At 72.2% G+C, this 54,130-nt stretch carries 57 protein-coding genes (2 of these 57 running past the window's edge); 15 read left to right on the top strand and 42 right to left on the bottom strand.

From position 1 onward, the window contains the following. The 7 genes from ASF49_RS10195 to ASF49_RS10165 form a co-directional block, all read right to left on the bottom strand. Positions 1 to 174, bottom strand: partial view of a Zn-dependent hydrolase gene (locus ASF49_RS10195; protein WP_056471675.1) — the 5' end (the start) only. The gene continues 1,074 nt to the left of window position 1, outside the view; the window shows 174 of its 1,248 coding nt (coding positions 1-174); its start codon is at positions 172 to 174; its stop codon lies off the left edge, out of view. Positions 175 to 197: 23 nt separating this feature from the next. Continuing rightward, on the bottom strand, positions 198 to 911 hold the full coding sequence (locus ASF49_RS10190; RefSeq protein WP_056471672.1) for an ABC transporter ATP-binding protein: 714 nt from the start codon (positions 909 to 911) through the stop codon (positions 198 to 200). Next, positions 908 to 1,696: an ABC transporter ATP-binding protein gene (locus tag ASF49_RS10185; protein ID WP_056471669.1), complete on the bottom strand. Its 789-nt coding sequence runs from the start codon at positions 1,694 to 1,696 to the stop codon at positions 908 to 910. The genes ASF49_RS10190 and ASF49_RS10185 overlap by 4 nt, the downstream gene beginning before the upstream one ends. Next, on the bottom strand, positions 1,693 to 2,748 hold the full coding sequence (locus ASF49_RS10180; protein WP_056471666.1) for a branched-chain amino acid ABC transporter permease: 1,056 nt from the start codon (positions 2,746 to 2,748) through the stop codon (positions 1,693 to 1,695). Before ASF49_RS10180 ends, ASF49_RS10185 begins: the two co-directional genes overlap by 4 nt. Before the next feature lie 13 nt (positions 2,749 to 2,761). Beyond that, positions 2,762 to 3,616: a branched-chain amino acid ABC transporter permease gene (locus ASF49_RS10175; protein ID WP_082511105.1), complete on the bottom strand. Its 855-nt coding sequence runs from the start codon at positions 3,614 to 3,616 to the stop codon at positions 2,762 to 2,764. A gap of 107 nt (positions 3,617 to 3,723) precedes the next feature. Then, positions 3,724 to 4,941: an ABC transporter substrate-binding protein gene (locus ASF49_RS10170; protein WP_056471661.1), complete on the bottom strand. Its 1,218-nt coding sequence runs from the start codon at positions 4,939 to 4,941 to the stop codon at positions 3,724 to 3,726. Positions 4,942 to 5,244: 303 nt separating this feature from the next. Next, a complete protein-coding gene (locus ASF49_RS10165; protein ID WP_082511102.1) occupies positions 5,245 to 6,318 on the bottom strand; it encodes a glycosyltransferase in 1,074 nt (357 codons plus the stop codon). A 199-nt stretch (positions 6,319 to 6,517) separates the two neighbouring features. On the opposite strand from ASF49_RS10165, the gene ASF49_RS10160 reads away from it, so the two are divergent. Then, entirely contained in the window at positions 6,518 to 6,991 is a 474-nt protein-coding gene (locus tag ASF49_RS10160; protein WP_056471656.1) for a serine O-acetyltransferase, read from the top strand. Between the two features lie 65 nt (positions 6,992 to 7,056). On the opposite strand, the gene ASF49_RS10155 is transcribed toward ASF49_RS10160, so the two are convergent. From ASF49_RS10155 to ASF49_RS10145, 3 genes are read right to left on the bottom strand one after another with little or no spacing between them, the layout of a single operon-like run. Continuing rightward, complete coding sequence (locus ASF49_RS10155) at positions 7,057 to 8,232, bottom strand: glycosyltransferase (RefSeq protein WP_056471654.1); 1,176 nt, start codon at positions 8,230 to 8,232, stop codon at positions 7,057 to 7,059. 32 nt (positions 8,233 to 8,264) lie between these two features. Further along, the gene (locus ASF49_RS10150) at positions 8,265 to 9,230 is read right to left on the bottom strand and encodes a hypothetical protein (RefSeq protein ID WP_056471651.1); all 966 of its coding nucleotides are present in this window, start codon (positions 9,228 to 9,230) and stop codon (positions 8,265 to 8,267) included. A gap of 11 nt (positions 9,231 to 9,241) precedes the next feature. After that, positions 9,242 to 10,312 (bottom strand): glycosyltransferase, encoded by a 1,071-nt coding sequence (locus ASF49_RS10145; RefSeq protein WP_056471647.1) that lies wholly within the window; start codon positions 10,310 to 10,312, stop codon positions 9,242 to 9,244. On the opposite strand from ASF49_RS10145, the gene ASF49_RS24065 reads away from it, so the two are divergent. Continuing rightward, the gene (locus tag ASF49_RS24065) at positions 10,274 to 10,555 is read left to right on the top strand and encodes a hypothetical protein (RefSeq protein WP_162240966.1); all 282 of its coding nucleotides are present in this window, start codon (positions 10,274 to 10,276) and stop codon (positions 10,553 to 10,555) included. The genes ASF49_RS10145 and ASF49_RS24065 overlap by 39 nt on opposite strands. A 709-nt stretch (positions 10,556 to 11,264) precedes the next feature. Here the strand turns inward: ASF49_RS24065 and ASF49_RS10140 are convergent. Then, positions 11,265 to 12,449: a polysaccharide biosynthesis/export family protein gene (locus tag ASF49_RS10140; protein WP_082511098.1), complete on the bottom strand. Its 1,185-nt coding sequence runs from the start codon at positions 12,447 to 12,449 to the stop codon at positions 11,265 to 11,267. Positions 12,450 to 12,828: 379 nt separating this feature from the next. Here ASF49_RS10140 and ASF49_RS24060 point away from each other — a divergent pair, with 379 nt between their 5' ends. Next, entirely contained in the window at positions 12,829 to 13,011 is a 183-nt protein-coding gene (locus ASF49_RS24060) for a hypothetical protein (protein ID WP_162240968.1), read from the top strand. Positions 13,012 to 13,247: 236 nt separating this feature from the next. Here the strand turns inward: ASF49_RS24060 and ASF49_RS10130 are convergent, their stop codons facing one another. The 9 genes from ASF49_RS10130 to ASF49_RS10090 all read right to left on the bottom strand — a co-directional run bounded on the left by ASF49_RS10130 (position 13,248) and on the right by ASF49_RS10090 (position 23,425). Then, positions 13,248 to 15,206, bottom strand: coding sequence for a heparinase II/III family protein (locus ASF49_RS10130; RefSeq protein ID WP_056471638.1), 1,959 nt, complete (start codon positions 15,204 to 15,206; stop codon positions 13,248 to 13,250). A 90-nt stretch (positions 15,207 to 15,296) separates the two neighbouring features. Beyond that, positions 15,297 to 16,418, bottom strand: coding sequence for a glycosyltransferase family 4 protein (locus ASF49_RS10125; protein WP_056471636.1), 1,122 nt, complete (start codon positions 16,416 to 16,418; stop codon positions 15,297 to 15,299). Between the two features lie 330 nt (positions 16,419 to 16,748). Further along, complete coding sequence (locus ASF49_RS10120) at positions 16,749 to 17,753, bottom strand: MBL fold metallo-hydrolase (protein WP_056471633.1); 1,005 nt, start codon at positions 17,751 to 17,753, stop codon at positions 16,749 to 16,751. A 60-nt stretch (positions 17,754 to 17,813) separates the two neighbouring features. Beyond that, the gene (locus ASF49_RS10115) at positions 17,814 to 18,467 is read right to left on the bottom strand and encodes a DsbA family oxidoreductase (RefSeq protein ID WP_056471630.1); all 654 of its coding nucleotides are present in this window, start codon (positions 18,465 to 18,467) and stop codon (positions 17,814 to 17,816) included. 23 nt (positions 18,468 to 18,490) lie between these two features. Further along, the gene (locus ASF49_RS10110) at positions 18,491 to 19,678 is read right to left on the bottom strand and encodes an MFS transporter (RefSeq protein WP_200930040.1); all 1,188 of its coding nucleotides are present in this window, start codon (positions 19,676 to 19,678) and stop codon (positions 18,491 to 18,493) included. 102 nt (positions 19,679 to 19,780) lie between these two features. Further along, positions 19,781 to 21,247 (bottom strand): MmgE/PrpD family protein, encoded by a 1,467-nt coding sequence (locus ASF49_RS10105; protein WP_056471618.1) that lies wholly within the window; start codon positions 21,245 to 21,247, stop codon positions 19,781 to 19,783. A gap of 354 nt (positions 21,248 to 21,601) precedes the next feature. Continuing rightward, positions 21,602 to 22,183, bottom strand: a complete 582-nt coding sequence (locus tag ASF49_RS10100) for a YceI family protein (RefSeq protein WP_056471615.1) — start codon at positions 22,181 to 22,183, stop codon at positions 21,602 to 21,604. Further along, complete coding sequence (locus ASF49_RS10095; protein WP_056471609.1) at positions 22,180 to 22,782, bottom strand: cytochrome b; 603 nt, start codon at positions 22,780 to 22,782, stop codon at positions 22,180 to 22,182. Before ASF49_RS10095 ends, ASF49_RS10100 begins: the two co-directional genes overlap by 4 nt. Positions 22,783 to 22,816: 34 nt before the next feature. Next, on the bottom strand, positions 22,817 to 23,425 hold the full coding sequence (locus tag ASF49_RS10090) for a YceI family protein (RefSeq protein ID WP_431739899.1): 609 nt from the start codon (positions 23,423 to 23,425) through the stop codon (positions 22,817 to 22,819). Positions 23,426 to 23,541: 116 nt separating this feature from the next. Between ASF49_RS10090 and ASF49_RS10085 the strand changes: the two genes are divergently transcribed. The 5 genes from ASF49_RS10085 to ASF49_RS10065 all read left to right on the top strand — a co-directional run bounded on the left by ASF49_RS10085 (position 23,542) and on the right by ASF49_RS10065 (position 27,099). Then, positions 23,542 to 24,549 carry a LysR family transcriptional regulator gene (locus ASF49_RS10085; RefSeq protein WP_082511094.1) on the top strand — a complete coding sequence of 336 codons (1,008 nt, stop codon included), beginning with the start codon at positions 23,542 to 23,544 and terminating at the stop codon, positions 24,547 to 24,549. 63 nt (positions 24,550 to 24,612) lie between these two features. Beyond that, a complete protein-coding gene (locus tag ASF49_RS10080) occupies positions 24,613 to 25,656 on the top strand; it encodes a YihY/virulence factor BrkB family protein (RefSeq protein WP_056471604.1) in 1,044 nt (347 codons plus the stop codon). A gap of 141 nt (positions 25,657 to 25,797) precedes the next feature. Further along, positions 25,798 to 26,250, top strand: a complete 453-nt coding sequence (locus ASF49_RS10075) for an RNA polymerase sigma factor region1.1 domain-containing protein (protein ID WP_082511164.1) — start codon at positions 25,798 to 25,800, stop codon at positions 26,248 to 26,250. 23 nt (positions 26,251 to 26,273) lie between these two features. After that, on the top strand, positions 26,274 to 26,453 hold the full coding sequence (locus ASF49_RS10070) for a hypothetical protein (protein ID WP_056471594.1): 180 nt from the start codon (positions 26,274 to 26,276) through the stop codon (positions 26,451 to 26,453). Between the two features lie 76 nt (positions 26,454 to 26,529). After that, the gene (locus tag ASF49_RS10065) at positions 26,530 to 27,099 is read left to right on the top strand and encodes an NUDIX domain-containing protein (protein ID WP_056471591.1); all 570 of its coding nucleotides are present in this window, start codon (positions 26,530 to 26,532) and stop codon (positions 27,097 to 27,099) included. Between the two features lie 10 nt (positions 27,100 to 27,109). Here the strand turns inward: ASF49_RS10065 and fabI are convergent, their stop codons facing one another. From fabI to fabA, 3 genes are all read right to left on the bottom strand, one after another. Beyond that, complete coding sequence (gene fabI, locus ASF49_RS10060; RefSeq protein WP_056471588.1) at positions 27,110 to 27,943, bottom strand: enoyl-ACP reductase FabI; 834 nt, start codon at positions 27,941 to 27,943, stop codon at positions 27,110 to 27,112. Positions 27,944 to 28,362: 419 nt separating this feature from the next. Then, the gene (gene fabB / locus ASF49_RS10055) at positions 28,363 to 29,589 is read right to left on the bottom strand and encodes a beta-ketoacyl-ACP synthase I (RefSeq protein ID WP_056471586.1); all 1,227 of its coding nucleotides are present in this window, start codon (positions 29,587 to 29,589) and stop codon (positions 28,363 to 28,365) included. Between the two features lie 132 nt (positions 29,590 to 29,721). Continuing rightward, a complete protein-coding gene (gene fabA, locus ASF49_RS10050) occupies positions 29,722 to 30,303 on the bottom strand; it encodes a 3-hydroxyacyl-[acyl-carrier-protein] dehydratase FabA (protein WP_056471583.1) in 582 nt (193 codons plus the stop codon). Positions 30,304 to 30,644: 341 nt separating this feature from the next. On the opposite strand from fabA, the gene irr reads away from it, so the two are divergent. Both irr and ASF49_RS10040 read left to right on the top strand, forming a co-directional pair. Further along, positions 30,645 to 31,154 carry a Fur family transcriptional regulator Irr gene (gene irr / locus ASF49_RS10045; RefSeq protein WP_056471580.1) on the top strand — a complete coding sequence of 170 codons (510 nt, stop codon included), beginning with the start codon at positions 30,645 to 30,647 and terminating at the stop codon, positions 31,152 to 31,154. A 149-nt stretch (positions 31,155 to 31,303) separates the two neighbouring features. Continuing rightward, positions 31,304 to 31,888, top strand: a complete 585-nt coding sequence (locus tag ASF49_RS10040) for a histidine phosphatase family protein (RefSeq protein WP_056471579.1) — start codon at positions 31,304 to 31,306, stop codon at positions 31,886 to 31,888. Here ASF49_RS10040 and ASF49_RS10035 read toward each other — a convergent pair. From ASF49_RS10035 to ASF49_RS09970, 14 genes are all read right to left on the bottom strand, one after another. After that, complete coding sequence (locus ASF49_RS10035; protein WP_243214534.1) at positions 31,813 to 32,610, bottom strand: hypothetical protein; 798 nt, start codon at positions 32,608 to 32,610, stop codon at positions 31,813 to 31,815. The genes ASF49_RS10040 and ASF49_RS10035 overlap by 76 nt on opposite strands. A 120-nt stretch (positions 32,611 to 32,730) precedes the next feature. Further along, a complete protein-coding gene (locus tag ASF49_RS10030; protein ID WP_056471575.1) occupies positions 32,731 to 33,735 on the bottom strand; it encodes a nickel/cobalt transporter in 1,005 nt (334 codons plus the stop codon). Next, entirely contained in the window at positions 33,726 to 34,403 is a 678-nt protein-coding gene (locus ASF49_RS10025; protein WP_056471573.1) for a DUF1007 family protein, read from the bottom strand. The genes ASF49_RS10030 and ASF49_RS10025 overlap by 10 nt, the downstream gene beginning before the upstream one ends. Positions 34,404 to 34,589: 186 nt before the next feature. Then, positions 34,590 to 35,063, bottom strand: coding sequence for a cytochrome c-type biogenesis protein (locus ASF49_RS10020; RefSeq protein WP_056471570.1), 474 nt, complete (start codon positions 35,061 to 35,063; stop codon positions 34,590 to 34,592). Continuing rightward, the gene (locus ASF49_RS10015) at positions 35,060 to 37,060 is read right to left on the bottom strand and encodes a heme lyase CcmF/NrfE family subunit (RefSeq protein ID WP_056471567.1); all 2,001 of its coding nucleotides are present in this window, start codon (positions 37,058 to 37,060) and stop codon (positions 35,060 to 35,062) included. The genes ASF49_RS10020 and ASF49_RS10015 overlap by 4 nt, the downstream gene beginning before the upstream one ends. A gap of 58 nt (positions 37,061 to 37,118) precedes the next feature. Further along, positions 37,119 to 37,658, bottom strand: coding sequence for a cytochrome c maturation protein CcmE (ccmE, locus tag ASF49_RS10010; RefSeq protein ID WP_056472642.1), 540 nt, complete (start codon positions 37,656 to 37,658; stop codon positions 37,119 to 37,121). 181 nt (positions 37,659 to 37,839) lie between these two features. Continuing rightward, on the bottom strand, positions 37,840 to 39,378 hold the full coding sequence (ccmI, locus tag ASF49_RS10005; protein WP_056472639.1) for a c-type cytochrome biogenesis protein CcmI: 1,539 nt from the start codon (positions 39,376 to 39,378) through the stop codon (positions 37,840 to 37,842). A gap of 207 nt (positions 39,379 to 39,585) precedes the next feature. After that, entirely contained in the window at positions 39,586 to 41,004 is a 1,419-nt protein-coding gene (locus tag ASF49_RS10000; protein ID WP_056471564.1) for a sensor histidine kinase, read from the bottom strand. Positions 41,005 to 41,245: 241 nt separating this feature from the next. Next, positions 41,246 to 41,923, bottom strand: coding sequence for a response regulator transcription factor (locus ASF49_RS09995; protein ID WP_055946034.1), 678 nt, complete (start codon positions 41,921 to 41,923; stop codon positions 41,246 to 41,248). A gap of 102 nt (positions 41,924 to 42,025) precedes the next feature. Further along, on the bottom strand, positions 42,026 to 42,391 hold the full coding sequence (locus ASF49_RS09990) for a PepSY domain-containing protein (RefSeq protein WP_056471561.1): 366 nt from the start codon (positions 42,389 to 42,391) through the stop codon (positions 42,026 to 42,028). Between the two features lie 99 nt (positions 42,392 to 42,490). Next, positions 42,491 to 42,700 (bottom strand): hypothetical protein, encoded by a 210-nt coding sequence (locus tag ASF49_RS09985; RefSeq protein WP_056471559.1) that lies wholly within the window; start codon positions 42,698 to 42,700, stop codon positions 42,491 to 42,493. Positions 42,701 to 42,710: 10 nt separating this feature from the next. Next, positions 42,711 to 43,058 carry a hypothetical protein gene (locus tag ASF49_RS09980; protein ID WP_056471555.1) on the bottom strand — a complete coding sequence of 116 codons (348 nt, stop codon included), beginning with the start codon at positions 43,056 to 43,058 and terminating at the stop codon, positions 42,711 to 42,713. 61 nt (positions 43,059 to 43,119) lie between these two features. After that, positions 43,120 to 43,620 (bottom strand): hypothetical protein, encoded by a 501-nt coding sequence (locus ASF49_RS09975; protein WP_056472636.1) that lies wholly within the window; start codon positions 43,618 to 43,620, stop codon positions 43,120 to 43,122. 51 nt (positions 43,621 to 43,671) lie between these two features. After that, positions 43,672 to 44,307: a lysozyme gene (locus tag ASF49_RS09970; protein WP_056471552.1), complete on the bottom strand. Its 636-nt coding sequence runs from the start codon at positions 44,305 to 44,307 to the stop codon at positions 43,672 to 43,674. Between the two features lie 75 nt (positions 44,308 to 44,382). On the opposite strand from ASF49_RS09970, the gene ASF49_RS09965 reads away from it, so the two are divergent. After that, entirely contained in the window at positions 44,383 to 44,586 is a 204-nt protein-coding gene (locus ASF49_RS09965) for a hypothetical protein (protein ID WP_056471549.1), read from the top strand. Between the two features lie 30 nt (positions 44,587 to 44,616). Here ASF49_RS09965 and ASF49_RS24450 read toward each other — a convergent pair whose 3' ends face one another. Together ASF49_RS24450 and ASF49_RS09955 are read right to left on the bottom strand one after the other, a co-directional pair. Then, positions 44,617 to 46,134 (bottom strand): DUF2793 domain-containing protein, encoded by a 1,518-nt coding sequence (locus tag ASF49_RS24450; RefSeq protein WP_056471546.1) that lies wholly within the window; start codon positions 46,132 to 46,134, stop codon positions 44,617 to 44,619. Positions 46,135 to 46,176: 42 nt separating this feature from the next. Further along, the gene (locus ASF49_RS09955; protein ID WP_056471543.1) at positions 46,177 to 50,070 is read right to left on the bottom strand and encodes a baseplate multidomain protein megatron; all 3,894 of its coding nucleotides are present in this window, start codon (positions 50,068 to 50,070) and stop codon (positions 46,177 to 46,179) included. 86 nt (positions 50,071 to 50,156) lie between these two features. On the opposite strand from ASF49_RS09955, the gene ASF49_RS09950 reads away from it, so the two are divergent. Further along, entirely contained in the window at positions 50,157 to 50,462 is a 306-nt protein-coding gene (locus ASF49_RS09950) for a type II toxin-antitoxin system RelE family toxin (RefSeq protein ID WP_082511162.1), read from the top strand. Continuing rightward, entirely contained in the window at positions 50,459 to 50,833 is a 375-nt protein-coding gene (locus ASF49_RS09945) for a helix-turn-helix domain-containing protein (protein ID WP_056471540.1), read from the top strand. The genes ASF49_RS09950 and ASF49_RS09945 overlap by 4 nt, the downstream gene beginning before the upstream one ends. On the opposite strand, the gene ASF49_RS09940 is transcribed toward ASF49_RS09945, so the two are convergent. The 3 genes from ASF49_RS09940 to ASF49_RS09930 are packed head-to-tail and all read right to left on the bottom strand — an operon-like array spanning position 50,830 to position 53,116. Continuing rightward, the gene (locus ASF49_RS09940) at positions 50,830 to 51,270 is read right to left on the bottom strand and encodes an NlpC/P60 family protein (RefSeq protein WP_056471537.1); all 441 of its coding nucleotides are present in this window, start codon (positions 51,268 to 51,270) and stop codon (positions 50,830 to 50,832) included. The two genes, ASF49_RS09945 and ASF49_RS09940, sit on opposite strands and share 4 nt — an antisense overlap. Before the next feature lie 7 nt (positions 51,271 to 51,277). Beyond that, complete coding sequence (locus ASF49_RS09935; protein WP_056471534.1) at positions 51,278 to 52,171, bottom strand: DUF2163 domain-containing protein; 894 nt, start codon at positions 52,169 to 52,171, stop codon at positions 51,278 to 51,280. A 36-nt stretch (positions 52,172 to 52,207) separates the two neighbouring features. Beyond that, positions 52,208 to 53,116 (bottom strand): LysR family transcriptional regulator, encoded by a 909-nt coding sequence (locus ASF49_RS09930; protein WP_056471531.1) that lies wholly within the window; start codon positions 53,114 to 53,116, stop codon positions 52,208 to 52,210. A 137-nt stretch (positions 53,117 to 53,253) separates the two neighbouring features. Here ASF49_RS09930 and ASF49_RS09925 point away from each other — a divergent pair, with 137 nt between their 5' ends. Together ASF49_RS09925 and ASF49_RS09920 are read left to right on the top strand one after the other, a co-directional pair. Next, positions 53,254 to 53,868, top strand: coding sequence for a glutathione S-transferase family protein (locus ASF49_RS09925; protein WP_056471528.1), 615 nt, complete (start codon positions 53,254 to 53,256; stop codon positions 53,866 to 53,868). Between the two features lie 28 nt (positions 53,869 to 53,896). Continuing rightward, positions 53,897 to 54,130, top strand: the 5' end (the start) of a protein-coding gene (locus ASF49_RS09920; protein ID WP_056471526.1) for a pyridoxamine 5'-phosphate oxidase family protein. The gene runs 723 nt beyond the window's last position; the window shows 234 of its 957 coding nt (coding positions 1-234); it begins with the start codon at positions 53,897 to 53,899; its stop codon lies beyond the right edge, outside the window.

Here is a 54,130-nt window from a genome sequence, read left to right as displayed (position 1 = left end):
CACCGTGAGGGTGCAGCCCAGAGCCTCGACCTGGCTCCGCAGCCAGTCGCGCACCCGGCGGTCCTCGTCGCTGAGCGTCAGGCGGGCGATGCCGCCGTCGGGGGTGGCGCCGATGGCGGCGGTCTCGGTCAGGCTGTCCCAGAGGCGCTTGGCGTTGATGGTGAGGTTCGACATCTGTGTCCTGGATTCCGTTCTGCTCACGCCGCCTTCACGCCGAGGAAGCGGTCGCGCGCCGCCTCGTCGGCGACGAAGTCGGCATTGCCGGCCGCGTAGGCGACGCGGCCGAGTTCGAGGATGTAGTGGCGGTCTGCAAGGCTCGTGCAGACCGCGAGGTTCTGCTCCACCAGCAGGATCGGGACCCCGGCGTCGCGGATGGCCCGGATCTGAGTGACGATCTCCTCGACGATGACGGGGGCGAGGCCCTCCACCGGCTCGTCGAGCATGAGGAGCTTCGGTCCGGAGAGCAGGGCGCGGGCGATCGACAGCATCTGCTGCTCGCCGCCCGAGAGCTGCGCGCCCCCGTTGCGGCGGCGCTCCTCCAGGCGCGGGAACATCGTGAAGATGTCCCGCAGGCCCCAGGGCGAGCCCTTGCGCACGGCGATGGCCAAGTTCTCCGCGACGCTGAGGAGGCTGAAGATGCCGCGATCCTCCGGCACGAGGGTGAGGCCCGCCCGGGCGATGCGGTGGGCGGGCCAGCCCGCCACGTCGGCGCCGCGGAAGCGCACCCGGCCGCCGCGCGGGGGCAGGAGTCCGCTGATCGCCTTGAGCGTCGAGGTCTTGCCGGCGCCGTTGCGCCCGAGCAGGCAGACGATCTCGCCGTCGCGCACCTCCAGGTCGACGCCCTGGAGGATGTGGCTCTTGCCGTAGAAGCCCTGGACCCCGTCCAGGCTGAGGGCGACGGGGCCGCTCACGAGACGTGCGCCCGGGCAGGGGTCAGGTCGCCCGTGATCATGTTGCCGAGATAGGCCCGCCTCACCTCCGGGTCGTCGCGGACCCGGGCCGGCGGCCCCTCCACCAGGACCCGGCCGGCGCGCATCACCGTCACGGTGTCCGAGATGTTCATGACGATGCCCATGTTGTGCTCGATGAACAGGACGGTGTGGTCGCGGCCGAGATCGCGGATCAGCGCCGTCATCGCGCCGATGTCGTCGATGCCCATGCCGGAGGTCGGCTCGTCGAGGAGGATGACCTTCGGGGCCGCCGCCATGGCCATGCCGACTTCGAGGCGCCGCTGCTGGCCGTGCGAGAGCGCGCCGGCGGCGCGCAGGGCCACCCGGGCGAGGTCGAGGCGCTCCAGCATCGCCTCGGCAACCGCCAGCGCCGGCCGGTTCGCCTCGGCCCGGCGCCAGGGGGCCAGCGCCTGCCAGGGCGTCTTGCCCTGCGCGGCCAGCCGCAGGTTCTCGCGAACGCTCAGCGTCGGGAAGAGGCTGGTGACCTGGAAGGAGCGGGCGAGGCCGAGGCGCACGCGCTCATGGTCGGCGGTGCGGGTGATGTCCCGGCCGGCGAGGGTGATGCGCCCGGCCGAGGGCGCGATCCGGCCTGTCAGCGCATGGAACAGGGTGGTCTTGCCGGCGCCGTTCGGGCCGATGATCGAGTGGACGCTGTTCTCGGCGATGCTCAGGGTCACGTCCTGCAGGGCGACGAAGCTGCCGTAGCGGACGCTCAAGGCGTCGGTGGCGAGGATCGGCGCGCTCATCGGGCGACCTCCGGAGCGCGGCCGGCCTCGACCGCGGGAACCCCCTCCGCCACGGGGGCGACCTCGGGGTTCGCCACCACCGGGCGGTCGGGCGCGGGGTCGTCGGGCGGCGGCGCCCGCGTCACGAGGGCGACGGCGCACTCGATCAGGCCCCAGAGGCCGCGCTGCAGGAACAGCGTGATGACGATGAGGAGGAGCCCGAGCAGCAGGAGCCAGCGCGGCCAGATCGCCGAGAGGGCGTCGGCGGCGAGCAGGTAGGCGCCGGCCCCGAGGAGCGAGGCGAACAGGTTCGCGCTGCCGCCGATGATCGTCATGATCAGCAGGGTCTCGCTGGTGTGGTAGTCGATGTTCGAGAGCGGCGCGACGCCGATCAGCATGGCGTGGAGCGCGCCCGCGAAGGCGGTGACCGCGCCGGAGATCGCGAAGGCCGCGACCTTGAAGGCGCGCACCGGATAGCCGATCGCCCCGGCCCGGCCCTCGTTGTCGCGGATGGCGAGCAGGGTGCGCCCGAAGGTCGAGAGCGCGACCCGCTGCAGGGCGGCGAAGAGCGCGAGGAAGAGCACGGCCACGAAGGCGTAGTAGGTCCAGGGATCGGACAGGACCGTGCCGGCGAGGCGCGGGCGCGGGATGTCGAGGAGGCCGTTGTCGCCGCCGGTGAGGCCGCTGAAGGTGTAGGCCAGGAAGTAGAACATCTGCGAGAAGGCGAGCGTCAGCATCACGAAGTAGACGCCCTGGCGCCGGATCGAGACCCAGCCCACCGCGGCCGCCACCAGGGCGCCGAGCGCCAGCGACAGCAGCAGCATGACGGGGGCCGGCAGGCCGGCCCGGACGAGGCCGAGACCGGCGACGTAGCTGCCCAGGCCGAAGAAGATGCCCTGGCCGAAGGAGAGGAGGCCGGTGTAGCCCAGCAGCAGGTTGCAGGCGGCGACCGCCAGCCCGTAGATCAGGATCTCGCTGGCCAGCGTGCCGGAGCGCATGGCGAGCGGCAGGATCAGCACGGTCGCGACCGCGAGGCCGAACTGCACCAGGGGCCGGTCGAGAAGGGGAATCATCGCCAGTTCCTCCTCAGGCCCGGCCGAACAGGCCGCGCGGCATCGCCATGATGATGCCGGCCATGCCGAGATAGATGACGAGGCGCGCGCCTTCGGGCCACAGGGTGGCCATCAGGCTCTGCGCGATGCCGACGAGGAGGCCGGCGGCGAGCGCCCCGGCATAGCTGCCCATCCCGCCGATCACCACGACCACGAAGGCGATGCCCAGGGCCTCGACGCCCATGAAGGGCTCGACGCCGCGGATGGGGGCGGCCAGCGCCCCGGCCAGGCCCGCCAGCCCGGCCCCGAGGGCGAAGACGGCGGTGTTGATGCGCAGGGTGTCGTAGCCGAGCAGGGCCATGTTGGACGGGGATTCGGAGCCCGCGCGGACGATGGCGCCGAGCCGCGTCCGGTCGAGGAGCCACCACAGGCCTGCCGCCAGGATCGCCGTGAAGCCGATCACGAAGAGCCGGTACTCCGGATAGACGAAGTCGCCGAGGATCATCACGCCGCTGAGTGCGTCCGGCGGCGCGACGTTCCCGCCGAGGGGACCCCAGACGATGATGACGAGTTCCTGCACCACCAGGGCGAGGCCGACGGTGACGAGGATGTGGAAGGTGTGCGGCAGCTTGTAGACCCGGCGCAGGAGCAGCCGCTCGGTCAGGCCCGCCACCCCAGCGACGACCAGGGCGGCGAGCGGCATCGCCACCCAGAAGCTCAGGCCGCGCTCCACGCCCTCGTAGGCGAGGTAGGCGCCGAGGAGGTAGAACGCCCCGTGCGCGAAGTTCACGAATTGCAGCAACCCGAAGATGATGCTCAGGCCCACCGCCAGGAGGAAGTAGAGCATCCCGAGCCCGAGGCCGTTCAGGATCTGGAACAGGTAGGTCACGGGGTCTCCCGTTCAGCCAGGATGTCGTTCGCGTCGCGAGGTTTCGTCCGGGTCGCAAGACGTGGCTCCCTCTCCCCCGCGGAGGGGGGAGGGTTCAGCGGCAGCCCTCACGTCATCTTGCAGCCGGCGGCCTCGGGCGAGAGGAACGACTTGCCGGACTGGATGACCTCGGCGAAATCGTCCTTGTCCTTCATGGCGGACTTCGCCTTGCCCTTGAGCAGGTAGTAATCCTTGATGACCTGGTGGTCGGCGGCCCGGATCTCCTCCTCGCCGGTGAGACCCGCGTAGCGCATCCCTTCGAGCGCCTTGATCACGGCGGGGCCGTCGGCGCTGCCGGCCTTGGTGGCCGCGTCGAGGAGCAGCTTGGTGATCTGGTAGGAGCCGGCGAAGGAGTAGTTCGGCGTCATCTTGGCGGTCTCGCGGACCTTGGCCACCAGGGCCTTGTTCAGGGGCGAGTCGATGCCGTGCCAGTACTGCGCGCCGAAGTAGACGCCCTCGCAGAGGTCGGCGCCCAGGGCCTCGAACTGCTCCAGGCCCGAGGCCCAGGCGAGCACGATGGTCATGCGCTTCTTGAGGCCGAAGCTGACCGCCTGGCGCAGGGCATCCGAGGATTGCGAGCCGAAGTTGAGGAGCAGCAGCACGTCGGGCTTGGCCGCGATCGCGTTGGTCAGGTAGCCGCTGAACTCCTTCTCGGCCAGCGAGTGGTAGCTGTTGCCGACATGCTCGATGCCCTTCTCCTGGAAGACCGCCTTGGCGGCGCTGAGGAGGCCCTCGCCGAACACGTATTGCGGGGTGATCGTGTACCAGCGCTTGGCCTGGGGCATCTGCGCGACGAGCGGGCGCACCGTCTGCGCGATGGCGCCGAAGGTCGGCACCGTCCAGCGGAAGGTGCCGCGGTTGCAGTCCGAGCCGGTGATCTCGTCGGCGCCCGCCGTGGTGATGAAGACGCCCTCGGATTTCGCCGCCTCCTTGCCCATCACCAGCGCCTCGGAGGAGAGGATGCCGCCGGCGAAGAGCCGGGTGCCCTGCGCCATCGCCTCCTGCACCTTGCGGGCGGCCGGGGCCGGCTTGCCCTCCGTGTCGATGTCCGCGACCGTGACGCTGCGGCCGAGGACCTTGCCGGCCTCCTGCGCGGCGAAGGCGGCGCCGAGCGAGGCGTACTTGCCGTTCGCGGCGAACGCCCCGGAGATCGGCAGCGGCGCGCCGACGACGAGGGGGCCATCGGCCGCGCGCGCGCCGCGCAGGATCCCGGACAGCGGGAGCCCGGTAGCGCCCAGGGCGGCCGCCGTCAGCGAGGACTTCAGAAACGCACGACGATCACGCATGGCACCGCTCCTGGCTCTCGCACCGGACGAACTATCCAAACTATACGCATAGAATATGCGCGGTTCGGATCCGTCAAGCCGAGCGGCGATGTTGCACTGCACTTGCGCAGGGACGCTTCGAAAGCCCGGGATGCAGGCAGATGATGATGCGCGCGCAGGCACTCGCGTCTCGCGTTTCGCCCGGACGAGCCGAACCTCCGGGGGCTGCTACCCAGCGGCGCGCGCCGGGGCCGGCCCGCGCCGAAGCCCGGTCCGGCCGATCCCGGCCGGTCGACGCGGGGGGTGAGACCGCGGCGCCGGCCCTCAGCGCTTGGGCGCGACCAGGTCGTCCACGAGGGCGATGTAGGAGGCGAGCATGCGGTCCACGCTGAAGGCCGCCGCGGTCCGGCGGGTCGCCCCGGCCAGGCGCGCACGTTCCTCCGGCTGCGCCACGCGGGCGAGCCGATCGATCAGCTGATCGGTGCGACCGACCTCGAAGAGGTATCCGTTGACGCCGTCCTGCACGATCTCGGAGGCGCCGCCGATATCGGAGAGCACCAGCGGGACTCCGCCGGCGAGGATCTCGAGGGCCGACAGGGAGAGGGTCTCGATCGACGTGCTGCACAGGACGCCGACGTCGAAGCCGGCGATGCTCGGTCGGACGTCGCCCTGTTCGCCCGTGAACACGACGTGCGGCGTCATCCCGGCCGCCTCGACCCCCCGCGTCAGCCGCTCCCGATCGGGACCGTTGCCGACGAAGACGACCTTGGCGGGAGCGCCCCGTTGCCGGAGCGCCACGAGGGCGTCGATCAGCTGCGCGTGGTTCTTCTCGGGCCGCATCGTCGCGACCAGACCCATGACGAAGTCGTCGGGCTGGACGCCCCAGGCGGAGCGGGTGGCCGCACGGTCCGCCGGGCGGGGCGCGAAGTGATCCAGGTCGATCCCGTTGACGATCGCCTCGTCCCGGGCTGACGCGAGCCCGCGCGCGCGCCAGTAGTCTCGCTGGTTGACGCTGACGTAGACGAGGCGGTCGAGGAACCGGGCCGCGATCCGGAACAGCGCCGTGCGGGGACCCTCGCCCGGGCGCGGCACCGTCGTGTGGAAGATGCCGACCACCTTGCCGCGCAGACTCCAGCGAAACGGCAGGGTCATGATGGTCGGGGCTTGGTTGATGACGAAGAGAACGTCGGCGTTCTCCTGCCGCAGCGCTTTCCCGACCCGGAGCCAGGAGCCGATATCGGCGAGGCCGCGGCAGCCCAGCATCCGGGCTCCCTGGGCGCCCGGCAGGGCGACGGTCTGCGCAGACTGGCCGCGACCGAACACGACGACGGAGGTCGGATAGCCTTTTTCCATGAAGCGTGCGCGAAGGTCGAGCGTATGTCGCTCCGCTCCACCCATTGCGAGACCTGGGACGAAAAATGTCAGTTTAGGCTTCACGCTGGTCGCTCGATCTGTCTCATCTGACTATGCATTTGTTTATAGATTGGTGGAAGGACGACATCCACTGGCGATATTATTCCAATCACAAAAACCATTTCCCTGATCTGGAACCAGCCGTATAACGACGTCGCGTTCATCGAATAGACGGAGTGCATGCATGCAGGCTGTGGCTGCCCTCCAGCGGCTTTCCCGGCGCTTTCACCTCGCTGGCCTTCGTCCCCTCTCCCGCATCGTCGACGGCATCGTCCGTGTCGGGTTCGCCGCCTCCATCCCGGGGCGGGCCTCGATCGGGACGGGCGTGATGTTCCATCACAGCGGCATCGGCGTCGTGATCAACGGCGCGTCCGTGATCGAGGATGGTTGCGAGATCGGCGTCCACGTCGTGCTCGGCGGCCGGACCCCGCTGCCGGGGGCCCCGCATCTGGAGCGGGACGTCATCGTCCATGCGGGCGCCAAGATCATCGGCCCCATCACCATCGGCGCCGGATCGGTGGTGGCGGCCAATGCCGTCGTGATCGAGGACATGCCGCCCAATTCGCTGATCGCGGGCATTCCGGCCGTCGCCAAGCGAAATATTGCCGATGTGGATGCCTATCGCCACAATCCCGGCGAGGGGGTGGTCGCGCCCTGAGGGGCGTTCGCGGGAGGGCGGGCATCCGTCCGCCCCGTGGCGTCCGACGGGGGACGGCCCGGCCGTCACCGATCGTCCAGGGCCAGGGTCCGGATCGGGGCTGGGGGAGCGCGGAGCAGGGCGCCGAAGAGCTGCGCGTATTGGTCGACCATGCCCTCCACCGAGAGGCCCCTGACCGACGGCCGGGCCTGCGCGGCGAGGCCGGCCCGGGTCGTCGGGTCGGCGGCGGCGACCAGGCGGTTCACCAGCATATCGGTGTCGCCGCTGGGGAAGAGGTAGCCGTTGACGCCGTCGCGGACGAGTTCCGACGCGCCGCCGATCTCCGACATGATCATCGGCACGCCGCTGGCCAGGAACTCGAGGGCCGACAGGGAAAGGGTCTCGACCGCGTTGCTGCACAGCACGCCCACGTCGCAGGCGGCGATCAGGGGCCGGACGTCGGCCTGCTCGCCGGCGAGGACGATGTGCTCCTCGATCCCGTGCTCGCGGGCCTTGGCGACGATCTCGGCGCGGGCCGGGCCGCCGCCCACGAGCAGGGCGCGGGCCGGAATGCCGTTCCGGCGCAGGACGGCGACCGCCTCGACCAGCTGGCAGTGGTTCTTCTCGGGCCTGAGGGCCGCGACGTTGCCGATGACGTAGTCGGTCGCGGCGAGGCCGAATCGTCGGCGCGTCTCCGGACCTGCGTTCTCGTCCTCGCTGAAGCGGGCGTGATCGACGCCGTTGATGATCACCGCCGTCTTCCGGCACCGGAGATGCCGCTTCGTCCAGTAGGCCCGCTGGTTCGCGCTGACGTAGACGAGGACGTCGGCGAGGCGGATGGCGGCCTGGTACAGGAAGAAGGTTCGTTCCTCGGACTTCCTCAGCACGGTGGTGTGGAAGATGCCCATGACGGGTGCCCGGGACGCCCCGAACATCCGAAGGAGAACGGCGACGATCAGGGGCGCTTGGTTGACGGCGACGATGAGGCCGGGCCGGAGATTCCGCAGGGCCCGCCAGGCGGTCACCCAGCCCCGGAGGCGGGACATCCCGGTGATGTTGAGCTGCAGCACGTCCTCGGCGCCCTCCATGCGGAGGATCGCCTCCGAGCGGCGCGGGCCGTAGACCACGACCTGCGTGTCCCAGCCCCGGCGGCGCAGGCGGGCTCTCAGATCGATCGTATGACGTTCCGCGCCGCCGACATCGAGGCCTGGAAGGAAGAAGACGACGGGTCCCTGATCGGCACGCGATCGCGATTCTATCATATCGACTGCATGCTCCGTTGTCGTATCGTCACTCAGTGGAACACGGATTGATGTTCACACAGCGTTCGCCCTGTAAAACGTCCTCGTGCCGCTTCGAACAGAACCTGCATGTCGTCGTAGAGCTTCTCGATACTTTCGTTCGTACGAAAGGTCGGGCTGCCGTTCGGCATGAACTCCGAGGAGTGGAGCGTGAATTGTACGTAGTCACGCCCCTCCGATTCCGCGATGTCCAGAACTTCGAGCAGATCCTTCAGGTTGCGGCCGTTCGGGCGCAGCCAGAACACCCGGTCCACGGACTTCCCGAGCATTTTCCTTGCCAGCCGCGCCGGAAGCGGACGGCGACGACGGATGATGGTCATCGGAATTTCCAGGAGCCGCGATTCCCCCGGCCTGTCGATCCGCTCGAGGTCGATCCGATAGGCGTGCTCGGGAAACGCCGAGAAGTCGGCCCCGCCCCGGCCGGTCGGCGAGCCGGGATGCGCAGCCCAGGAGACGTTCGGGGTCACCGAGCAGTCGACCAGGTAGCCCAGCGCCTCCAGCGCCCGGGCGGAGACGGCATCGAAGCCGAAGCGACCCGCGCGGTGGCTCAGGATCGGGATCTGGAAGGTATCCTCCAGGCATCGGGTCATGACCTCGATCTTCTGCCTGCGCACCGCCTCCGGGTACTCGAAGAGGTAGGGCTGATGGGTCGCATCGTCGGAGGAGAGCGGGGCGATGGGCGGCGAATCCCATCCGTGGAGGTGCATGCCGATCTCGGCGACGTTTCGGCGGAGGACGTCGCGGCCGAGTTCCTGGAAGGCCGGGCAGTTCGCCATCTCCCAGTTGGTCAGGTAGGTCGGACGCAGGTCATGGCGCTCGCATAGGTGCTGGAAACGCGGGAGCGTCTCGGCATTGCGGGTCTGCACCGGGTTGGGCCTCGACCAGACATCGTCGCCCTCGGTATCGATGGACAGCAGGAAGGACGGGCGCAGCGCGGCGGATCTGGTCTCCGACCTCATAGGGCTTGGCCTCATAGGGCTTGGGATGCCTCGGAGGCGCTGAGGGCCGAATCGCTGCGATTCATGAGTCTCTCTAACAAATGTCTGTAGGCATCCGCCATAGACTCCACGGAAAACCGCGTGGCCGAATGCGTGGCGGCTTCCGCGAAGCGCGCGCGCCGCTCCGGATCCGCCAGGGTCAGAACCGCCCGCGTCAGGCTCTCGTTCGAGCCGGGCTCGAACAGGAGGCCGTTGACCCCGTCCGCGACGATCTCGGATGTTCCGCCGATGGCCGGCATGATCATCGGGACGCCCATGGCGATGAATTCCAGCGCACTCAGGGGAAACGTCTCGGCGTGGGAGCACAGAACCCCGATGTCGGACGCCGCGATCCACGGCCTCACATCGGATTGCGAGCCCGTGAAGGTGACGATCGATCGAAGCCCCAGCGTCGCCGCGAGCGCCTCGATCGCCGGACGTGTGGGTCCGTCGCCGACGAACAGGAGCCGCACCGGCTGACCACGATCCAGCAGACTGCGGGCCGCGTGCAGCAGCTGCTCGTGATTTTTCTCGGGGCGGAAGGCCGCGACGAGGGCGAGGACCAGTTCGTCGTTCCGAAATCCCACCTCGGCCCGGACGCGGGCGCGGGCGGCCGGGTCGGGCTGAAAGCCCGCCAGGTCGACCCCGTTCGGGATGACCTCCATCCGCCGGGCGCTCAATCCGCGCTCCTGCCAGACCCGCTTCTGCGTCGCGCTCACGAAGACGATGGAATCGGCGAGACGCAGGGTCCACTTGAACAGGAAGAACCGCCGCATCTCCTTCTCGAGGAGGTACGTCGTGTGGAAGACGCTGATGACGCGGGCCCGCGTTGCCCCGAGGAGCCGAAGGACGACGGCGACGATCAGCGGCGTCTGGTTCACCCCGACGATGACGTCCGGCCGGAGCTTCTTGAGGGTGAACCAGAGCTTGAGCCAGCCCATGGGATCCGACATGCCGCGCAGGTTGCAGTAGATCGGGTCTTCCGCGCCCTTCGCCTCGGCCATTTCCTGCGACCAGGCCCGGCCATGAACGATGAGCGTGGTAGAAAAACCACGGATCCGCATCAGATTTCGCAGTTGAAGGGTATGACGTTCGGCGCCGCCGAGCGTCAGTGTGGGCAGAAAGAAAACGATCCTTCCCGCCTGACCTCGATCTGTGGCGCCTCTATTCGGGGCCGCTGTCCGGATATTCGGATGCTCGTCAAACATGATGCGCCGCTTGAGACCCGCGATCTACATTACTGGCGATGGATGATGTCGACCGCACTGTTCCAGATCGTAAGGGACGACCTCTTTTTGACTCGCTAACGCATGCAAACCAGCCGTCGGCGACATGGCTACATGACGTCACCATCTCCCAGCTGACGGGCGGCCGGCCAAGCCTCTACTATAGTGAAGCCGATTTGCCCATCGGCCCCTGCGTCGCGCGTAGTCGTCGCGGACGGTATCTCGGAACCCTACGGGACGTCCGAACCGGTGAGGGCGAAGGGGGATCGGGTCTGGAGGGCATCCAGGAATGCTGTCCTGGGCGTTCATACGGGCAGGCGTCCGATTCCGTCGGCGCCCGCGCGGGGATCGACGAAGCGCAGGACCCATCGGGTCGAGCTGCGGCGCCCTGCACCGGAGCGCGGGCCGCGCCCGCATCCACCGGGGGAGCACGGCGGCCGGGGACGGACGAGCGCCGCAGGCATGCGCCCGGTCCTCGACATCCGGGGATCTTGCCGGCGCTGCCCGACGGGCTGCTGGATCGGACACTTTGGCGAAGACTTCGGCGAAGACTTCGGCGAGCGCTTCGAGAAGCGTGCCGCCGGCACGATGGCGCGCGGCGGTGGATGCGCGGCCGGCGCGCCTCGGCCCTGCGGGGGACCTTCACGACATCGTGTTGCTCGGCGCGATCGAACCCGCCCGATCCCTTGCGTGAAACCGGACCGGTTCCGGGCGCCGCCGGGCGTCTCGCCGACGCCCGCCCGTGGCCCGAGGCCGCCCGCCCCGCGGGGCGGGCGGCGCCGCGATCGGATCAGCGTCCGATCAGCGCCGCATCCGAGGCGGGCACCGAGACGCTCCGGAACACCGCGCTGAGCTTGGCGAAGTCCGAAGTCGGGTGCTCGGCGACGTAGATGATGTCCTTGTTCCGGATGTACAGGTCGTTGGTGAGGAAGACGCCGGCGGCCTTGGTCCAGTTCGCCCGGTGGATCGTCGGGATCAGGTCTCCCTGGTAACTGGAGGTGTCGACGCCCATCGCCTGAAGGGCCTCGCGGGATTCGTAGCGGAGCAGGAAGATCGCGCCGGCATCGGCACGCAGACCGTCGAGACCGCCGCTCTTGGAGATGGCCTCGGCGAGGGTCACGTTGTCGTTGTCGAAGGTGAAGCGCCGGTTGTTCGTGCCGCCGATCGCACCGGGCGAGGGCGTCGAGCCGAGCACCATGAAGACCTTCTGCTCCCGCGAGACGTAGATGACGTCGCCGGGCCGGACCGCGACGTTCTGGGAGGCGTCCCGCACGATCGTGCTCAGCGACGATTGTCCGGTGGCGCCCCCGCGCTGGATCGTCACGATGGTCTCGTGGGCCGGATTGCGCGGACCACCGGCGCGCGCGATCGCCCCCAGCACCTTGAGGCCGCCGGGATCGAGCGGGATGCGCGCGGGCAGGTTCACCTCGCCGATCACGCTGATGTCGTTGCCGCGGCGCTCGGCGATGGAGACGACCACCTGCGGTTCGATGGCGCGGTTGCGGAGCTTCTGGACGATCTCGCTGGAGACGTCCTGCGCGGTGCGGCCGCTGACCTTGATGGTCCCGGCATAGGGGACGACGATGTTGCCGGCCGCGTCCACCTGCTGATTCGGAACCTGGACGAAGTTGCCGGCGCGGGACCCGGCTTCGCTCGGGATGAACAGGCCGCCCGACGCGGCCTCGAAGATCGTGATCGCCAGGATGTCGCCGTAGCCGATGAGTCCGGTCCGCGACGACCCGCGATCCATGAAGCCTCGGGAGAAAGCGGGATTCTTGGAGAGCGTGAACCGGTTCGACGCCTGGATCGCCTGTGCGCTGAGATCGACCAGCGCATAGCTGATGGTCGGGGCGGTCTCCTGGACGATCACGTCGGCGCTGTCGATGAAGCTGCTCTTCGTGGGGCCGTCCTTCGCGACGGGCTGGCAGGCTCCGACGCCGAGGCCCATCAGAAGGATTAGAACTACCGACCTCATTCACGAGTCTCCTGAATGCAACATGGAGCGCCGCATCTCATTCTACAAAATGTGGCCTAAAATCAGAAGAGCCCCAATGCGGCTTATCAATCTAGGCTTGACGGAGCTAGGCTGGGATTACAGGTATCCGCCCCACGGTTTCATTTGTCGACGACCGTTACCTTGCCGCAACAGGGAAATCGCGACTCGCGGGTACAATGAATCTGTCGACAGAGTGATTTTTTGATTTGTCTTCGTGGTATCCCGCGCTTAGGAAGTTGGCATGAACAGGATCTGTCTGCTTTTCGCAACCCTCATGGCGTGCTCGGTCGGGCTTCCGATCCATCAGGCGCGGGCTTCGGACCTGCGGGCGGATTACCCCCGCGGGTACGCGCCGCGGTTGCCCGTCCGTGCCGGCGCCATCGCGGTTCCGCCGTGCAAGGACGGCATCGTCCTGCTCCTGCGCTGTACCCCGCATGTCGAGGTTCCCCTGTATCCGGACGATGTCGCGGTCCTGAACCAGGTCGCGACGGCGCCGTTGCTGCGAGCCAAGCCCTACCGGCAACTGTATTCCTGGGATTAAGCAGGAACGGTCGGTGCTGGTGGGATACCGCACGACCCTCGGCGTCCTTCGGGTCGTTCGTTGAGAAGGTCATCATAGGCATTTGCTCTTAAAGAGCAGAAAAGACTTATGGTGAACAATCGTCCGTCCGTTACTGGTCCACGGTTCATTGGGCGTAGTCGTCGACGTCGCACCGGATGATTGCTCATCGGTGCGACGATGTCGGCGACCTCTTGGACAGGGTTCGACGGCGCGCCTCAGCGGCGCGGTTCGATCGTGATGCCGGTGGCGATGCCGCGCGGACCCATGCTGCCGCGCCAAGTCAGGCGCGTCGCCGGAACCTTGAGCCCGAACGCGGGCGAGACCCAGCCTCCCGACACGTTCGATTCCCCTGTGGATGCCGTGACCGTGCCGTGGCTTTCGAAGGTCAGGGCGACGAGCGGCAGGCCGTTCCGGCTCGCCCGCCACGCCCCGTCCGCCAGAATCAGATCGATTCCCGGGGCGAACTGGAACACCAAGTCGGCGGCCAGCGGCTCCGCCGGTGCCGGATCGAGGCGGTCGACGACCTTCAGGCCCGTGGGCGTCGCCGCGACGGTGCGGACATGGTCCGTGCCGAGGCGGCGGCGATAGCCGTCGTGGCTCGCCGTGACCGACCAGTTGTCCCCGGATTGCACATGCTCCACCCGGGCCTTGGCTTTGTGCGACCAGTTGAAGGGGCCGGAAATGGTGCTCTGGTCGAGGCCGGCCAGGGTCAGCGTGCTGTGTGCCGCCGTGCCGCGGAACCAGTCCCGCCACGGTCCGCCCGAATGGTAGAGGTAGGTCCCGGGGTCCACGATGACGGGTTCGCCGTCGAGGGTCAGCATGATGGAATTGGCGTCCGCGTGTCCGTGGGCGGCGATCGTCAGGTAACCGAGCGGGCCGTGGTCGATCACGAGGGTCAGGTCGCGCCCGCAGCGGGCCTCCCGCACCACGGTGAGCCCGCCCGTCGGAAAGGTCTCGAGTCCCAGGGGCCGGATGGTGCCGGCCCGCGGTGCCGCGAAGACCGCGTCCCGCAGTTCCGGATCCGGGGCGACGGGACCGAAGGGGGCCTGCCGGAGATGGCCCGCGATGGCGGCGGCGACCGAGGCGGGATAGGCGGTCTCCGGCGGATGGGTCAGGGTCAGCACGCGGCCCTCGTCGTCGTCGCCGATGGCTGGCACGGCGCCGCCGGGCGTCGCGAGGGTGCCGACGAACCGCGCGAACGCGGCGAGTCGCGTCTCGACGATGGCGCCGAGCGGGCGTCCCGCCGCCCGCCCCGCGGCGCTGGCGAGCATCAGCATCTCGGCGGTGAAGGCCCCGTAGGTCGGCGACTGCTCGGCGGGAACGCCGTCGTCGAGGATCTGGCTGGCGGCCTCCCGCTCCAGCGTCGCGCGGGCCTCGCTCTCGGCCCTGCGCGCTTCGCCGAGCTCCGGCATCGCCAGGGCGATCAGGAATTCCGCCATCGCCTCGGCGACGAGGTGGTTGTTGGCCGAACTGAACCGTGAGGGATAGCGCCGCAGCCAGTGGAGATGGGCCGCCAGCATCACGCGGATCCGCTCGGCGGTCGCGGGCGACAGGGCATCGCCGCAGAGGCTGGCGACGATCAGCAGCGAGACGGCCCGCAGGGCGAGCTCGATGCCCGAGTTCCAGCCCAGGCCCCGGAACGGCGGATTGGCCGCGTGCCAGCTCGCGACGGCCGCCTCGATGGCCGCCAGGGCGGCGCGGTCGCCCTCCAGCGCCACCAGGGCGGCGAGGGGCTGGAGGTGCTGCAGCCGGTTGAACTCCCAGACGTACTTGATGTCGCCCAGGGTCCGCTCGTGCCGGTAGGGGATGTCGAAGCAGAAGCGCTCCGCACCCGGCCAGACGCCGCCCGTCACCGGATCGAGCCGCCAGACCTCCGCCGGGAAGAGCTGCGACGACGACCGCTCCGGCCAGGCGACGCCGAGCGCGCTGAAGCGTCCGGCGAGGAGCGCGCGGCTTGCGGCGCGCACCGCCTCCGTCAGGTCCGGACTGGAATTCTCGAGAAACGCATCCCGCAAGCCCGGGATGACCGGAGCGGGGCCTGCCGTGACCGGGAACGACGTCCAGTCATAGCTGCGACGGCGCGAGAGCGACTTCTTGGCGACTTCGCCGACGCGGTGGGCGATCTCGGCGGGGCTCATCGCGGCGAGGCGGCCGATGTACCATTTGAGCGACATGGCTCGGGTCCCTCTTGAGGCGGCCTCCGGTGGGGAGGCGTGTCGGGGTCGGCGCCGAACGGGGCCGGCGGCGGAGCGGGAGGGCGGGCGTCAGCGCCGGCCGTGTGCGGCCGCCGTCTTCCAGGCGGCGATGAGCCGGCCGGTGTAATCGACGAATTCCAGCCGCTCCTCGAACAGGGCGCGGGCGTGGGTCGCCAGGGACTGGCGCAGGTCCGGCGCGTCGAGGAGGCGGCCCAGGGCAGTGGCGAGACCGGCCGCGTCGCCCGGCTGCACCAGGAGGCCGGTCTTTCCGTCCTCCACGATGTCCGGGACCGCTCCGACCGGCGTGCAGACCACCGGGGTCTCGCGGGCGAAGGCTTCGATCACCGACAGCGGCAGGTTCTCGTCGTAGGAGGGCAGGGTGAGGATGTCGGCCTCGCCCAGGAGCGCCTCGAAGGCCTCGCCCGAGATCCAACCGGGGATCGAGACCCGGTCGGTCAGGCCGAGCGCCGCCACCGCCTGCCGCGTCTTCTCGACGTCGCCGTCGCCCGCGAGGGTGGCCCGCCAGGGGCGGTCCTTCAGGAGGCCGAGGGCCGCGACGAGCTCGACGATGCCCTTCCGCTCGCCCAGGCGCCCGGCGAACAGGATGTGCAGCGGCCGTCCCGCCACGCGCTCCCGGCGGCCGGGGTCGCGGCTCGCGTTCGGCAGGACGAGGATGCGCTCGCACGCCTCGGGCACCTTCCCGCCGACATAGTCCCGCCAGACGCTGCCCAGGACCAGGATCCGCGCGCTGCCGGCGAACATCCGGGCGATGGCCCGGCTCACCGGCTTCGGAGCGCCGTCCCAGAACTGGCGGTAGCGCGATCCGTGCAGGTGGAGGACGTAGGGAAGGCGCAGCAGCCGGCAGAACGCGCCGATGACGAGCTTGCGATAGGTGCTTCCGGTCTGGGACAGGTTGATGTGGACGACATCGACGCGGCCTGTCAGCCGCCGCCGCAGGAGCGCGGCGAGCAGGCGGGCGATGTGGAGCGGCGCCGCGGCCTGGGAGCCCTGGCCCCGGCTCGTCAGGAAGGTCACCTCCGCCTCGGCGAATCGGGGCAGACGCAGCGACACCCGCAGCTCGTCCATCAACCGGTCGATCCCGCCGCGCCCGCCGCGGCCGAGCGGCGTCACGATGACGACCCGCAGGGGCTGCGGCCCGTCCCGTGTCTCCCGTCGTCCAGGTTCATCCATCCGGTCGGCTTCCCTTCGCATGAGCTTGCCACGGGCAGGCGCCGCCGAGGGAGGCAAGGCCGGGCCGTGACGCGGGTTTCGCGTCAGCGTGGCCGGACCCCTCCCGGCCCGGCGGCCGCTATCAACTGTTCTTGGATTTGATGCGCTGAGCCATGTCGGGAAAATCCCGGCCGATCAAGCGCCTCGACCAGATTTCGCTGTGAGCGGTGCGCCGGTGTTACCGGGTCGTGAGCCTGCGCGACGGACCGCGACACGATCCTGAGGTCACCCCGGTAGCGCTCGTGAGCCGGATGTCCCGCTCCCCCGAGCCGCACGAGCGCGGCACCGGCCTCAGCGCAGGACCGGGCTCCAGGGCACGAGCACCTCGCGGTAGCCGTCGGCGGTCCTCTCCAGGTGGGCGGCGGCCGGGAAGGGGTAGTGGAAGCCCTGGAGCAGGGTGCGGTCGGTCGCGATCCGGTCGTAGACCCGGCGCCGGGTGGCCTCGGCCATGGCCGGGTCCTGGTCGTACATCACGTGCCAGCCCGGATGGCGCGCGAACAGGACCGGCACGTTGGTGACGTCGGACTGCACGAACAGGCTGTCGCGCCCCGAGGCGAGCAGGAACGCGGTGTGACCGGGCGTATGCCCGGGCGTGCCCTGCGCCGTGAGGCCGGGAACGACCTCCCGCTCCCAGGCATAGGGCGTCACCTTGCGGCCGAGGCCGTCGAAGACCCGCCGGACGTTGCGGAACCCGTCCTGCATCCGGCCCGCCGGCGCCCGGCTCATGGCGCCGTCATCCATCCAATAGGCCCATTCGGGCTCCGGCACGAGGATCTCGGCGTTCGGGAATGCGGGCTTGCCCTCCGGCGTCAGCAGGCCGTTCACGTGGTCGCCGTGGAAATGGGAGATCACCACGGCGTCGATGGCGGCCCGGTCGAAGCCCGCCGCCTTCAGGTTGGTGTGGAACTGCCCCACGGCGCCTCCACTCGCCAGGAAGGCGGCCTCGCCGTTGCCGGTGTCGATGACGACGCGCCGGCCGGCCGTCTCGATCACCAGGGGGGTGAAGGGCACGGTGAGGGTCGCCCCGTCGCGAAAATCGGCCGTGAGCGCCGCCGATACGTCCGCGCGATCGGCGTTGAGCACGAAGCGCTCCGGGAGCGGCATGGTGTTGGCTCCGTCCGTCACCGCCGTGACGCGGACGTCGCCGACCCGGTAGCGGTAGAAACCGGGCGCCTGCGGCTCGACCGGCGCCGCGCCCGCCGCGGCTGCCGATGGGCCGGAGCCCGCCAGGGCGGCCGCCGCCAGGGTCGAGGCCAAGGTCGAGCCCAGGAGGCCCCGTCGCGTCGCCTCGGTCATCCACAAGCCTCCCCGTCGGCGGTCGTCCGCACCGGAGAACTGGATCCTTCCGGGCGGCCGTCAAGCGGCTGGCATGCCCGAGGCCTCGTCCCTCCGGGCGCGGAGCGCGGCGATCCAGGCCTCGGTGTCCTGGGCGCCCGACACCGCCCAGCGGCGGTCGACGATGAAGAACGGCACGCCACCGATCTGCATCTGTGCGGCCTGAGCCTCCAGGGCCGTGATCCGGGCGTCGAGCCCGCCATCCGTGCGCGCCTGCGCCCAGGCGGCGCCGTCGAGTCCGGCCGCGTCCGCGAGGCGCCGGAGCACCGCCGGATCGCCGACATCTTCGCCGGCCTGGAAATAGGCTCGGAACAGCCCGTCCACCGCGGCGTCTCCGCGGCCCCGGTCCTGCGCCGCCGCGATCAGCCGGTGGGCGTCGCGGGTGTTGGGGGTGACCTGCAGACGCTCGAACGCGAAGGTCAGGCCCTCCGCCCGCCCGAGCTCGGTCATCTGCGCGTCGAGGGCCGCGCTCCGCTCCGGGCCGAACTTGCGCGCCCGGTAGGTGGCACGGGGAAGGCCCTCGGCCGGCATGTCCGGGTTCAGCTCGAAGGGCAGCCATTCGAGGGTGGTGCTCGACCGCAGGTCGAGGGCGTCGAGAGCCCGCTCCAGCCGGTGCTTGCCGAGGAAGCACCAGGGGCAGATCACGTCCGAGAACACCGAGATCGTCAGGGACATCCGTGGTTCCTGGGATTCGGGCGTCACCGCGACGGCGTCGTCGCCAGGCGCCGGGCGGTCACGAAGCCGAGGCCGGCGATGACGGCGGCGCAGAGGCTGAGGGCGGTGAGCTGGCCGAGGCCCTGCAGCGCCCCGCCGAGGATCGCCACGCCGAGCGCCTGCCCGCAGAAGAACGAGAAGGCGTGCAGCGCCACGGCCGAGGCCCGGGCGGTCGGCGCCACCTCGGTCACCTGCACCTGGAAGGTGTTGTGAAGCATGTAAAAGCCGAGCCCCATGGCCACCAGGGCGGCGCAGTCGAGCTGCCAGGTTCCGGCCAGACCGATGGTGACGAGGGCGCCGGCGCAGATGAGGCCGCCGCCGATCAGCATGCGCGACAGGCCGAGGAAGCGCAGGAGCAGGCCGACCGAGAACGAGTAGAGCAGCCCCCCGGCGGCGAAGCCGGCCAGCGCCAGGCCGGCCTCGCGGGCGCCGCCCTCGCCCCGCGCCTCGATCAGCGGCGCGAGGTGGGGAAAGATCCCGAACACCGCGATCGCCTCGACGAACACGGCCCCGAACAGGATGCGGGCGCGCGGATTGCCCACGATCGTGCGGTAGCGCGCCACCGCCGTGCGGAAGTCCGGCCGCCGGGCCGGTGCCGCGGCGCTGCGGTCGAACCCGAAGAGGGCCGCGCCGCAGCCCAGGGCCGCCACCGCCGAGGTGATGGCGAAGACCCCGGCCCAGCCGATCGCTCCCTCGATCAGGCCCGCGAAGGTCGAACCGGAGAGCTGGCCGAGGATCACCGCCACGAGGAAGCGGCCGATGGCGACCTGCCGGCGCTCGATCGGGATGCGGTCGCCCATCAGCGCCAGCGCCAGGGGCACGACGCCGCCGGCGCTGCCCCCGGCGACCATCCGCAGGACGAACAGGGTGTCGAGGCTGGTGGTGAGCGCGCAAGCCGCCAGGGCCAGGGTGAGGATGGCGAGGCAGATCGCGATGATCCGCTCCTTGCCGAGCGCGTCGCCGATCGGGCCGAGGATCGGCTGGATCAGCGCGTAGGGCAGGGCGAAGGCGGTGGACAGTAGCGCCACCGTGTGGGGATCGCTGCGCAGGTCGCGGGCCAGCACGCCGACCAGCGGCTCGATGGAACGGCCCGCGAAGGTGCTGGCGAAGCCGGCGAAGGCCAGGATCACGATCAGGCGCGTGGTCGAGAACTCGGCCTTCAGGTCCGTGATCCTTGATGGCGGCGGGCGGAGGGACGTCGCGCAGGGCAGAGCCCGGGGATGGGCTTCGCCATACGCGGACGGGAGCGGCGCGTCGATCCCGGTTCCGGTGCGTCAGGCCTGGACGCCGGCCCGGGCCACGTCGCCGGCATCGGGCAGCTCGGCAATGCGCCAGCACAGGTCCATGACCCGCCGGACCTGGTCGTCGGGCAGGATGCCGTCCGCGAGGTCGGTGAACTTGGTCTCCAGCGCGGCGTCCGACATCGGTCGCTCGACGCTGCCGATGGCGTGCTCGATGCGCCGGGGCAGGCTGCGGCCGTCCTTCAGCACCACCGTGAGCTCGACCTGCTCGGGCCGGATCGCGGGGTCGACCACCGGCTTCACCCGGGCGCGCAGGGCCACGATGACGGGGTCGGTCACCGCCCGGTCGCTGAACTGCTTCTCGCCGCCGGCTCCCTCCACCAGCGCCACCGCGACGGCGTGGGTGATGCTGAACTTGCCCTCGAGGCCGGTGCGCGGCGCGGTCTTGCCGGTCAACTCGAGAACCAGGGGGTGGACCTTCATGTCGACCCGCTCGATCGCGTCGGCGGTGAGGTGGTTCTCGTTGCGCAGCTGCACCGCCGCGTCGATGGCCGGGTGCATGACGATGCCGCAGGCGAAGGGCTTGTAGGTGTTGAGCGCCGCCTCGTAGCGGGTGCCGAGGCCTTCCGTGATCTCGCGGTAATCCTGCTTCGTCGAGATGGTGTTGGCCCAGCCGCGCTTCGCCTCGATCATCCCGTCCGAGCTCGTGTAGTTCTTCGCGGCGAGGATCGCGGCGAACAGGCCGTTCGAGGCGGCCCGGCCCGGATTGAAGCTCTTGTTCATGGAGCCGAAGGACTCGCGCAGGCCCACCGGCTGCGAGGCGGCGAGCCCGAGCGCCCAGACCATCTGCTGCTCACTCAGGCCCATCAGCTTGCCCGTCGCGGCCGCCGCGCCGAACACCCCGGCGGTGCCGGTGATGTGCCAGCCCACATCGTAATGGTTCGGGTAGACCGCGTTGCCGATCCGGCATTCCGTCTCGACGCCCAGCACCAGGGCGTTGAGGAAATCCGCCCCCGAGACCGGGTTCATCTCGGCATAGGCGAGGATCGCCGAGGCGACCGGGCCGGCCGGGTGGATCACGGTCTTCAGGTGGGTGTCGTCGTAGTCGAAGATGTGGCTGGCGACGCCGTTGAGGAAGGCGGCGTTCATGATGTCGAAGCGCTCGGGGCGCCCGAACAGCCCGGCCTGGGGCGGACCGGAGAACGGCTTCAGGGCCGAGACCGCGACGTCCAGAGTCGCGTGATGCGATCCGCCGATGGCGACGCCGACCCAGTTCAGCAGGGTGCGCGTGCCCTCGCGGCGGACCGCTTCGGGCAGATCCGCGTAGCGCGCGCCGACGACGTAGCGGGCGAGGATCCGGGTGACCTCCGGCGGCACCGGCTTCGGGTCCGGCCTGATCTCGGCTGCCGCCAGCGCGGGAGGCGCGAGGCTGCCGGCCCCCACGAGGGCGAGGCTCGCGGACCCGAGCAGGACACGGCGGTCGATCGTGGGCACGGGCATGGATCTCTCCCTCTCGATTCTTGCGGCCGGCGCCCAAGTGGACGCCGCCGTGCCGGGCGCGCCCGGGGCCGAGGCCGTCGGAGGGACCGGAATCGAGGGATAACCGCATCGCCGCGGCAACGGCTCCCGCCCGATGCGGGCTGCCCACGGCTTTTACGCGCCGGAAACAAGATTTCGCGATTCGGGCGGCGCATCCGGGGAGCGGAGGAGGGAGCACAGCGTGGAACGCGCGGGATCTCGAAAGGATCGAGCGCGGCTAGGTCTTCGTGCTCTGGCGCAGATCTTCGTGCTCCGGGGACGGAGACCTGATCCTTCCGGGACGCTTGGCGCCGGGAACGTCCGGCCTCCCGGTCTTCAGGGCTTGGACGCCGCCTGCGTCGCCGTCAGGTCGATGTCGACGCCGACCTCCAGGGCGACCCATTGGCCCGAGGCCCAGGGTCCCTGGCCGACGCCGAACTGCGTGCGCACGAGGTCGAGATGGCCCACCGCGCGGGCCGTGGCTCGCTCGCGCGTCAGGCGGAAGGGCAGGACCGCGTCGCGGCGGATGCCGCGGATCGTCAGGCTGCCGACGGCCTCGTAGGCGTCCCCGCCCCTGGCGACGAACCGGGTCGCCTCGAACCGGGCCTGCGGCATGGCCTTGACGTCGAACCACTCCGCCTGGGGCAGCGAGGCGTCGCGCTGGGCGTCGCCGGTCTCGGCGCTCGCCAGGTCGATGTCGACCACGGCGTGCCCGGTCTCCGGGGCGGCGGGGTCGAAGTCGATCTGCGCGGAGAATCGCTTGAACCGGCCCTGGAAGGGCGCGCCGACCTGGACGCCCGAGAACCCGATCCGGCTCCTGGCCGCATCGACCGTCCAGGCCGCGGCCTCGGCGCGGGCGGGAAGGGCCAGGGGTGCGACCGCGAGGGCGGTCGCGACGGCGAGACGAACGACGGTCATGGCTGGGCTCCGGACTTGAGCGGGGCGCGGGGCAGCATCCGCCGGAGCGTGTCGTCGCGCAGCACGAGGTGATGGCGCAGGGCGGCGCCGACATGGAGCAACAGAAGGCCGACGAGGAACCAGGCCCCCCAGGCATGGACCTGCTTCAGCAGCGCCTCCACGGCGGCCTTGTTCGTCAGTTCCGGCAGCACCGGCAAGTGCGGCCAGGGCAGGATTCCGTAGAGCACGGTCGGCAGGTTGAAGGGCGAGGCCGAGACCACGGCCCAGCCGGCGAGCGGCAGGCCGAGGAGCAGCCCGTACAGCAGGGCGTGGGCCGCGTGCGCGCCGGCCCGCTCCCGGGCCGGCAGCGTCGCGGGCAGGGCCGGCGGCCGGTGGGCCAGCCGCCAGCCGAGGCGCAGCAGCGTCAGGGCTAGCACCGTGATGCCGACCGACTTGTGCCACTGGTAGAGCTGGAACCGGCGCATCGGCGCCAGATCCGCGTGGGTCATGGCGAGACCGATCGCGATCAGCCCCAGTACCGCCAGCGCGCTGAGCCAGTGCAGCGCGATGGCGATGCGGGTGTAGCGCGGCGGGGGCACGGCGCGGGCGGTCCCGATCATGACGCTCTTCCTTCGGCCGGGTGGACGGCGCGCCCTACTCCTTGCGCTCGAAGGCGCCCGCGATGGTGAGGTGCAGGTCGTCGCCGATCAGCGGCACGTAGGTCTTCACGCCGAACTCCGAGCGCTTGATCGTGCCGGTGGCCTCGAAGCCCACGGTGACCTTCTTGTTCAGCGGGTTCACGCCGGCGCCCACCAGGGTGACGTTCAGCGTCACCGGCTTCGTCACGCCGTGCAGGGTCAGGTCGCCGGTGACCTTCGCCTTGTCCTTGCCCTCGGGGGCGACCTTCGTGGAGACGAAGGTCATCTCGGGAAACTTGCCCGCGTCGAGCCACTGGTCGCCCTTGAGCTCGCCGGTCAGCTTCTCGCTGGTCGTCGTCACGGACGCCACCGGGATCTTGATGGACAGCTTCGAGGCGGCGGGGGTCTTCGGCTGCAGCTCCAGGGTGCCGGACACGTCCGAGAAGCCGCCCGAGTAGTTCGAGAAGCCCATATGCGAGACCGTCCAGCCGACCTGGGTGTGGCCCGGATCGACCGCGTAGGTCCCGGCCTGGATCTGGGCCGGGTCGCGGGTCGGCGGGGTCTGGGCGAGGGCGGGCGCGGCGAGCGCGAGGGTCAGGGCGACGAGAGACGAGGAGAGACGGATCACGGGCTTCACTCCGAGGATGAGGGCGCCGGGGACGGTGACACCCTGGGCGCCGGTTCGGTGCAGCGCAGATAGGCGCCTTCCCGGCGGTGCGATAGCGCGCTAATCGGGGACACATGGTTGCGCATCTGGAAACCTTCGCCGGAAACCTCGACGATGTCCGCGCCTTCTGCGCGGTGGTCGACCTCGGCAGCATGACCCAGGCCGGCGCCTTCCTGCGCGAGACCAAGGGCAGCGTCAGCCGGCGCGTCGCCCGCCTGGAGACGGTGCTGAAGGTGACCTTGCTGGCGCGCACGCCGCGGGCGGTCTCGCCCACCGCCGAGGGGCTCGCCTTCCACGCCCGGGCCCTGGAGAGCCTCGCCCTGCTCGACGAGGCCCTGCAGACGGCGCGGGGCGCCCGCACCCTGCCGCGGGGACACCTGCGCGTGACGGCCTCGATCGATTTCGGCGTCGAGGTGCTGCCGGACCTCGTGGCGAGCTTCCGGGCCAGGCACCCGCAGATCACCCTCGAACTCCTCATCACCGACAGCCGCCTCGATCTCGCCGCCAATCGGGTCGACCTCGCGCTCCGCCTCGGCGGCGGCGACCATCCCGACAGCGGCTACACCGCTCCGATCCTGGCCGACCTGACGATCGGCCTCTACGCGGCCCCGGCCTATCTGGCGCAGCGCCCGGGCCCGGTCGACATCGCCGCGCTGTCGGCACACGACGTGGTGCTCGCCCGCGAGCGCCTCGGCGCCACCCAGATCCTCGTCTCGGACGCCGAGGGACGGGAGGCCGGGATCACCCTGCGCCCGGCCGTGCGGGCCACGGATTTCGCCACGGTGCTGCGCCTGACCCTGGCCGGGGCCGGCATCGGCCATATCCCGAGCCTCGTCGCGGCGCGGTCCCTGGTCCGGGGCGATCTCGTGCGCGTCCTTCCCGACTGGGCGAGCCGGGGCGGGACCCTGCGCGCCGTCACCCTCGCGGGCCGCGAACTTCCCGCGCGGGTGCGCCTGTTCCGCGAGCACGTCCGCACGGAGCTGGCCCGGCAGGCCGCGACCTGCCCCATGGCCGGGCTCGATCGTCCTACACCTGTCCCGGCATCGGTGACGACCTATAACGAGACTTCAGGCAGAGTGTGATCCCGGGAGGGCGAACCCCTCGCGGCGGCGTTCCGGCGACGAGCGGTCCGGCGGGGTCTCGGCATGGTGCGAGAAGAGGAAGAGGGTCAGGACTGGCGCTCGGTCAGCACCCGCGCCCTGAATCCGGAGGAATTGGCGGAGGCGCGCCAGCGCGCGCACGAGCCCGGCCGCGGCCGGGGCGCGACCGACCCCGTCGAGATCCCCAAGGCCGGCTGGCGGGATATCCTCTGGCGGGTGTTCTGGGCCATGCCGCAGGACCGGGTGCTGACCACGGCGGGCGGCGTCGCCTTCTTCGCCCTGCTGGCGGTCTTCCCCGGCCTCGTCGCGGTGGTGTCGATCTACGGGCTGTTCTCGGACCCCCACGTCATCAGCCAGCACGTCAGCCTGCTGGCGGACATCCTGCCGCCGGGCGCCCTCGAGCTGTTCTCGGACCAACTGGTGCGGATCGCGCAGCGCAGCACCGGCTCCTTGAGCACCACGTCGGGCATCAGCCTGCTGATCGCCCTCTGGAGCGCCAATTCCGGGGTGAGCGCGCTCTTCGACGCCCTCAACGTGATCTACAAGGAGCGGGAGAAGCGCACCCTGATCCGCTTCTACGCCACCACCTTCCTGTTCACGATCACCAGCGTGGTGTTCTTCCTCGTCTCCACCAGCGCGGTGGTGCTGCTGCCGGCGATCCTCGACCGCCTCGGCTTCATCACCGCCACCGACACCATCCTGCAGATCGTGCGCTGGCCGGCTCTCCTCGGCGTCGTCACCCTCAGCCTGTCGCTGATCTACCGCTACGGCCCCAGCCGGAACCGGGCGAAGTGGCGCTGGGTGACCTGGGGCAGCAGCCTCGCGGCCCTGCTCTGGGTCACCGCCTCGGGGGTGTTCTCCTGGTACGTGGCGAGCTTCGACAGCTACAACCGCATCTACGGGTCGCTGGGGGCCGGCATCGGGTTCATGACCTGGATGTGGCTGTCCATCGTCATCGTCCTCGTGGGCGCCGAGATCAATTCGGAGATGGAGCGCCAGACCGGCTGCGACAGCACCGAGGGTCGGCCGAAGCCCCTGGGGGTCCGCCAGGCCTTCGCCGCCGACAGCGTGGGGCCGAGCCAGGAGTGAGCTGCGGCACGCCGGCGCCCGGGAACAGCGCCGAGGCCGGGCGGGTTGCCCGACGGCGAAACGTCGGGAGTGGCGAATGGCCGGATCACAACACGCACGACCCTCCCGGCCCGGCGGCGCCGCGCCGGCGCCGCGCCCGTGGTGAGTGCCGCCCCGGTCCTCGCCCGGCAGGACCTCGCCCGGCTGATCGCCCTGGGGCGGCAGAAGGGCGAGCTCTCCCCGGCCGACCTGCAGGCGGCCCTGCCGATCCAGAGCATGAGCGCCGAGGCGATCGCCCAGGTGGTGCTGGACCTCGACGCCGCCGGCATCGCGGTGGAGCTGGAGGACCTGCTGCCCGGGCGGGCGCATCCCGATGGGATAGCGCCGGTGCCCATCGCCCCGGCGCCCGGACTGCCCTCCCACGACGCCGCCTCGGTGGCGCCGCGCCCGGTCCCGCCTCCCGCCCGAGGGGCGGAGGCGACCGTCACCGCCGACGGGGACGCGGCCGGAGCGGCGTCTCCGGCCGAGAGCCGGCGGGTCAGGTCGGCGGTGCTGGTGGCGGGCCTGATCGTGCTGGTGCTGATGGGAGCCGCCCTGATCGCCCTCGGACACTGACACCCGGCACGCGGGAGGCCGACATGGATATCCAGACCACCATCGCGCGGGCGATCATCGCCGAACTCGAGCGCCAGGCCGAGGTGAGCGAGCAGGGCCTGAGCGTCGAGGCCGGCGAACCGGGCTTCCTGACGCTCGACGGCCGGGTCAACCTCGACGAGCTCATCATGGTGATCGAGGGCGCCCTGGCGGGCGGCCCCTGAGGGCGGGGCGCCCACGACCGGAACGCGCCTCCGGGCGATTGGAAACGCGCCCTCGCGCGAGAAGGACCGTGCCGCGATGAAAGCCGAGATCCTCAGCCTGCGGACCCTCCACGAGGGCTGGAGCCGCTTCTCCCTGGCTCGCGTCCGCCTCGCCGACGGCAGCGAGGCCGAGCGCGAGATCGAGGACCACGGCAATTCGGTCGGGGTGCTGCCCTACGATCCCGCCCGCCGGGTCGCGACCCTGGTGCGCGAGCTGCGCGTGCCGGCGCTCTACGTCGCCGGCGAGCAGAGCCAGCTCGAGGCCCCGGCCGGCCTGATCGACGACGGCACGCCCGAGGAGAATGCCCGGCGGGAGGTGCTGGAGGAGGCGGGCCTGCGCCTGGGCGACCTCGACTTCGTCGGCGCCACCTATTCCTGCGGGGGCATCTCGACGGAGCGGATCCACCTGTTCCTGGCCGCCTACGCCGCGGCCGACCGGGTCGAGGGCGGCGGGGGCGCGGACGGCGAGCACGAGAACATCCGGGTCGTCGAGCTGCCGCTGGCCGACCTCGCCCGGATGGCCGATCGCTGCGAATTCACCGACCTCAAGACCCTGACCCTGGTCCTCGCCCTGCGCGCCCGCCGGCCCGACCTGTTCGAGGACTGAGCTTCTCGCCTCAGACCGCGTCGCCGATGACGCCCGCCTCGTCCTGGGCCTGCAGCACGTCGGGACGGGGCATCGAGATGATGTTGTAGCCGGAATCGACGAAGTGGATCTCGCCGGTGACGCCGCCCGAGAGGTCCGAGAGCAGGTACATCGCCGAGCCGCCGACCTCCTCCTGGGTCACCGTGCGGCGCAGGGGGGCATGCGCCTTCTGGTGGTTGAACATCAGGCGGGCGTCGGCGATGCCGGCGCCGGCCAGGGTCCGCATCGGACCCGCCGAGAGGGCGTTGACCCGGATGCCGTCCGGCCCGAGATCCCCGGCGAGGTAGCGCACGGAGGCCTCGAGGGCGGCCTTGGCGACACCCATGACGTTGTAGTTCGGCATGATCCGGGTGGAGCCGCCATAGGTCAGCGTCAGGAGCGAGCCGCCGCGCGGCATCCGCCTGGCCGCGCGCTGGGCGATCTCGGTGAAGGAGAAGCAGGAGATCGTCATCGTCCGCGAAAAATTCTCGCGGGTGGTCACGTCCACGTAGCGGCCCTTGAGCTGTCCCTTGTCGGAGAACCCGATGGCGTGGACGACGAAGTCGAGGCCCTCGGGGAAGCGGGTGTCCAGGGCCGTGAACAGCGCGTCGACGCTGGCGATGTCCTCGACATCGCAGGGCAGGACGATGTCCGAGCCGACGGAGGCCGCCAGCGGCGTCACCCGGCGCCCGAGCGCGTCGCCCTGGTAGGTGAAGGCCAGTTCGGCTCCGTGGCGGTGCAGGACCTTGGCGATGCCCCAGGCGATCGAGTGGTCGTTGGCGACCCCCATGATGAGGCCGCGCTTTCCCGCCATCAAACCCGTCATGCACTTCTCCCGGTCGCGGACCCTGGGCCCCTCGGACCCGTCATCGTTGGCCTGAGGCTTAGCGCGGGGCTCGTGACTCTGTCCAATCCGGGCAGGTCCCTTGGGAGAGGCCCTGTGCGAAACGCGAAGGCCCCGTCCGGGCCATGGGCCGGGACGGGGCCTTGCAGGAATTCCGAGGGAGGCGGCCGGATCCGTCGGCTAGAAGTAGCCGTCCGTGTCGCAGTTGGCGCGGTCGATCATGACCTGCTTGATGTACACGGCCGTGGTTCCGGCAATGGCGAGGCCGCCGACCGTTCCGAGGGTGAACCACAACATGGCGATGCCTTCCAGCAATCCATAGAAACGATGAACCGCGGAAGGCCTCTCCAGTTCCTTAATGCAAAGGTCGATCCCTTAACGCCGAAGCATGATCGGCGCCGTCAGGCGTCGACGTGCTTGAGGACCAGCGTCGCGTTGGTGCCGCCGAAGCCGAAGGAATTCGAGAGGACGTGGCCGAGCTTCGCCCCGTCGCGGCGCTGGCGCAGGATCGGCATGTCGGCGAAGGCCGGGTCGATCTCGTCGATATGCGCGCTCTCGCAGATGAAGTCGTTGTTCATCATCAGGAGCGCGTAGATCGCCTCCTGCACGCCGGTCGCCCCGAGGGAATGGCCGGTGAGCGACTTGGTGGCGGCGATCGGCGGGCAGGCATCGCCGCGCCCGAAGACCTCGCGGATCGCCTCGATCTCCTTGTCGTCGCCGACCGGCGTCGAGGTGGCGTGCGGGTTGATGTAGTCGATCTTGGCGCCCCTGAGGCCCTCAATCGCCTGGCGCATGCAGCGCACCGCACCCTCGCCGGAGGGCGCGACCATGTCGTGCCCGTCCGAGGTGGCGCCGTAGCCGGCGATCTCGCCGTAGATCGTGGCGCCGCGGGCCTTGGCGTGCTCGTATTCCTCCAGCACGAGCACGCCGGCACCGCCCGCGATGACGAAGCCGTCGCGGTTGGCGTCGTAGGCCCGGGAGGCCCGGGCCGGAGTGTCGTTGTACTTCGACGACATGGCGCCCATCGCGTCGAACAGCACCGAGAGGGTCCAGTCGAGATCCTCGCAGCCGCCCGCGAAGATGATGTCCTGGCGCCCGCCCTGGATGACCTCGGCGGCATTGCCGATGCAGTGGTTCGACGTCGCGCAGGCCGAGGAGATCGAGTAGTTCACGCCCTTGATCTTGAACCAGGTCGCCAGGGTCGCCGAGGCGGTGGAGGACATCGCCTTCGGCACGGCGAAGGGGCCGACCCGCTTGGGACCCTTGTCGACCGCGATGGCGGCGGATTCGACGATGACCTTCGTGGACGGACCGCCCGACCCCATGATGATGCCGGTGCGGTCGTTGGAGACGTCGCCCGCCTCCAGCCCGGCGTTCCGGATCGCCTGGTCCATGGCGACGTGGTTCCAGGCGGTGCCGCCGCCGTGGAAGCGCATGGCGCGCCGGTCGACGACGCCCTCGGGGTCGAGGGTGGGACGGCCCTCGACCTGGCTCCGGAAGCCGTGCTCCGCGTAGGAGGCCGAACGCCCGATGCCGGACTTGGCCTCGCGCAGCGAGGCGAGGACTTCCTCGGTGTTGTTGCCGATGGATGAGACGATGCCCATCCCGGTGATCACGACACGCCGCATGGACACGATGCTCTCCGCCGCCGGGGCTTGCTCTTCGCGGTGCTTGTTCTTGAGACGGCACCTGCGCGTGGTTTCAGGTAGGACGCGGACGTCCCGATCTCAACTGCGCCGGCCGACTCGACCGGGCCGGCCTCAGCCGCCGGCGGCGTCGGCCTGCGCCTGGAACAGCGCGACGCGCAGGTCCTTGGCCTCGTAGATCCGGGTGCCGTCGGCCTCCAGCCAGCCGTCGGCGATGCCGAGCACCAGCTTGCCGAGGCGCACGCGCTTGATGTCGATGCCGTAGACGACCTTGGTCACCGTGGGCAGGACCTGGTCGGAGAACTTGACCTCGCCGACGCCCAGCGCCCGGCCGCGGCCGGGAGCCCCGAGCCAGCCGAGGTGGAAGCCGACGAGCTGCCAAAGGGCGTCGAGGCCGAGGCAGCCGGGCATCACCGGGTCGTTCTTGAAGTGGCAGCCGAAGAACCAGAGGTCCGGGCGGATGTCGAACTCGGCGCGCACGTGGCCCTTGCCGTGGGCGCCGCCCTCGGATCCGATCGAGACGATGCGGTCGAACATCAGCATCGGCGGCAGCGGCAGCTGCGCGTTCCCGGCACCGAACAGCTCGCCGCGGCCACAGGCGAGCAGTTCCTCGTAGGAATAGTGCGAGGCCCGCTGGGGCACGGCGGTCGCCGGGGCGGTGCCCGACGGAGCGTTCGGATCGGAAGCGGAAGACATGATGAGCGGATCGGTCCTCAAGGATGGGTCCGGGGCGGAGAAGGCCCCTCGGCCTCGCGCCGCCATCTCCGCGCTGGACCGGCACGGGCCGATCCGGCCGACGACGCGGCGTGAAATCGGCGCTTCGTTAACACAGGGCCTGTGCGCCTCAAAGCTGCGTGCCCGCTCCGGGCGTCCCAATCCGCGGCCGCCACCCGGCCGGACGAGGCCGCAGCCCGGATGGGAGACGGCCCCCGCGCGGCTCAGCGGCTCCGCTTGCGGCTCGGGTTGCGATGCGGCGACGGGTTCCGTATAGATGGAGACTGAGTTTCCAGTTTCCGCGTGGGATGTTTGTACGCCCGATGTCCAACCTTCTGCCCCTGCAGGCCATGCTGAACGCCCGGGCCACCGTTCCCGGCGGCGACGCGACCGCCGGCCGTCGCGGTTGCCCGCTGTCGGATCTGCGCGACCGTCTGCGCCGGGCCGGCCTGCGTCCGACCCGCCAGCGCCTGTCCCTGGGCTGGCTGCTGTTCGGCCGCGGCGATCGCCACCTCACGGCGGAAATGCTCTACGACGAGGCGATGCGCGCCAAGGTTCCGGTGTCGCTGGCCACGGTCTACAACACCCTGCACCAGTTCACCGAGGCCGGCCTGCTGCGCCAGCTCGCCCTCGACGGCTCGAAGGCCTACTTCGACACCAACCCGAGCGAGCATCACCACTTCTTCCTCGAGGACGAGGGCCAGGTGATGGACATGCCCGATTGCGGGATCACCGTGGATTCCCTGCCCGACGCGCCCGAGGGGATGGAGATCGCCGGCGTCGAGGTGATCGTCCGCCTGCGCCGCCGCGGCCCGGTCGCTCGCAAGGCCTGACCGCCCGCCGCTCATTGCGCGCTAATGTCATCGAGGCCCGGGCAACCGGGCCTTTTTCTTTAGGCGCGGTGCCCTGCCGCGCGGCGCAACGATGGCCCGGCTCACGGGGTTATCGCCTGCACGCCACATCCCATCGAAACCGGACCCGTATGGCCCCCTCCCGCATCGTCTGCGTCCGCCATGGCGAATCGACCTTCAACGCCGCCCACCGCCTGACCGGACAGGATCCCGGCCACGTCGATGCCCGCTTGACCGAGCGGGGACAGGGGCAGGTCCGGGCGGCGCGGGCCGCCCTCCACGACATCCCCTTCGACCTCGTGGTGACCTCGCCCCTGACCCGGGCGATCCAGACCACCAAGGGCATCTTCGGCGACCATCCGAGCCGTCCGCGCATCCTCGTCGAGGTCCTGCACCGGGAGTGCCAGGAGAGCAGCTGCGACGTCGGCCGGGCCGCCTCGGTGCTGGCGGCCGAGTTTCCGGACGTCGCCGTCGACCACCTGCCGGAGATCTGGTGGCACGCCGAGGGCGAGCCCGATGCCCGCGGCGTCCATATCGAGCCGCGCCGCCTGTTCGATGCCCGCGTCCTCGGCTTTCGCGACTGGCTCGCGGCCCGGCCCGAACGCAGCATCGCGGTCGTCGGCCACGGCACCTTCTTCTATCACCTGACGGGAGTCTGGCTCGACAACTGCCAGACCGTGACCTTCGACCCGGCCGCGGCGCCCGCTCCGGTCTGACCGAGCGTCTCGGCCGGCTCGGCCCGCGCGGCGTCCAGGCGGCGCTGCACCAGCGCGATCTCGAGGGGAGCCGCCCGGCGCCCGATCCCCAGGGCCTCGTCGAGGATCGCCACGGCACAGGCCCAGGCCTCCGGCACGAAGGGCGCGACGCCCTCCGCGACCTCGGCCGCGCAGCGCGCATCCGCGAAGGCCTTCACGGCGGCGGTGGCGGCCCGGGCGACCGCGGAGGCACGAGCGCCCTGCGCCCAGCCCCCGCGCTGGGAGGCCTCCTGCGCCCGCGCCCCGCCCTGCCAGGCCGCCGCCCGTGCCGCCGCCAGGGCGCCCTCCACATCGGCGGCCCCGTCGCAGGCGGCGGCGAGGGCGGGCAGGCCGGCTCGGTCGAGGAGGGGCGGCAGGAGGCGCCGCACGCTCGCGAGAGCCAGGAAGGCGATGCGCTCGGCCTCCACGGCCGGCGCGTCGGCGGAGCCGGACAGGCGCAGCACGAAGGTCATCAGGCGCGGGCGCTCGGCGTCGGGCATCGCGTCGTTCAGGCCGAGGGCGTAGGCGGTGAGCGGCGGCGAGAAGCAGGGCGGGCAATCGGCCGAGGCGCGGATCGCCCGGTAGGGCAGGCCGGCGGCCACGATGGCCGCCTCGTTGATGCAGGTGCCGCCGTCCGGGCCGGGAAAATCGTGCGAGCCGGCCAGGAGCCGCCAGTTCAGGATCTGCTCGAAGCCCGCCGTCATGCCCGCGCTCCCCCGTCCCTCGGACGCTGAGAGTGCCACGCCCGCACGACCTTGGCGAGGGAGGGCCTTCGGCGGGCGGATGCGCGGGACGGCAGCCCGCCGGAGATTCGCCGCTGCCCGTCAGCCGCCGAGATCGGCCGCGAGCCCCGCCAGCATGGCGAGGCCGAGCACCAGCACGAAGGCGCCGGCCAGGAGTTCGAGGCCGCCGATGGTGAGCGCCCCGGCCCGTCCGCGCCCGCCCGCGAGCCGCAGCGCGAAGGCCTTGGCGAAGACCGCGAGGCTGGCCAGCGTCCCGGTGGTCAGGGCGGTGCCGAGGGCCATGGCGAGGGTCGCGGCGATGCCGGCGGCCAGCAGGCCCTGCGAGGCGGAGAAGACGAGGATCAGCACCGCCCCGGCGCAGGGGCGGGTGCCGGCCGCGAGCACCACGCCGCCCCGCTCGCGCCAGGAATCGAGGCGGGCGATGGCCGCCGCATCGGTCAGGTGGACATGGCCGCAGCCGGGGGCGCAGGCGGGATCGCCGCCCGCCAGCCGCCCGGCCTTGCGCCAAGTCACGGCGAGGCCGAGGAGCGCCACGAGGGCGAAGCTCACGGTCTCGATCACCGTGCCGGCGCGGGTCATGCCCGCGGCGGTGGCGCCGAGCACCAGGGTTCCGATGCCCACGAGGGCGATGGCCACCAGCGCCTGGAGCAGCGCGGCGGCGAAGCTGAGGCTGAAGCCGCGGGTCAGGGCCCGCTCGCCGGCGACGATGTAGCCCGCAATCACCGCCTTGCCGTGGCCCGGTCCGGCGGCGTGGAACACCCCGTAGGCGAAACCGAGGAGCATCATCGGCCCCCAGGCGCCCCCCGCCTTCAGGGATTGCACCGCGCCCTGGAGGCTGCGGGAAAAGCTCGCCTGCAGGGCGAGGATCCAGCCCCCGACGCCGGTGGCGGCGGGGGCGGCCTCGCGGAACCCGATGCCGAACGGCGAGCGCGGCGGCGGCGCGGCGGCGCCCGGGCTCACCAGCCAGGCGAGCCCGGCGACGATCAGGCTCGCGAGGGCGACGGCCGCCAGGGCGAGGAGGACCTGCCGAGCGAGGCGCGACCGCCCGTCCGGCCGGACGGCGTCGAGGGCGCTGCCTACGGACACGCGACGATGATCCGGTTGGCGAACTGGACGCCGTAGTTCGAGGCCGAGGTCAGCGCCTCGAAGAACGCCTCCGACATGCCGGGCTTGGCGTCCGCGGTCCTGGCGTCCGGGGTCTCGGTCTTGGGACGGGTGAGGGTGGCGGCGCAGCCCGCCGGCGCCCCCGCGAGGCGGGCGGCCTCCGCGCCCTCGGCGAGGCTGAAGGCGACGAAGAAGGTCGGGTCGTAGACCTCGAGGGCGGTCACGCCCCGGCCCTGGACGACCGGCGTCTTCAGCGGCAGGAGGAAGCTCAGGGTGAGCTTGTCGCCCTCCATCGCCATGCGGGGCTCGACGGGGTTGGCGAAGGCCTGCTCCTTGCCGCCGACCTTCATCTTCGTGAAGTAGCCGAACTCGGCGAGGTTGGCGGTGTTCTCGGTGGCGAGGCCCGAGAGCTCGTCCGGCGTCAGCTTGCCGTCCTTGTTCGCGTCGAGCCCCTGCGTGACGAAGGCGGAATACGAGGCGTCGAAGGTCCAGGCATGGCGGACGCCGGTGACGCGGCCGCCTTCGCCGTAGGCGATCTCGGCCTTGGTCGTCACCCAGACGTGGGGATGCGCCTGCGCCGGAGGCGCGGCAAGGGCCAAGAGGGCGGCTCCGGCAAGGGCGGCGAGGCGGGAGAGCGAGGCGGTCGGCATGGCACGGGACGCTCGCGAGTCAGGGTAAAGACTTCGTAAAGCCGCGCCGGCCGCGTGGTCCGTCGCCTCGAAACGGTCTCCTGCCTCACTGGGGCGAAAACGAGGCGTCGGCGCCCGGCCGATGGCGCCCCGGTCGCCGTGCCTGTCCGCGGGTCGCGAGGGCGAGCGGGGCCTCCGGCGGCCGGCTCAGTCGCGCCGGGTCAGGGCGGCGATCTCGGCGCGCTCCTCGGCGCTGAGGCCCGCGGCGGCGGTGTCGCCGGAGCGGCGACGGGACAGGCGCCAGAGCCCGAACAGGCCCAGGCCGACCACCGCCACCGGCGTCAGCCACAGGAGCAGGGTGTGCAGGGCGAAGACGGGGCGCAGGAGCACGTACTCGCCGTAGCGCCCGACCACGTAGGCCTGGACCTGCTGGTCGTCGTCCCCGGCGGTGAGCCGCTCGCGCACGATCAGGCGCAGGTCCCGGGCGAGGGGCGCGTCGGAATCGTCGATCGACTGGTTCTGGCAGACGAGGCAGCGCAGGCCCGACGAGATGTCCCGCGCCCGCGCCTCCAGGGCCGGGTCCTTCAGCACCTCGTTCGGCTGGACCGCCCGGGCGCCGCCGGCGGGGACCAGCGCCAGCCCGAGAGCCAGGACGAGGCGCGAGAGCGCGGCCCGGCTCATTCGGCGGGGGCCATGCCGGGCGGGACGGACTTGGCCCGCGCCCGGGCCGGGGCGCCGACGCGCATGCGCCGGTCGGTCAGGGAGATCGCGCCGCCGAGCGCCATCACCACGGCGCCGAGCCAGATCAGCAGCACGAGGGGCTTGTAGTAGAGCCGCAGGCCGATGGCGCCCTCCGGCAGGACCTCGCCGAGGCTGGCATAGACCTGGCTCGCGCCGATGGTCAGCAGGCCGGATTCGGTCACCGTCATCTTGCGGCTCGGATAGAACCGCTTGCCGGTCTCCACCGTACCGACGAAGTCGCCGCCGGCATTGCGGATGGTCAGGAAGGCGGTGGTCTCGGCGTAGTTCTCGCCGCTGCGCGGGCCGACCCGGTCGAGGGTGGCCGCGTAGGGTCCGGAGGCCAGGGATTCGCCGGGCTTGAGGGTCTTCAGCCCTTCCGTCGCCCAGCCCTGGGCCGCGATGCCGAGCACGACGACGCCGACGCCCGCATGGGCCATCGCGGTGCCCCAGGCCGAGCGCGGCAGGCCGGCCGCGCGGCGCCAGATCGCGGCGCCCCGGGCGCGGCTGCCGCCGTAGCCGCGGGCGCGGGACACGATCTCCATCACCGAGCCGATGATGAGGTAGGCGCCGAGGCCGATGCCGACGGGCGCCATCATCGGGCCGCCCCAGGTCAGGGCCATCACGGCGAGGCCCACCACCAGCGCGGCGGCCAGGGCCGCGAACAGGCGCTGCGTCGCCGCGTGCACGTCGCCGCGCTTCCAGGCCAGGGTCTGGCCGAAGGGCACGATCAGGAGGAGCGGGATCGCTAGCGGCACGAAGGTGTAGTTGAAGAAGGGCGGCCCGACCGAGATCTTCTCGGCGGTCAGCATCTCCAGCAGCAGCGGGTAGAGCGTGCCCACGAAGACCGTGGCGCAGCCGGCGGCCAGGAACAGGTTGTTCATCACCAGCGCGCCCTCGCGCGAGATCGGCGCGAAGATGCCGCCCTGGCGCAGCATCGGCGCCCGCCAGGCGAACAGGGTGAACGAGCCGCCGATGAACAGGATCAGGATCGCCAGGATGAACACGCCGCGGGTCGGGTCGGTGGCGAAGGTGTGGACCGAGGTCAGCACGCCCGAGCGGACGATGAAGGTGCCGAGCAGCGACAGCGAGAAGGTGAGGATGGCCAGCAGCACCGTCCAGACCTTCAGGGCGTCGCGCTTCTCCATCACCACAGTGGAGTGGAGGAGGGCGGTGCCGGCGAGCCAGGGCATCAGCGAGGCGTTCTCGACGGGGTCCCAGAACCACCAGCCGCCCCAGCCCAGCTCGTAATAGGCCCAGTACGAGCCCATCGCGATGCCGAGGGTCAGGAAGCTCCAGGCGATCAGGGTCCAGGGGCGCACGGCCCGGGCCCAGACCGCGTCGATCCGCCCGTCGATCAGCGCCGCGATGGCGAAGGCGAAGGTGATCGAGAAGCCGACATAGCCGACGTAGAGGAGCGGCGGATGCACCGCGAGGCCGAAATCCTGCAGCAGCGGATTGAGGTCGTTGCCCTCCGTCGGCGCCGGGCTGACCCGGGTGAACGGATTCGAGGTCGTGATGATGAACAGCACGAACACGAAGGTGATCAGCCCCTGCACCGCCAGGGTGTTCGCCCGCAGGGTCGGCGGCACGGATTCGCGCGCCACCGCCACCAGCGCCCCGAACAGGGCCAGGATGAGGACCCAGAGCAGCATCGAGCCCTCGTGGTTCCCCCAGACGCCGGAGATCTTGTAGAGGAAGGGCTTGGCGGTGTGGGAGTTCTCGATCACGTTGAGGACCGAGAAATCCGACGTGACGTGGGCGTAGGTCAGCGCGCCGAACGAGAACAGGATGCAGGCGAAGGCGCCCAGCGCCGCCGGCGTCGCCACGGCCCGCAGGGCCTGGTCGCCCGAGCGGGCGGCCCAGACCGGCATCACCGCCTGGACCAGGGACAGGGCGAGCGCCAGGGCGAGCGCGAAATGGCCGACCTCGATCAGCAAGGCGGGGTGTCCTTCCGGGGGCTGTGCCGGCGGGGAACCGGCCGACGGATGCGTGGCATCATCGCTCGCTGCGCTGGCCGAGGGTCTTGTCCTCGGCGGCCGTCCTGGTCTCCGGGGCCGTCTTCGTCTCGGAGGCGGCCGCGGCGGGCTTGTCGACCATGCCCTTGCCCTCCTGCCAGCGCCCCTGCGCCTTGAGGGCGTCGGCGACCTCGCGCGGCATGTAGGATTCGTCGTGCTTGGCCAGGACGGTGTCGGCGCGGAAGATGCCGCCCGGCAGCAGGGTGCCCTCGGCGACCACGCCCTGGCCCTCGCGGAACAGGTCGGGCAGCAGGCCGCGATACTGGACCGCGATGGTGGCGTTGGTGTCGGTCACCGCGAAGTCGACGGTCTGGTCCGGGCCGCGCTGGAGCGAGCCGTCCTTCACAAGACCGCCGAGGCGGAAGCGCGTGCCGGGCGCCACGGTCTGCGCGGCGACCTCGGTGGGCGAGCGGAAGAACACGATCGACCCGCTCATGGCCGACAGGATCAGGCCGAGCGCCAGCGCCAGCACGGCGCCGCAGGCGGCGATCAGGATCAGGCGGCGGCTCTTGCGGGTCACGTGGGCAGGGTCCCGGTTGGTGGCACGGACGGTGGGGCGGCGCGCATCCCGCGCCGAGATCTCCGGCAAAGCGAGATTCCCGGCAGGGAATGTCGCGTCCTCCGGTGTCGGCCGGGGCGCCATCCGGGTCAAGGCCCGGGGCCGGGACCGATTGTCAGGGGTGGCGGCTTCGCGCCGCGGATCAGGGCTTCGCCGCTGCTGCGCCCGGCTTCGCGCCGGGCTGGAGGCTCAGCTCGCGCGACAATTCGCCGAGCCGCTCGATGGCCGCCGCGTCGGGGCTCAGGGCCATGCGGGCCCGGTCCAGGGCCTGGAGCGCGCGGTCGCGCTCGCCGAGCACGCTGTAGGAGCGGATGAGGCGCAGCCAGTCGTCGACGCTGCCGCCCTTGGCCGCCAGCCGTCGGTCCAGTCCCGCCACCATGCCGCGGATCGCGGCGTCGCGCTCGGCCGCCGGCATCGCCTTCACGGCGGCGACGGCCGCCTCGGTGCCCGCCCGGTCCGCGTCGTCCGAGGCCGCTCCGGCCGCCGGCGGGACCGACGCGGCGGGCGCGGCCGGAGCGAGGGCCGGGGTGGCGGGCGCCGCCGCCAGGCCCGCCTCGGCGGCGATCGCGTCGAGGCGGGTCTTGGCTTCGGGATCGTCGCCCAGGGCCTTGCGCGCCCGCTCCAGGGCGTCCTTCGCCTTATCGCGATCCTGCAGAACGCCGTAGGAGCGCACGAGGCGCAGCCAATCCTCCAGGCTGCCGCCGCGATCGGCGAGACGCTTGTCGAGGCTGTCGACCATGGCCCGGATGGCCCCGTCGCGGCTCGCCGGCGGCAGCGCCTGGAGGGCGGCCGCGGCGCCGGCCTCGGGCGCCTTCGACGGTCCGGGCGCGGTCTCGCCCGTCAGGCGCGCGAGGTTCTCGCGGACGAGGGGGAGCCAGGGCGCATCGGCGGGGGCGGCGTCGGCCATGGCCCGCAGGCGCCGGACCGCCTGGGGAACGTCGCCGTCGAGCTCGGCCGCCCGCGCGAGGTAGAATTGTGGCTTGGCAACCTGCCCGTCGAGGTCGACCGCACGCTGGAAGATGCCCTTGGCCTGGGGCGTGACCGCGCCGTTGGCCGCCGCCACCAGGGCCTCGCCCCAGTCGGACAGGCGCTGCGGCGTCTCGCCCAGGAGGCGGGTGGCCGCCTCGTAGGCGTGGGCGGCGTCGTCGAAGCGGCCCATCCGCATGTAGACGGGGGCGAGCACCGACCAGCCGCGCCCGTCGGTGGGGTCGGCGGCGAGCCGCGCCTCGATCTGCCCGATCGCCTTGAGCAGATCCTGATCGCCGCTCTGGGCCGCCGCCCGCTCGGCCTGGCCCTGCGCCGGCATGTGCGGCGAGCCGTAGAGGCCGTAGGCGATGAGGGCGACGAGGGGAATGGTCGAGAGGGCGAAGGCCGAGGCCGCCCGGCGCTGGCGTAGGGCCGGCTCGGCGATGTCCTGGGCGGCGGGGACGCCGGCGCGGTTGGCGCGCAGCAGGCGACGGGCCGCCTCGGTGCGCGCGGCCTCCGCCTCCGGCGCCGCGATCAGGCCCCGGGCCTCGTCGCGCTCGATCTCGCGCAGCTGGTCCTCGTAGAAGCCGGTCTCGGTGGCGAGGCCGCCGGCCTCCGGCGCGGCGGCGGGATTGGCCCGGCGCGACATCGGCCAGAGCAGGGCGAACACCGCCGCGCCGGTCATGACCGCCAATATGAACCAAAGTGCCGTCATCACGCCCCAGACGCTGCCCCGCTTGCATGTAGACGCGGGTCCCCGCCGGCACGATGCAGGCCTTGGGCGACACGGTGTCACGCGCAGCACTTCCGGGGGAGGGCGCGACCCTAGAGCATGAGGGCGGGCGGGGAAACCGGGTCCCCACGAGCCCGCCCGCGTGCCCGGCGCCGCCGGGTCGGGCCTCCGGCCGCCACGGGGCGCGATTCAGTGCGGGGCGACGCCGGCCGGCGCGTCCCCCGGCACCTCGATCACCGCCCGCAGGCCCCCCAGCGTCGCCTCCTCCAGGCGGAAGCGCCCGCGATAGAGGGCTGCGAGATCGGCCACGATCGAGAGGCCGAGCCCCGAGCCCGGCTTGGTCTCGTCGAGGCGACGGCCGCGCCCGAGCACCTCCGCCCGGTCCTCCGGGGCGAGCCCCGGCCCGTCGTCCTCGATGGCCACGAGAAGGTGGGGATAATCGTTCTTGCCCACCGCCTCGGCCCGGATCGCCACCCGGCCGTGGGCCCATTTCGAGGCGTTGTCGACGAGGTTGCCGATCATCTCCTCGAAGTCCTGGCGCTCGCCCCGGAACCGCAGGCCGGCCGGCACGTGGACCTCGTAGGCGATGTCCTTGTCGCGGTAGATCTTGCCGAAGGTGCGCACGAGGCCGGCCAGGGCCGGCTCGACCTCCGTGGAGGTGCCGAGGGTGCCGGCCAGCGCCGCCGCCCGGGCGCGGTCGAGGTGGTAGTTCACCTGGTCGCGCATCACGGCGGCCTGCTCGCGGATCTTGGCGGCGAGCTCCTCGGGCGCGTCGGCGGCGCCGACCTCGTTGACGATGATCGAGAGGGGCGTCTTCAGGGCGTGGGCGAGGTTGCCGACCTGGGTGCGCGCCCGCTCCAGGATCTCCCGGTTGGTCTCGATGAGCAGGTTCACCTCGCCCGCCAGGGGAGCGATGTCGCGCGGGTACTCGCCGGTGATGCGGTCCGATTCGCCGCGCCGGATGGCGCCCAGCGCGTTCCGCAGCTTGGCGAGCGGCGCCAGGCCGAAGCGGATCTGCAAGAGGGTCGTGAGGGCGAGCGACAGGCCGAGCAGGCCGAAGGTGACCATCAGCGAGAAGCGGAAGCGGTCGACGTCGTTCTCGATCTCGTCGGCGGGGCCGGCGACCCGCACGGTGTAGCGGCCCTCCTCGCCGAGATCGACGTCGCGCTCGATGACGCGCAGGCGGCGCTCGTCCTGCGCCCGGCCGTAGCCCTGGCGGATCTGGCCGATGCCCGCCTTGGTGTCGGGCGTGCCGGCCGCCTTCAGGGGCACGCCGACGAGGGAGCGCGAGGTGCGCAGGTCGCGCGGCTTCGCGTCGGGACGCCCGATCTGCCAGTACCAGCCCGAGAGCGGCAGGTCGAAGCGCGGATCGCTCAGGGTGAAGGAGCGGCTCTCGGGATCGTTGGGCGAGACGAGGTCGGTGGCGAGGTTGTTGGCGTAGACCAGCAGACGGCTGTCGAAGGCCCGCTCGGTGTTCTCGCGGTACAGGGTCGTGAGGATCCAGGCGGCGATCAGCAGGATCGCCGAGCTCGCCAGCAGGGCCGAGGTGGCGAGGCGCACCGCGATCGAGCGCCGGCGCATCGGGAGCCAGGAGGGGGAGGAGATCATACTGGCCAAGTCTGCGTTTCAGCTGCTGGTCTGCGTTACAGTTGAAAGTCTATGCCACAGCCGCAACTCCACGCCACGTTCACGGGACGATCCCGCCCGCCGATTGCCCAGATTCGGGGTGATCGCCCAGGCGATCTGAATATTACGAACTCGTGCCGCGGCGGTTCTTCGCCCTCGTGCTCGCGTAAAGGCAGACTTTGATCCGGGCGAAGCGCCTCGCGATGAGTCCGCGGCGCTGAGATCACACCCGCGGCGCGGGCTGGTTCGGGTCGACGAGGTAGCCCAGCCCCCGCACGGTCTGGATCAGGTCGACGGCGAGCTTCTTGCGCAGGCGGCCGACGAAGACCTCGATGGTGTTGGAATCGCGGTCGAAATCCTGGTCGTAGAGGTGTTCGGTCAGCTCGGCGCGCGAGACCACCCGGCCGGTATGGTGCATCAGGTAGGAGAGCAGGCGGTACTCGTGGCTCGTGAGCTTGACCGGGTTGCCGTCCACGAAGACCCGGCCGGAGCGGGTGTCGAGCACCACCGGGCCGCAGGCGATCTGGCTGGTGGCGTGGCCGGCCGCGCGCCGCAGCAGGGCGCGCACCCGGGCCATCAGCTCCTCCATGTGGAAGGGCTTGGTGACGTAGTCGTCGGCCCCCGCATCGAAGCCGTCGACCTTGTCGGACCAGCGGTCCCGGGCGGTGAGGATGATGACCGGGGTCTTGATGCCGGCCCGGCGCCACTTCTGCAGCACGCTCACGCCGTCGGTCTTGGGCAGGCCCATGTCGAGGATGATCGCGTCGTAGGGCTCGTTCTCGCCGAGATAGCCGCCCTCCTCGCCGTCGAAGGCCTTGTCGGCGACGTAGCCGGCCTCCTCGAGGGCGTTGACCACCTGCCGGTTGATGTCCCGGTCATCCTCCACGACGAGCAACCGCACGGTCCCGAACTCCTACGATGATGGCCTGGACCCGCGGGTCGGCGCGCCGCGCACGTTAGACGTCTCCGCCGCGGCGCGAAACGGCTTCCGTCCGAAAGCGCTTCACGGTCCGCTGACCTGCCCGGTGGTGGCATCGACGACGACGTGGACGAACTGACCGTCCCGGCGCAGGGCGGTGAGCAGGTAGACGAGGGTCTCGTCGTTCCGGCACAGGCGCGCCCGCTGGATCTCGGCCCGGGGGATCACCTGGCGGGCGGCGCGGATGGCTGCCACAGGCGCGATCACCCGCTTGTCGGCCACGGCCTCGCGCAGGTCCGCCGGGCTGAGGCAGGTCTCGCTGCGCGGGATCGCGGCCAGTGGCGTGGTGACCGTGCCCGCCGTCGTCTCCTCCGCGTAGGTGTCGATCGAGCCCGTCGCGAAACCCGCGACGGTCAGTCCGATCAACAGCAGGGCGAGGAGGATGCGCATGGGCCGACGTTTAGGGAGGAGGCACTGAATGTGCCCTGAATGCCGAGCCAAGCCGAACCTCGGCCATTCGGTTCCCGTCGGCGGCCGGGCCGGGGCCGTTCAGGCCGGTCCGGCGCCCTCGGCGGCGAGGCGCGCGAGGGTCGCCCGCAGCATCGCACCGATCGGGGAGTGGCCGTCGATATGGTCGAGGGCGGCCCGCCGCAGGGCGGCCGAGGAGTGCTCGAAACGCAGGCGGGCGCTGCGCAGGCGCAGGGCCGCCACCCGGCGGCGGTCGCGGCGGCGGTGCAGCAGGAGGGTGATCCGGTCCATGGCGGTCTCCTCAGGGGCGCGTCCGGGCCTCGGCGAGGCGGCGCAGGATGTCGTCCAGCTTCTCCCGCGCCCGCTCGTCGTTGAACTCGACGCTGCGCGCGATCCCGGCCGCCACCCGCGACAGGTCCTCCAGCACGCGGGTGCGGCTCTCCAGGGCGGCGGCCACCGCCGCGTTGGTCTGCGAGGCCCGTTCCAGGGCCGTCGCGGTGGCGCCCACGTCTCCGAGGCGCGCCTCCTGGGCGCGCATCGATTCCCGGTGCAGGTGGACGCAGGCGAGCCCGAGGAGGACGGCGACGATCCAGCCCGCGCCCTCCTGCGACACCAGCAGGTGCGCGGCTTCCTGGGCGATCTTCTCCAAGGCGACCTCCTCCCAAGGCAACCTCGCACTTGGACGTTCCGAACCCGGCAAGGGCGGGTCGTCAGGGGCGATGGCGCGCCCGCTCGGCCCAGGCCGCGCGCAGCGCCGGCGTCAGGGTGTTGGCGACCGTCGCCTCCTCCGCCAGGGGCAGGCTGCGGAACACCTTCTCGCCGAGGCCGTCGATCCCGCCGGCGGCCCGGACGAGCCATCCCGGCGCCGCGTCGAGGCCGCGCTGGACCGCACCCGCGATCACCAGCGACCCCACCGGCACCGTCAGGGTCCGGCCGCGCGCCGCGCCGGCGACCGCGTTGACCGCGTAGTCGGCCACGTTGCGCACGAGGCGCTCCACCAGGCTGGCGGTGATGAGGACGCGCAGGGGGCCGGCGATCCGCGCCAGCGCCGCCGTCAGGGCCGTGACGGCCAGGGGCACCAGCACGCTCCCGGCCGCCTGGAGGGCGGATGCGAGGGCGTCGCCCCACGCGAGGCTGACATCGGCGGTCGCCGCCGCGGCCGGCGCGGCCAGGGCGAGAAGGGCGGCACTGCAGGGGACGAATCGGGTCATCACAAACTCCATCGGCGGGGACACAGAAGCTTCGGCCGTGCGGCGGGGCGCTCAGCGGCTGCCGGACAGGCGGCGGACGACCGACCACAGGCGTTCCAGGACGCCGGGGCGCGGCGCGGCCGGACCGGGCGCGCGGGTCGGCAGCGGCGCCGATACGCGCGGCACCGTCCGGCGCGGCGCGGGCAGGGGCGGCTGCGCGGGACCGGGGACGGAAACCGGATTCGCGTCCCCCCGGCGCGCCCGGGGCAGGGCCCGGTCGTAGGGCGTCAGGAACTGGTCGTGCTCGGCGCCCCGCCGCGGGATCAGCGCGGCGGGGCGGTTCCACATCAGGATCGCGGCGGCGGCGCCGGTCCGGTCGCCGGCCCTCAGGCGCCGGACGACGGTGGAGCGCGCGAAGGCCGCCGGGCCGATGTTGAAGCAGAGGGAGACCAGGGCGTCGACGGCGTGGTCGGGCAGATCGCCGGGCACCGCCTCGGCCACGGCCCGGACGTAGCGGGCGACGTCGCGCCGGAAGAGGGCGTCGCAGGCCGCCTCGGTCAGGCGCAGGCCCGGCGTCACCAGGGGCGGGCCGGCGGCCGAGGTGTGGCCGACGCCGATGGTCCAGATCCCGACGCTGTCGCGGTAGGCGCCGAGGCGCCGTCCCTCGCGCGCGACGAGCACGGCTTCGCCGATGGCACTGAGATTCATGCCCTGTCTCCGGTCGATTGATTGGAGGTTAGACTTGCGCGACACTTGACCCGGCCGCGGCCTGGGGAGGCGGACATGCTGCGAAAGCTCATCTCGACTGCCTTGCGACGCGAATCCGAGGCGGACGACGTCGCCCGGGAGGCACCGCTGCAGCCGCCCGACACGGCCTTCCCGCCGATGCGCCCGCTCGAACCGCCCGCCGCCCAGAACGACAATCCGCTGGCGGCCCTGTGCGAGGCGGTCGAGGCCGACCTGCGGGCGGCGGGGTACCTGCGCTGACCGGGACCGCGCTGACCGGGCCTGCGCGGATCAGGGACCGGCGGCGGCCTCCAGGGCGGCGAGCCGCGCCTCGAAGCCACGGGCGAGGAACAGCAGCAACTGGTCCATGCGGAAGCCGTAGCGCTCGCCGGCCTCGCGGCCCGGAGCCGCGTCCTGCGCCGCCACGGCCGGCACGATCACGGTGCCGTCCGCGCCGATCTCGGCGTCCCTGGCGGCGACGGCCTCCCGCGGGGCCACTGCGGGCCAGGAATCCCGGCAGACGAAGCCGTAGGCGAAGGGATCGAGGCCCTCGTCCGCGAGGATCGCCACCGCCCGCTGGACGGTGAGCCCGACATGGCGGCGGGCCTCGTCCCCCTTCCGCGCCAGGGCCTCGCGGAACCGGAAGGTGCCGATCTCCCCGGCCAGGGCGCGGGCGGCGGCGATCTCGGCCTCGGAGAGCGGCGCGACCGGCGTCTTCTCGCGGGCGTCGGAGGTGCTGATCGCGCCCGTGCCGGCATAGATCACCGATGCGCGCAGCGTCGGCGTGCCGAGGCTCCAGGTGTTGTCGGCGGTGTGGGCGATGATGCCCGCGACCCCGAGCCGGGTCGCCAGGGGGGCACTGGAGCCGAGGCCGAGATTGCCGTCCGGTCCGAAGCGCGCCACCTCGCGCAGGGTCCCGGGGCGGGTCCCGTCCGCCGGCTTGACGAAGATCGCGAGGCCGCCCGGAAAGCCGGCCGTCGCCCCGGCCGTGCCAGCCGTACCGGCGAGCCCGGCGAGGGTCCAGGACAGGCCGGCGCCGGTGGCCTGCATCGTGAGGCCGCCGGCCAGCAGGCTGCCGTCCGTGGCCAGGTCCTGGGTCAGGCGCAGGGCGGGCGCCCCGAGGAGGTTCGCCGGCATCGGCCCCTTGAGGTCGACCCGTCCGCTCGCCCGGTCGATGCGCAGGGCTTCCCGGAAGCCGCCGGCATCGGGCGCCACCTTGATCGTCAGGTCGTCGTTGCCCGAGAGCCCGATCTCGGCCCGTCCGGTGAAGGCGCTCTGGAACAGCAGGGAGAGGACGTTGCCGGCGGCCTGCTTGTTGAGGGTGCAGCGCAGGTCGCCGGTCCCGCCCTCGGCGGTGGTCAGCGCGGTCCAGAGGGCGGTGTTCAGCTTGGCGGCGAACGGGTTGGCGGCGTCCGCCGTGGTGCCGATGCCGAGGCGCGTCAGGTTCTGGAGCTGCCCGAGGGTGGCGCGGAGCCCGACCCATCCCGCCGCCGTGCAGGCGTAGAGCTCGTCCTCGTCGAGGATCCAGGCGAGCCAGCCGGGTTTCGGCACGAGGCCGCGCCAGCGCCCGTCCTGGAATTGGGCGATCTGGCCGGACAGCCCGGCCCAGGCCCCGGTCGGGGAGGGGCTCAGCACCAGGTAGCGGTCCCCCTCCGCGGGGTCGGCGGGCGGCGCGCCGAGATCCTTGTCGCGGCAGGCGAGCTGAACCAGCGCGTCGAGGCCGGTCAGCGCCTCGTTGTGGGTGACGTGCTTCTGCGCCTGGCCCGCCGCGAGCAGCGGCAGCGCGAGGTTGGGGGTGGTCTCGGGCATCGGCCGGCTCCGGGCTGTCTGGGAATGGGCGGGATCGACGGTTCAGGCGGGCTCCACCGGCACCTGCGCCCGGGCCTCCGGGCCGGGGCCGGCCGCGGCGCCGACCTGCGCCACCGCGACGTCGAGGCGGCGCTGGGGCGTGCCGAAATCCGCCGCCTCGTCCGCGGCGGCGTAGAGGAGGTCCGGCGTGGTCGCGGTCAGGGTCCGGAGGCGCAGGCCGCCGGCGGAGAACACCGCGACCCGGTAGGCCTCGGGCTCCTCCGGCGGGATCTCGACGGCGTCCCAGGAATCGCCGTCGCGCCGGACCCGGCGCGTCCAGGCGAGGCGCACGCCCCCCGTCTCCCGCCGCGCCCGGAGGTGGACGGGGCTCAAGGGGGTGAGGGCGGCGAGGCCGGCCGTGGCGCGGAGCTCGACATAGGTCGGATCGGCCGGATCGCGCTCCGCCGGGCCGATGCGGTAGCGGAAGGGGCGGCCGGCCTCGTCGAGGCGCTCGACTAGGGGCACCACCGCCCCGTCGAGGCGCACGATCAGGCTGCCGGCCGGCGCCGTCCGCCCGGCCTGCGCCTCGCTGCCGGCGAGGCCGCGCAGGAGCCCCGTCAGCCGGTAGGTGCCCGGACCCACCAGCGTGACCCCGGCGGCCGCGATCAGCTCGATCGCCCCGTCCGCCGCGCTGCGGACCGCGAACAGGTTGCCGCCGGCGAGCGCCGCCGCCTCGCCGATGGCGCCGAGATCGCCGGCCCGACGCAGGCGGACCACCAGGGCCGCGCCCCGGTCGAAGCGCCAGAGCGGGCCGGGCGGAAGGGCGCCCTGGGTCTCGCCGAGGCAGGCGGGATGATCGACGAAGCCCAGCGGGGCCAGCGGCGCCCCCTCGCCCTCCGCGCGCCAGATCGCCATCGGCCCGGGCCAGGGCTCGGCCGTCACCGCCAGCACCTGCAGGGCGGTCGGGGTGCCGCGGTCGGCCGGCAGGTCGAGGGCGACCGCGAAGGGCGGCCCGGCCAGGGCCGGCACCGTCCGGCGGGGGCGCGATCCTTCGGGCTCGCCGGGCCGCGGCGCCCGGCCGTGGAGGGGGACGCCCCGCGTCTCGATCCCGCGCCCGCGCGGGCTGTCGGCGATGCGCAGGATCCGGTGCGGCAGGCGCTCCCCCGGCAGGGCGAGGAGGTCGCCCGGCCCGAGGTCGATCCGGCGCGGGCTCAGGGTGAAGCGCGCGGTGTCGCGGGCCGCGAGGGCGGCGTCGAGGGCGGCCTCCGCCAGGGCCTCGGCGGCGGCGCGCCGGGTCACCACGGCGGCCTCCATCCGGGTCTCGCGCCGGCGCCGGCCGGTCGGCCGGGTCGCGGCGGCGCTCGCCCGGCGGTACTCGGCGGTCTCGCCGTCGGTGAAGCCGATCTCGAGGGAGCGCGGCAGCTCCGCCTCCTCGGCCCGGACCCGGGCGAGGGGCGCCTCCGCGCCGTCCAGGACCACGAGGTCGTCCGCCGCGATGGGGAGCGCCACCTCCCGGCGCGGCCCGCGCAGGATCAGCGCGCCGGCCTGGGCGGAGACGTCGAGCCCGTAGAGCCGCGCCAGGGGCTCCAGGGCCGCCCGGGCCGACATCGGCCGGTCGATGACGTAGCCGTCGAGGGTCGCGTCGGCGGTGATGGCGGCCGGCACGGTGATCCCGAGGTCGGCCAGGATCGCGGCGACGAGCCGGTCGAGCTCCAGCCCCTCGATCCGCCCGGTGATCCAGTGGCCCACGGACCAGTTGCCCGCATCGGCCCAGACGGTATCGAAGTCGGGAAAGGCCGGGAAGGGCCGGGCGTCCCAGCACCAGACGAAGACCGCGTCCGCCGGCACCATCGGCCCGCCATAGAGGGGCGAGACCGGGTTGTGGGCGGGCTCGAAGCCGGGCAGGCCGGGGTCGAACCGCCCCAGGATCGCCGCGAGGCCGCGGGCCTGGATCAGGTCGTCGCGGGTGCCGCGCGAGCCGGGCGGGCGCGCGTTCTCGGCGGATTTCGGGTCGGGGAAGACGTTGGGGCCGTTGGTGCCCTTGTCCACCGCCGGCACCCCGACCTCGGTGAGCCAGAGCGGCTTGCCGCGCGGCACCCACGCCGTCGTCCGGGTCTCGATTCCGCCGTCCCGCTCCAAGTGCGGGTTCGCCCACCAGCCCACGAGGTCCTTGGCCCGGAAGATCCAGGGCTTGGCGTAGCGCCCGTCGGTGATCGGCGTGCGGACCTGCGCCGCCCGGTCGGCCTCCCCGGCGTAGAACCAGTCGAAGGCCTCGCCGGCCCCGATCCGGCCCTTGAGATAGGCCGGGTCGTAGATCGAGTCGGCCAGTGCCAGGTCGGCATGGGCGGCCCCGTCGCGCCAGTCGGTCAGGGGCGGGTAGTAGTCGATGCCCACCGCGTCGATGGCGGGGTCGGCGAACAGGGCGTCGAGGGGGAAGCGGATCGTGGCGCCGCCGTCGCGCACGTCGGCGCCGTACTCGGTCCAGTCGGCGGCGTAGACGAGCTTGACGCTTGGGCCGAGGCTCCGGCGGAGCGCCGTCGCCAGGCTGCGGAAGCCCTCCACGGCGGGGTAGCGTCCCGCCTCGGCCCGGATCCGGGTGAGGCCGACGAACTCGCTGCCGAGGATGAAGCCGGAGAGCGGGACCCCCGCGGCGGCCCAGGCGGCCGCGAGCGCCGCGTAATGCATCACGAACGGGCGATACTGCGCGAGGAAGGCCGCGACCTGGGTCGCGGCCGCCGCGGTCCCGTCCGGGCTCCCCGGCTCTCCGGGGGCGGGATCGCAGGTGATGCGCCCGCGCCAGGGATAGGCCGGCTGGCCGGCGGCGGCCGGGTCGCGCGGGTCCGGCAGGGCGTTGCCGGCCGGCACGTCCATCATCACGAAGGGGTAGAGCACCACCGCGAGGCCGCGCCGGTGCAGGTCGGCCACGAGGCGGGTCAGGCCGGCATCCGAGGGCGTGCCGCCATAGGCCGGGCCGCCGCCGGGCGCCGTCGAGACGGCCGCCACCTGGTCGCGGCGCAGGCCCGCCACCGACCAGACGTCGCCGCTCGTCGCCTTGGCGGCGTTGTCGACCCGCGGGGCGAGGGTGCAGCGCCCGGCGCGCAGGTCGTCCCCGAACCAGCTCGCCACCACCGAGACCCGGGCGAGCCGCGGGCAGAGGGCCTGGAGCGCATCGAGGGAGGCGGCGACGTCGGTGCCCGCCTGCAGCTGGAACCGGTTGGCCGGGCGGGTCGTGCCGTAGCCCGCCTCCTCGGTGACGCGCAGGGGGTCGAGTCCGAACTCGGTGGAGCCGGGGATGAGGCAGACCGCCCGGATCATCCCGGCCAGCCCCGCGACGGGGCGCAGCACCTCGAAGGCGAATTGCGGGATGCGGTTGCCGAACTCGGCGAGCGCCAGGCGCTCGAACACCACGTAGGCGAGACCGCGATAGGCGGGCGCGTTCTCCGCCCCCTCCTTGGCGACGACGAGCGGGTCGGGCGCCTGGTCCGCGTCGCCGGCGTGCAGGCGCAGGGCGACCGTGGTCAGGTCGAGCTCGCGCCCGTCCGCCCAGACCCGCCGAATGCCTGCCACCGGGCCCTCGCACAGGCCGATGGCGAGGTCGACGAAGTAGGCGTAGGTCGTGCGCTTGACCTTGCCGCCGCCGATGCCCTTGCCGCCGGCCGCGCTGGCCGCGGCGGTGCTCGCCACCTCCAGCGGGCGCGTCGCCCAGATCAGGGTGCCGCCGATGCGCGCCCGGCCGTAGACGCGCGGGATGGGATCGCCCTCGGTGGAACTCAGGCCCGCCACGTCGGAGAGGCGCGGCCCCTCGGCCGTGCGCCCGCCGGCGAGCCCGCCGAACAGCGCCGCGTCGATCCCCGAGCCCGCCGCCGCCCCAAGGGCGCTGCCGATGATCCCGCCGATCGGCCCGCCGAGCGCCGTGCCGGCCGCCGCCCCGGCGGTTTGCAGGATCAGCGTGGCCATGGCGGGCTCCGGAAGCGGGACGAGGGCTCGGGCGGTGCGCCGGCGGTCGCCCTTGCAGAAATATAGCGATATGCTATCATTTGAACGTGAAACGGATCGCCTACAGCAAGGCCGCCCTGAAGACGCTGAGCCGGATGCCGGCCAACGTCTCGGCGATGATCCGATCCAAGATCGCCCTGCTGGCGGACGATCCCGCCGCGCAGGCCAACAACGTGAAGGCCCTCAAGGGCGAGCCCGGGATCTATCGCCTGCGCGTCGGCGACTGGCGCGTCCTCTATACGGACCAGGGCGAGATCCTCGCCGTGATCCGGGTTGCCCCCGGGGCAGCGCCTATGACTGACCCCGACGAACCTGTCGGAACGGAAGTTGCCGGAACGGATCTCCGCCCATGAACGCCCAGACCATCGTCACCCCGGCCGGCGAGCGCCTCGTCGTCCTGTCGGAGGCCGATTTCCGCGCCCTGAGCGAGGCGGCCGAGGACAATGCCGACCGCCTCGCGGTCCAGGAGTTCCGCCGCCGGCTCGCGGCCGGCGAGGAGGAGTTGCTGCCCTCCGCGATGGTGGAGCGCATCCTCGGCGGGGAGAATCGCATCCGGGTCTGGCGCGAGCATCGCGGCCTCACCGCCCGTGCCCTGGCGGAGGCCGCCGGGATCGCCCAGCCCTTCCTGTCGCAGATCGAGACCGGCAAGCGCGAGGGCACCGTGGACACGCTGCGCCGGATCGCCGAGGTTCTGTCCGTCACGATCGACGATCTCGTCGGCTAGGCTCCGCCCTCCACGCCCGGGAAGCGGAAGACCTGGGCGAGGTGGCGCCGCCACCAGCCCGTCAGGGCGACCTCCGTGACGGCGGCGCCGTCATGGGCGTGGATCATGGTGCCGGCGCCGGTGGCGATGGCGCAGTGCCGGGCCGGCAGGTGGGTGCGGAAGCGGAACAGCAGGACGTCGCCGGCCGATGGCGGACCGTCGACGGGCAGGAGGTGGCGCCCGGCCGCCTCCGCCAGGGGATCGCTGCCGGGCGGGGCGGATTCGGCCCAGGACGCGGCGTAGGGCGGGGCCGCCTCGGGCTCCGGGCCGAGGGCCTCGCGCCAGACCCCGCGCAGGAGCCCGAGGCAGTCGCAGCCGACGCCCTTCAGGGAGGCCTGGTGACGATAGGGCGTGCCGATCCAGGCCCGCGCCAGGGTGACGAGTGCTTCCGATTCCATGGGGACCTCACCGGAACAGGCTTCCGCCGTCGAGGCCCGGGCCGGAGCCGGGGACGGGGCGCAGCACGAAGTCGTTGCCCGGCAGGTGCGGGAAGCCCTGGAAGTTCGGCACGTTGGCGAACTTCTCGCGGCAGGTGGCGAGGCGCTTGTCGCAGCCCGCCGTGAGGCGGAAGCGGTCGCCCGGCGCCACCGGACGGGGCGGTGCCTGCCAGAGGTCGAGGCGGATCGTCCCCGTCGCGCCGGCCTGGTCGCGGATCTCGGCCTCCTGCCCGGCCTGGCCCTCGCCGGTCCAGGCGAGGCGCCCCCCGGCGAACCACCCTGGCGCGAACGTCCCCGCGAGACTGACGTCGAGGCGGCCGGGCTCCGGCACCGCCAGCACCGTGCCGGTGGTGGCGAATCGCGGGTCGGCGCGGTCCACGCGGCAGCGGGCATCGCCGAGGTCGGCCCCGCAGGTGGCGCGATAGGTCCGGCCGCGCTCGGCGTCGAGCTGGTCCATCAGCCCGCGCAACTCGGCCACGAAGGCGCTGCCGGCCCGGCGCACCTCGCCCACCGTGCCGATCTCCAGGAGCAGGCGGGTCTCGGGGCGGCTCCAATCCACCAGCCAGGTCTCCACCGAGGCGGCGTCGTAGAGCCCGCCGGCGATGTCGGCATCGGTGAGCCCGGCCGCCGAGAGCGCCCCGGCGACCTCGCCGCCGCCGATGGCGAAGCCGAGCTCGGCGCTGGCCTCGGCCGCCTCCAGCCCGGAGCGGGCGGCGTAGGTCAGGCCGCCGAAGGACAGGTCGCGGTCGTGGTCGGTGAAGCCGAGGCGGGCGCCGTCCCGCCGGGTCAGGGCCCAGCAATGGCAGAGCGTGGTCGCCCCGCCGGCGAGATGCGCGGCGAGGTCGGGGGGCAGGTCGCGCATGGTCTGGAATTCCCGGCGAGATCTTCGGAAGACGGCTCAGCCGCGGGCCGGATTGACCCGCGGGTCGGCCCGCAGCCGCGCCACCGCGAGATCGATGAAGGCCCGCACCTTGGCGGGTGCGCGCCGCCCCTCCGGGCTCACCACGTGGACCGGCATCGCCGCCGCCTCCGGATCGTCGAGGACGAGGCGCAGGCGCCCCTCCGCCAGGGCCGGGGCGACCTGGTAGGACAGGAGCTGCGCGATGCCCTGGCCGGCGAGCGCCGCCGCCAGCACGGAATCGATGGTGGTGCAGGTCAGCCGGGGCCGCAGGGCGACGGCGCCGCCGGGACCCGGGCCGAAGCGCCCGTCGGCCCCGAGGCCCGTGCTCGCCGAGCCGATGACGGCGTGGCCGCGCAGGTCCCGCACCGTCGCGGGGGTCCCGTGCCGGTCGAGGTAGTCCGGCGCGGCGCAGAGCACCCGGCGCACGGTGCCGACCCGGATCGCCGCCAGCCCGGAATCCGCGAGGGGACCGATCCGGACCCCCGCATCGGCGCCCTCCTCGATCATGTTGACGACCCGGTCGAGGAACAGGGCCTGCGCCGAGACGGCGGCGTGGCGCGCGAGGTACTCGGTGATCACCGGCAGCACGTAGAGGCGCCCGAACTGCACCGGCGCCGTCACGGTGAGGGTGCCGGAGGGCGTCGCGTAGGAGCCCGCCGCGGCGGCGTCCGCCTCCTCGATCTCGGCCAGGATGCGCCGGCAATCCTCCAGGTAGCGCCCGCCCGCCTCGGTGAGCCTCACCGAGCGGGTGGTCCGGGTCAGGAGCCGCGCCCCGATCCGCGCCTCCAGGGCGGCCACCGCCCGGGTCACGGCCGGCGGGCTCATGTGGAGCTGGCGCGCCGCTCCGGCGAAGCCCCCGCTCTCCGCCACCCGGACGAAGACCCGCATCGCCTGCCACCGATCCATGCCGTCTCCCACCCGGGCTTCGATTGTTCCATTCTGCGGAACGGTGGCTTGCGGGGAAAGCGCATTCTCGCCGCGGGGCTGATGGTCTTGACTGCGGATGTCGCCGGCGCCCCGGCCCCGTCCCGAGGAGATCTCCCATGAAGCTGTTCCACGTCGCCCTGTCCGGCCACGCCCACCGGGCCCGCCTGTTCCTGTCCCTGGTCGGCCAACCCTGCGAGATCGTCGAGCTCGACCTCGCCCGGGGCGAGCACAGGGCGCCGGACTTCCTGGCGCTGAATCCCTTCGGACAGGTGCCGGTGCTCGTCGACGGCGAGACGGTCGTCCCGGATTCCAATGCCATCCTGGTCTACCTGGCCAAGCGCCTCGGCCGCACCGACTGGCTGCCGGAGGACGCGGCCGGCGCGGCGCGGGTGCAGCGCTGGCTCTCGGTGGCAGCCGGCCCCATCGCCTTCGGCCCGGCGGCCGCCCGCCTGGTCACCGTGTTCGGCGCCGCCTTCAACGCGGCCGAGGTCATCGCCCGGGCCCACGTCATCCTCGGGCGCATCGAGGCCGAGCTCGCCGACCGGGCCTGGCTCGCCGCCGACCACCCGACCCTCGCGGACGTGGCGCTCTACAGCTATGTCGCCGCCGCCCCGGAGGGGAACGTCGACCTCGCCCCCTACGGCGCCGTCCGCGCCTGGCTCGCCCGCATCGAGGCCCTGCCGGGCTTCGTGCCCTTCCCGCAGACGCGCGCGGGCCTGCGCGCCGCCTGAGCCCCACCCCGACCCGAGGAGAACCCCCATGTCCCTCCCAGAATCTCGGTCCCTCTCCGAACCGCGCGCCGCGTCTCACCCCACCGCGCCCTGGCATCCGGGCGAGGTCGCGATCCAGGCGCATCTCGGCGTCGCCGAGCGGATGGCCGAGCTCGGCCCCCGCGTGATCCGCGACCACCTGATCGACCAGCACCGCGCCTTCTATGGCCAGCTGCCCTTCGTGGTCCTGGGCACGGTCGACCCGGACGGCGAGGCCTGGGCG

Source organism: Methylobacterium sp. Leaf104 (assembly GCF_001422885.1).
GTDB lineage: Bacteria > Pseudomonadota > Alphaproteobacteria > Rhizobiales > Beijerinckiaceae > Methylobacterium.
The sequence above is the reverse complement of the archived record's forward strand: the minus strand, read 5'-3'. Positions and strand labels throughout refer to the sequence as shown.

Excerpts from the sequence above, each read along its gene's own strand:
- ASF49_RS10185 (WP_056471669.1), bottom strand. The coding sequence starts at position 1,696 with ATGAGCGCGCCGATCCTCGCCACCGACGCCTTGAGCGTCCGCTACGGC.
- ASF49_RS10180 (WP_056471666.1), bottom strand. The coding sequence starts at position 2,748 with ATGATTCCCCTTCTCGACCGGCCCCTGGTGCAGTTCGGCCTCGCGGTC.
- ASF49_RS10170 (WP_056471661.1), bottom strand. The coding sequence starts at position 4,941 with ATGCGTGATCGTCGTGCGTTTCTGAAGTCCTCGCTGACGGCGGCCGCC.
- ASF49_RS10165 (WP_082511102.1), bottom strand. The coding sequence starts at position 6,318 with ATGGGTGGAGCGGAGCGACATACGCTCGACCTTCGCGCACGCTTCATG.
- ASF49_RS10160 (WP_056471656.1), top strand. The coding sequence starts at position 6,518 with ATGCAGGCTGTGGCTGCCCTCCAGCGGCTTTCCCGGCGCTTTCACCTC.
- ASF49_RS10155 (WP_056471654.1), bottom strand. The coding sequence starts at position 8,232 with ATGATAGAATCGCGATCGCGTGCCGATCAGGGACCCGTCGTCTTCTTC.
- ASF49_RS10150 (WP_056471651.1), bottom strand. The coding sequence starts at position 9,230 with ATGAGGTCGGAGACCAGATCCGCCGCGCTGCGCCCGTCCTTCCTGCTG.
- ASF49_RS24065 (WP_162240966.1), top strand. The coding sequence starts at position 10,274 with ATGAACGATGAGCGTGGTAGAAAAACCACGGATCCGCATCAGATTTCG.
- ASF49_RS10145 (WP_056471647.1), bottom strand. The coding sequence starts at position 10,312 with ATGCGGATCCGTGGTTTTTCTACCACGCTCATCGTTCATGGCCGGGCC.
- ASF49_RS10140 (WP_082511098.1), bottom strand. The coding sequence starts at position 12,449 with ATGAGGTCGGTAGTTCTAATCCTTCTGATGGGCCTCGGCGTCGGAGCC.
- ASF49_RS10130 (WP_056471638.1), bottom strand. The coding sequence starts at position 15,206 with ATGTCGCTCAAATGGTACATCGGCCGCCTCGCCGCGATGAGCCCCGCC.
- ASF49_RS10125 (WP_056471636.1), bottom strand. The coding sequence starts at position 16,418 with ATGGATGAACCTGGACGACGGGAGACACGGGACGGGCCGCAGCCCCTG.
- ASF49_RS10120 (WP_056471633.1), bottom strand. The coding sequence starts at position 17,753 with ATGACCGAGGCGACGCGACGGGGCCTCCTGGGCTCGACCTTGGCCTCG.
- ASF49_RS10115 (WP_056471630.1), bottom strand. The coding sequence starts at position 18,467 with ATGTCCCTGACGATCTCGGTGTTCTCGGACGTGATCTGCCCCTGGTGC.
- ASF49_RS10105 (WP_056471618.1), bottom strand. The coding sequence starts at position 21,247 with ATGCCCGTGCCCACGATCGACCGCCGTGTCCTGCTCGGGTCCGCGAGC.
- ASF49_RS10100 (WP_056471615.1), bottom strand. The coding sequence starts at position 22,183 with ATGACCGTCGTTCGTCTCGCCGTCGCGACCGCCCTCGCGGTCGCACCC.
- ASF49_RS10095 (WP_056471609.1), bottom strand. The coding sequence starts at position 22,782 with ATGATCGGGACCGCCCGCGCCGTGCCCCCGCCGCGCTACACCCGCATC.
- ASF49_RS10085 (WP_082511094.1), top strand. The coding sequence starts at position 23,542 with ATGGTTGCGCATCTGGAAACCTTCGCCGGAAACCTCGACGATGTCCGC.
- ASF49_RS10080 (WP_056471604.1), top strand. The coding sequence starts at position 24,613 with ATGGTGCGAGAAGAGGAAGAGGGTCAGGACTGGCGCTCGGTCAGCACC.
- ASF49_RS10070 (WP_056471594.1), top strand. The coding sequence starts at position 26,274 with ATGGATATCCAGACCACCATCGCGCGGGCGATCATCGCCGAACTCGAG.
- ASF49_RS10065 (WP_056471591.1), top strand. The coding sequence starts at position 26,530 with ATGAAAGCCGAGATCCTCAGCCTGCGGACCCTCCACGAGGGCTGGAGC.
- fabI (WP_056471588.1), bottom strand. The coding sequence starts at position 27,943 with ATGACGGGTTTGATGGCGGGAAAGCGCGGCCTCATCATGGGGGTCGCC.
- fabB (WP_056471586.1), bottom strand. The coding sequence starts at position 29,589 with ATGCGGCGTGTCGTGATCACCGGGATGGGCATCGTCTCATCCATCGGC.
- fabA (WP_056471583.1), bottom strand. The coding sequence starts at position 30,303 with ATGTCTTCCGCTTCCGATCCGAACGCTCCGTCGGGCACCGCCCCGGCG.
- irr (WP_056471580.1), top strand. The coding sequence starts at position 30,645 with ATGTCCAACCTTCTGCCCCTGCAGGCCATGCTGAACGCCCGGGCCACC.
- ASF49_RS10040 (WP_056471579.1), top strand. The coding sequence starts at position 31,304 with ATGGCCCCCTCCCGCATCGTCTGCGTCCGCCATGGCGAATCGACCTTC.
- ASF49_RS10035 (WP_243214534.1), bottom strand. The coding sequence starts at position 32,610 with ATGACGGCGGGCTTCGAGCAGATCCTGAACTGGCGGCTCCTGGCCGGC.
- ASF49_RS10025 (WP_056471573.1), bottom strand. The coding sequence starts at position 34,403 with ATGCCGACCGCCTCGCTCTCCCGCCTCGCCGCCCTTGCCGGAGCCGCC.
- ASF49_RS10020 (WP_056471570.1), bottom strand. The coding sequence starts at position 35,063 with ATGAGCCGGGCCGCGCTCTCGCGCCTCGTCCTGGCTCTCGGGCTGGCG.
- ccmI (WP_056472639.1), bottom strand. The coding sequence starts at position 39,378 with ATGACGGCACTTTGGTTCATATTGGCGGTCATGACCGGCGCGGCGGTG.
- ASF49_RS10000 (WP_056471564.1), bottom strand. The coding sequence starts at position 41,004 with ATGATCTCCTCCCCCTCCTGGCTCCCGATGCGCCGGCGCTCGATCGCG.
- ASF49_RS09990 (WP_056471561.1), bottom strand. The coding sequence starts at position 42,391 with ATGCGCATCCTCCTCGCCCTGCTGTTGATCGGACTGACCGTCGCGGGT.
- ASF49_RS09985 (WP_056471559.1), bottom strand. The coding sequence starts at position 42,700 with ATGGACCGGATCACCCTCCTGCTGCACCGCCGCCGCGACCGCCGCCGG.
- ASF49_RS09975 (WP_056472636.1), bottom strand. The coding sequence starts at position 43,620 with ATGACCCGATTCGTCCCCTGCAGTGCCGCCCTTCTCGCCCTGGCCGCG.
- ASF49_RS09970 (WP_056471552.1), bottom strand. The coding sequence starts at position 44,307 with ATGAATCTCAGTGCCATCGGCGAAGCCGTGCTCGTCGCGCGCGAGGGA.
- ASF49_RS09965 (WP_056471549.1), top strand. The coding sequence starts at position 44,383 with ATGCTGCGAAAGCTCATCTCGACTGCCTTGCGACGCGAATCCGAGGCG.
- ASF49_RS24450 (WP_056471546.1), bottom strand. The coding sequence starts at position 46,134 with ATGCCCGAGACCACCCCCAACCTCGCGCTGCCGCTGCTCGCGGCGGGC.
- ASF49_RS09955 (WP_056471543.1), bottom strand. The coding sequence starts at position 50,070 with ATGGCCACGCTGATCCTGCAAACCGCCGGGGCGGCGGCCGGCACGGCG.
- ASF49_RS09945 (WP_056471540.1), top strand. The coding sequence starts at position 50,459 with ATGAACGCCCAGACCATCGTCACCCCGGCCGGCGAGCGCCTCGTCGTC.
- ASF49_RS09940 (WP_056471537.1), bottom strand. The coding sequence starts at position 51,270 with ATGGAATCGGAAGCACTCGTCACCCTGGCGCGGGCCTGGATCGGCACG.
- ASF49_RS09935 (WP_056471534.1), bottom strand. The coding sequence starts at position 52,171 with ATGCGCGACCTGCCCCCCGACCTCGCCGCGCATCTCGCCGGCGGGGCG.
- ASF49_RS09930 (WP_056471531.1), bottom strand. The coding sequence starts at position 53,116 with ATGGATCGGTGGCAGGCGATGCGGGTCTTCGTCCGGGTGGCGGAGAGC.
- ASF49_RS09925 (WP_056471528.1), top strand. The coding sequence starts at position 53,254 with ATGAAGCTGTTCCACGTCGCCCTGTCCGGCCACGCCCACCGGGCCCGC.